This window comes from Actinotalea caeni (assembly GCF_009733795.1).
GTDB classification, from domain to species: Bacteria; Actinomycetota; Actinomycetes; order Actinomycetales; family Beutenbergiaceae; genus Pseudactinotalea; species Pseudactinotalea caeni.
In genome coordinates this window covers 112052-168434 of sequence record NZ_WNXX01000008.1, presented here as the reverse complement: position 1 = coordinate 168434, position 56383 = coordinate 112052, and the positions used below count along the sequence as shown (strand labels likewise).

Genomic DNA, 56383 nt, shown 5'->3' with positions numbered 1-56383 from the left:
TAGAACTCGACGCCGTGCGGGCCGTAGGCCTTCGCGTCACCGAACATCGACGCCTTCCAGCCGCCGAACGAGTGATAGGCCACCGGCACCGGGATCGGCACGTTGACGCCCACCATGCCGACCTCGACGTCGCGCATGAAGCGGCGGGCGGCGCCGCCGTCGTTGGTGAAGATCGCGGTGCCGTTGCCGTACGGCGCGGCGTTGATCAGCTCGACGCCCTCGGCGTAGGAGGCCACCCGCACCACCGACAGCACCGGGCCGAAGATCTCGTCGGTGTAGACCGAGGAGTCGGTCGGCACGTGATCGACGAGCGAGGGGCCGAGCCAGAAGCCCTCGGCGGCCCCGTCGGCCTGCACGCCGCGGCCGTCGACGACCACGGTGGCGCCGTCGGCGCCCGCCACGTCGAGGTAGGCCGCGACCTTGTCGCGGTGCTCGCGCGTGATCAGCGGCCCCATGTCGGCGCCCTCGCGGCCGTCGCCGGTGCGCAGCCGCGCCATCCGCTCGGTGATCTTGGCGACCAGATCGTCGCCGATCGGGTCGACCGCGACCAGCACCGAGATCGCCATGCACCGCTCGCCGGCCGAGCCGAAGCCGGCGTTGACGGCGGCGTCCGCCGCGAGGTCGAGATCGGCGTCGGGCAGCACGAGCATGTGGTTCTTGGCGCCGCCGAGCGCCTGCACCCGCTTGCCCTCGCGGGTGGCGGTCTCGTAGACGTATCGCGCGATCGGCGTCGACCCCACGAACGAGATCGCGGCGACCTCCGGGTGCACCAGCAGCGCGTCGACCGCCTCCTTGTCGCCGTGCACGACGTTGAAGACGCCGTCCGGCAACCCGGCCTCGGCCAGCAGCGCGGCGAGCCAGCTCGCCGCGCTCGGGTCCTTCTCGCTCGGCTTGAGCACGACCGTGTTGCCGGCCGCGATCGCGATCGGGAAGAACCACATCGGCACCATCGCCGGGAAGTTGAACGGACTGATGATGCCGACGACGCCGAGCGGCTCCTTGACCGTGTACACGTCGACGTCGGTGCTCGCGTTGAGCGAGAAGCTGCCCTTCGTCAGGTGCGGCATGCCGCAGGCGAACTCGACGACCTCCAGACCGCGCGCGATCTCGCCCGCGGCGTCGGAGAGCACCTTGCCGTGCTCGGCCGTGAGGATCGCGGCGAGCTCGTCGCGGCGGGCGTTGAGGAGCTCCCGGAACGCGAACAGCACCTGCTGCCGCTTTGCGATCGAGGTCTCGCCCCAGGACGTGAACGCCTTCCGCGCGGCCTGCACGGCCCGGTCGACGTCGTCGGCGGTGCCCATGCGGACGCGCTTGGCGACGACCCCGCGCGCCGGGTCGTAGACCGGCCCGGTGCGGTCGCCGCTGCCGGCGTCGGGGCCGCCGGCGATCCAGTGGTCGAGGACCTCGGTGGTCTCGGTGGTGGTGTCGGTGTCGCTCATGTCAGAGCCTCTCGTCCAGCAGGGTGAGCACCTCGTCGTAGATCTCGACGGCCTGTGCGACCTCGTCGGCGGTGACGACGCACGGCGGCACGACGTGGATGCGGTTGTCGGCGGTGAAGGGCAGCAGCCCGCGCTCGGTGAGCGCGCCCTTGGCGAACGCGATCTCCGACGCCGGCAGCGGCGCCCGGGTGGCCCGGTCGGCGACCAGCTCCAGCGCCCAGAACACGCCGCGCCCGCGGACCTCGCCGACCACCGGGTGCCGCTCGGCCAGGCCGGCGAGCGCAGGCCCGAGCACGTCGGTGCCGATCGCGCGGGCGTGGTCGACGATGCCCTCCTCCTCCATCGCGTCGATCGAGGCGACGATCGACGCCGCGGCCAGCGGGTGCCCGGAGTAGGTGAGGCCGCCGGGGAAGACACGGTCGTCGAAGGTGGCGGCGATCTCCTGCGAGATGACGACGCCGCCGACCGGGACGTACCCGGAGTTGACGCCCTTGGCGAAGGTGATGAGGTCCGGGCGGGCGCCGTAGGCGTCGAGCGCGAACCACTCGCCCGCGCGGCCGAAGCCCGCCATCACCTCGTCGAGGATCAGCAGGATGCCGTGGGCGTCGGCCAGCGCCCGCACGCCCTCCAGGTAGCCGGGCGGCGGCGTGATCATGCCGGCGGTGCCGGGGATGGTCTCCAGCAGGATCGCCGCGACCGTGTCGGGTCCCTCGCACTCGACGACGCGTCGCAGGTGGTGCAGGGCGCGCTCGCACTCCTCCTCGGGCGTCGTCGCCCAGAACTCGCTGCGGTACAGGTAGGGCCCGAAAGCGTGCACGTGCCCGGTCGCGTACTCGTTGGGGAGGCGCCGCCAGTCGCCGGTCGCGACGATCGCGGCGCCGGTGTTGCCGTGGTAGCTGCGGTACCGCGAGATCACCTTGCGGCGCCCGGTGTGCAGCCGCGCCAGCCGGATCGCGTTCTCGACGGCGTCGGCCCCGCCGTTGGTGAAGAACACCTTGCTCATGCCCGACGGCGCGTGCGCGAGGATCCGCTTCGCCGCCTCGCCGCGGGTGAGGTTGGCCGTCGCGGGGCCGATCGTGGCCAGCGTCGCCGCCTGCTCCTGGATCGCGGCGACCAGCCGGGGGTGCGAGTGCCCGATGTTGACGTTGACGAGCTGGCTCGAGAAGTCGAGGTAGCGCCGCCCGCCGTGGTCCCAGACCGTGGTGCCGCTGCCGCCGGCTATCGAGACGGGCGCGAGCGAGGCCTGCGCCGACCACGAGTGGAACACGTGGGAGCGGTCGAGCTCGAGCGCCCGCGCGTCGAGGTCCACCCCCTCGGCGGTCCCGCCCTCCGTCGAGCCGGTGGTCGTGGGGGTGCTGACGTCGGTCATGCGCTGCTCCTTCGGTGCGAGAGGTCCAGGATGCCACCAGGCGCGAGGCCGTGGCCGGGCGGGGGCGTCCCCGCCCGGCCACGGTGCGCGGCTAGTTGCCGCCCTCGGCGAGCGTGACCGCGATCGGCTGGTACGACTCGCCCGTCGTGTCGACGTCGGAGAGCTCGCCGATCGCCTGCTCGATGTAGGTGTTGGAGTACGCGGTGTCGGGCGGCTCGGACGTGATGAGGTGCTGGCCCTGCTCGTTGACCGCGGCCAGCGCGCCGGCCACCGTCTGCTCCCACGCGGCCGCGTCGACGACGCCGACGCCGTTCGGCGCGGGCCAGATGAGCTTGTTGGTCTCGTTCGCCATCCACAGCTCGTGGCTCGGGCCCCAGGTCGAGCCCGCCGCGAGCGTGATCTCGGCGGCCGACTCGACCTCGTCGCGCGCGTACGCCCAGCCGCGGATGACCGCCTTGAGCAGCGCGACGGTCGTGGCGGCGTAGTCCTCCTCCTCGAGCCGAGCGGTGTCGGCCCAGATCGCGTCCTGCAGCATGCCGCCGGGGGTGTCCTGGTAGGCGATGACGGCGAAGTCCTCCGGCTGGTAGAGCTCGCCCGTGTCGGGGTTCACCGTTTCCAGCACCTGCGCCCACTCGTTGTAGGTCATCGCCTGCGCGGCGTCGATGTCGCCCTGCAGGAAGGCGTTCATGTTGAAGTCCTGCGTGACGATCTGCACCGTCGTGGAGTCCAGGCCCTCGGCGGCCATCGCCGCGAAGATCTCCCACTCGTTGCCGAACCCCCACGACCCGATGCGCTTGCCCTCGAAGTCCGCGACCGAGGTGATGCCGGCGTCGGCGAAGGCGACCTGCAGCGTCCCCGACCGCTGGAAGATCTGCGCGACGTTCGTGAGGTTGGCGCCCTGCTCGATCGAGCCCAGCACCTTCGGCACCCATGCGATGCAGAAGTCGACGTTGCCGCTGGCCAGCGCGTCCTGCGGCACGATGTCGCCGCCCGAGGGCACGATCTCGACCTCCAGGCCCTCGTCGGCGAAGAAGCCCTGGTCCACCGCGGCGAAGTAGCCCGCGAACTGCGCCTGCGGCAGCCACTGCAGCTGCAGCTTCACCGGTGTGAGATCACCGCCGCCACCGTTGCCGCTGCCGCCACCCCCGGTGCTGCCGCCCCCGCCGCCACCGGTGTCGCTGCACGCGGCCAGGAAGGCCGCGAGGGTCATGCCGCCGGCGCCGAGGCCGAAGGCGCGTCGAGAGATCGTCATGGTGGTTCCTTTCGGGAGGGGAGGGAGCCGATGGGTCAGCGGGCGCCCCCGGTCAGCAGCCGGGTCACGAGGCGCTCGAGCGCCACGGTCACGAGATAGAGCCCGAGACCGAGGACGATCGACGCGCCCACGTACGCCCAGGCGCGTGCGTAGGCGCTGGTGGCGGCCGACGTCGAGATGAACGCCCCCAGGCCACCGCGGGGGCCGCCGAAGTACTCGGCGACCAGCGCCGAGATCACCGCGAGCGAGCTGGCGACGCGCAGCCCGGTGAGCACGTAGGGCGCGGCGGTCGGCAGCGTGAGGGTGCGCAACGTCTGCGAGCCGGTCGCGGCGTAGCTGCGCATGAGGTCGCGGTGCAGCGGCGTCGTCTGGCGCAGACCGCGCAGCGTGTTGAGGAAGACCGGCACGAAGGAGGCGATCGCGGCGATCGTGCGGCGCCCGATCTCGCTGTCGGCGCCGAACATCGAGTTCAGCACCGGTGCCAGCGCCACGATCGGCACGACCGCCAGCCCGGCCACCACGGGCGCGAGCATCTGGTCGATCCACCGCAGCCGGGCCGCCACCGCGGCGAGCGCTACCCCGACCGCGCTGCCGACCAGCAGCCCGAGCACCGCGTTGACCCCGGTGATCCAGGCCGCCTCCGCGATCGGGCCGGCGTTCGCCGTCCACTCCGCGGCGATCTCCGACGGGCTGGGCAGCAGGTACGCCGAGACCCCGACGACGCCGACGAGCAGCTGCCAGACCGCGAGCCCGAGCAGGCCGACGGCGACCGGTGCCACCAGCCGGAGCGTGCGGTCGCGCCGCGGGCTCCGTACGCCGTCGACGACCGACATCAGCGGCCCTCCCGACCCGAGGCCGTGACGGGCGTGCCGTGCAGCGCCTCGCGGACCTCGGTGACCTTGGCGAAGAACGCCGTCGTCTCGCGCAGCGACTCGTCGCGGGGGACGTCCCGACCGATGCCGATGTCGACGACGCCGGTGATCCGCCCCGGCCGCGGCGACATCACCACGACCCGGTCGGAGAGGAACACCGCCTCGGGGATCGAGTGAGTCACGAACACCACCGCGGCGCCGCTCTCGCCGACGATCCGCGACAGCTCGGCCTGCATGCGCTCGCGGGTCATCTCGTCGAGCGCACCGAACGGCTCGTCCATGAGCAGCAGCCGCGGCTGCTCGGCGAGCGAGCGCGCGATCGCGACCCGCTGCTGCATGCCGCCGGAGAGCTGGTCGGGGTAGCGGTCGGCGAAGTCGGACAGCCCGACCAGCTCGGCGAGCTCGGCGACCCGCGCGGCGCGTGCCGCCCGGTCGGTGCCGTGCAGCTCCAGCGGCAGCCCGATGTTCGCGGCCACCGTGCGCCACGGCAGCAGGCCGGCCTGCTGGAAGGCGATGCCGTAGTCCTGGTCCCGACGCGCCTGGGCGGGCGTCTTGCCGAACACCTCGATCGTGCCCTCGCTCGGGCTGTCGAGGTCGGCGAGGAGGCGCATGAGCGTCGACTTGCCGCACCCGGAGGGCCCGATCAGCGACACGAACTCGCCGGCCGCCACCCGCAGGTCGACGCCGGTGAGCGCCTGCACCTCGCCCGACCGGGTGTCGAAGGTCTTGCCGACACCGTTGGCCGCCACCGCCACGCCGTCGCCGTTGATCGTCTCGCTCACGAAGCCTCTCCACGTCGATAGGTGCGCAGCGCCACGCCGGCGAGCCCGACCAGGCCCGCGGCCACGAGCCCGAGCGCGATCGCCCCGAAGATCGGCGCCCAGGCCTTGGCGGGATCGCCGGAGGCCTGCCCGGCGAACGCCACCAGCTGGCGCCCGATGCCGTCGAGGTACCCGGTGGACACCTCGGCCACCACGGTGCCGATGACCGCGCTGGCGGCGCCCAGGCGCAGCGCGGGGAGCAGGTAGGGCACGGCGGCGGGCAGCCGCACGCTGCGCAACGTCTGCCACCGGGACGCGCCGTAGCTGTGCATGAGCTCCAGGTGCGTGTGCTGCGGCGACTGCAGCCCCTTGAGCGTCCCGATCGCGACCGGGAAGAACGCCAGGTAGCTGGCGATCACCGCGACCGACAGCCACGGCGGCCACTGCCAGCCGGCGATCTCGATACGGGCGCCCCAGCTGCGCACCACCGGCGCGAACGCGATCAGCGGCACGGTCTGGCTGAGCACGATCCACGGCAGCAGGCCGTGCTCGGCCACGCGCCACACCTGCATGAGCAGCCCGAGCCCGACTCCGACGAGGGTGCCGACGACCCACCCGACGCCCGCGATCGCCAACGACACCAGCGCCGCCTGCGCGACCGTCAGCCACAGCGGGGCCGCGCCCGCCTGGCTCGTCGTGGGCTCGAGCAGCCGCGCGACCATCTCCCAGGTGTGCGGCATCGCGAGGTCGGTGGTGCGGGGCAGCACCCGCGTGCCGGCGACCACCACGCCGTCGTCCGGACCGAGCGCCTTGTACAGCTCCCACGCCGCGGCGACCGCGAGCACCCCGAGCACGCCGAGCAGCGCCACCCGCACCCGCGCCGCGCGGCTGCGAGCCCGCGGTCGGCGGGCGCGCAGGACCTGCGCGGCGTCGGCGGTCATGCCTTGGCCGTGACGTGCTCGCGCAGCGCCGGCATGATCGACTCGCCGTAGACCCGCAGCGTCTCCTCCTTGTTGTCGTGCTGGAGGTAGACGGCGAACTGGTCCACGCCGAGCTCCTTGAGCTCGACGAGCCGCTCGACGTGCTGCTCGGGCGTGCCGAGCAGGCAGAACCGGTCGATGACGTCGTCGGGCACGAAGTCGGCGTGCGTGTTGCCGGCCTGCCCGTGCTGGTTGTAGTCGTAGCCCTGCCGGCCGGCGATGTAGTCGGTCAGCGCCGCGGGCACGCCGCCGTCGGTGCCGTACCGCGCCACGATGTCGGCGACGTGGTTGCCGACCATGCCGCCGAACCAGCGGCACTGGTCGCGCATGTGCGGCAGGTCGGCCTCCGGCCCGACGTAGGCGGGGGCCGCGACGCAGAACGTGATCGCGTCCGGGTCTCGGCCCGCGGCCTCGGCGGCCTCGCGGACCGCGCCGATCATCCACCGGGCGATGTCGACGTCGGCCAGCTGCAGGATGTAGCCGTCCGCCGTCTCGCCGGCCGTCTTGAGCGCGAGCGGCCCGTACGCGGCCTGCCACACCTCCAGCCGGGAGTCCCTCGCCCACGGGAACTGCAGCGTCGCGCCGTTGACCTCGGCGGGCCGGCAGCTCGCCAGCTCCCGGATGACGTGCGTGGCCTCCCGCACCTCCGCGAGCGTGGCCGGCTTGCCGTTGAGGACGCGGACCGCGGAGTCGCCCCGCCCGATGCCGCACACCGTGCGGTTGCCGAACATCTCGTTGAGCGTCGCGAACACCGACGCCGTGACGGTCCAGTCCCGGGTCGAGGGGTTGGTGACCATCGGCCCCACGACGACCCGGTGGGTGGCCGCGAGGATCGCCGAGTAGATGACGTACGGCTCCTGCCACAGCAGGTGGGAGTCGAACGTCCACACGTAGTCGAAGCCGTGCTCCTCCGCCTTCTTCGCCAGGTCGACGGTCCGCCACGCGGGCGGGTTGGTCTGCAGGACGACACCGAAGTCCATGGGTGGGCTCGCTCCTTGTCGTGGGGGTCGCGTCGGCTCAGACCAGGTACTGGCTGAGGCCGCGCTTGAGGTACCTGCCGTGCCCGGCGCGGCCGTGGTACTCGCCGTCGGACACCAGCACCTCGCCACGCGAGATCACGACGTCGACGTGCCCGTCGATCTCGAAGCCCTCCCACGCCGAGTGGTCCATGTTCATGTGGTGGGTCTTGCCGTACCCGATCGAGGTGTGCCCGTTGGGGTCGTACACGACGACGTCGGCGTCGGCGCCCGGGGCGATGACGCCCTTGGTGCCGTACAGGCCGAACATGCGGGCCGGCGTCGTGCTGGTCAGCTCGACCCAGCGCTCGAGCGAGATCTGGCCGGTGACCACGCCCTGGTACATGAGGTCGATGCGGTGCTCGATCGAGCCGATCCCGTTGGGGATCGCCCGGAAGTCGCCCTTGCCGAGCTCCTTCTGGTCCTTCATGCAGAACGGGCAGTGGTCGGTGGAGACCATCTGCAGGTCGTTGGTGCGCAGGCCCTGCCACATCGCGTCCTGGTGGCCCTCGGCGCGCGAGCGCAGCGGCGTCGAGCAGACCCACTTGGCGCCCTCGAAGTCGCCCCACTCGTCGCTGCTGGCACCGAGCTGCTCCTCCAGCGACAGGTACAGGTACTGCGGGCAGGTCTCGCCGAAGACGTTCTTGCCGCGGTCGCGGGCGGCCGCCAGCTGCTCGACGGCCTGCTTCGCGGAGACGTGCACGACGTACAGCGGGGCGTCGGTGACGTCGGCGAGCATGATCGCCCGGTGGGTGGCCTCCTCCTCCATCTGCCAGGCGCGTGCGATGCCGTGGAAGTAGGGGGCGGTCTTGCCCTGGTCGTACAGCTGCTCGGCGAGCACGTCGATCGCCGGCCCGTTCTCGGCGTGCATCATCGTGAGCAGGCCGAGGTCGGCGGCCTTCTGCATCGCCCGGAGGATCTGGGCGTCGTCGGAGTAGAAGACGCCCGGGTAGGCCATGAACAGCTTGTAGGACGTGATGCCCTCGTCGACGAGCAGCTCCATCGACTTCAGGGAGAGCTCGTCGACGCCGCCGATGATCTGGTGGAAGCCGTAGTCGACCGCGCAGCTCCCGGCGGCCTTCTCGTGCCAGGCGGCCAGTCCGTCCTCGACGCGCTCGCCGTAGCGCTGCACGGCGAAGTCGATGATCGTCGTCGTGCCGCCCCACGCGGCGGCGCGGGTGCCGGTCTCGAACGTGTCGGAGGCGTTGGTGCCGCCGAACGGCAGCTCCATGTGGGTGTGGGCGTCGATGCCGCCGGGGATGACGTACTTGCCGGTCGCGTCGACGACGCGGTCGACCGCGCTCGCCAGGTCGGTGCCGAGCAGGGTCGAGCCGGGGGCGAGGACGGCGACGACCTTCTCGCCGTCGATCAGGACGTCCGCCTGGGTGCGCCCGGTCGAGGAGACGACGGTGCCACCGGTGATCAGCAGGGTGCTCATGCGACGCTCCTCCTCTCAGGCCTGCGGGATCGAGGTGTAGGTCTCGGGACGGCGGTCCCGGTAGAACTGCCAGTCGTCGCGCATCTGCTGGACCATGTCCATGTCGAGGTCGCGCACCAGCACCTCCTCGTGCTCGGAGGAGCCGAGGTCGCCGACGATGTTGCCGCGGGGGTCGATCACCTGGCTGGTGCCGTAGAAGGTGACGGCCTCCTCGCCGTACTCGTTGTCCTCGCGCCCCACCCGGTTGGGCTGCAGCACGAAGTAGCCGTTGGCGACCGCCGCGCACGGGCCCTCGACCTCCCACAGCCGGTTGGACAGGCCCGGCTTGGTCGCGTTGGGGTTGAACACCATGTGGGCGCCGTTGAGGCCGAGCTCGCGCCAGCCCTCGGGGAAGTGCCGGTCGTAGCAGATGTAGAGGCCGACCTTGCCGACCGCGGTGTCGAACACCGGGTAGCCGAGGTTGCCGGGCCGGAAGTAGAACTTCTCCCAGAACTTCTCGAGGTTCGGGATGTGGTTCTTGCGGTACTTGCCGAGGATCGTGCCGTCGGCGTCGACCAGGACGGCGGTGTTGTAGTAGACGCCGGTCTGGGCCTCCTCGTAGATCGGCAGGACGGTGACGATGCCGAGCTCCTTGGCGAGGTCGGCGAAGCGCTGCACGATCGGGCCGTCGGCCGGCTCGGCGTAGCGGTAGTACTTCTTGTCCTGGGTGATCCCGAAGTAGGGCCCGTAGAAGAGCTCCTGGAAGCAGACGACCTGCGCCCCTTGGGCGGCGGCGTCCCGCGCGAACTGCTCGTGCTTGTCGAGCATCGACTCCTTGTCGCCGGTCCAGGTGGTCTGCGTGATCGCGGCTCGCACGGTGGCCAAGGGGTTACCTCCACGTCATCGGATCGGTAGGGATCCGTCCATCATGCTGCTGCGACCAGATTTCCGTTCGGTTTCTGGAAGAAGACGTGACTGAGTCGTGACCATCGCGGAGGGCGCGGTCCCGACCCGGACTCGCCGAGTTCGGGCCTTCCCGCCGAGTTCGGGTCGTGCACGGCGCGAACTCGACGCCCAGGCACGAACTCGGCGGCGGGGTGGGCCGGGGGGCGGGGTGGGCCGGGGGGGCGGGGTGGGCGGGCCGGGGGCGGGCGGGGTGGGGGTGTCGTCAGCGGCGGGGGCGCCTGGTGAGCACGGGCAGCTCGACGAAGTCCTCGACGCCGACCACGGGCAGGAACCACCGCACCGGGAGCGGCATGCGCGCGAGACCCTCGGCGGTGGTGAGGGTGCGGGGCGGGCCGAGGGCGAGCAGCTCGCGACCGAGCCGCAGCCGGCCGCCGCCGGCGGCGCGGAGGTTCTTCAGCCAGTCGACCCCGGGTCCGTAGGTGAGGGCCACCGTGACGGCGTCGCCCCGGCCGAACACCATGAGCACGGTGCGGTAGCGGCGATTCGACGAGCGCCCCGTGTGCTCGAGCTCGGCCATCCAGCCCACGCCCACCAGCGACCGCAGCAGCGGATTGGTGACCGCGCGGTTCGCGCGCGCCAGCCACCGGGGCAGCACCATCCTTCGATGGTGCCACCGCGGTCTCAGCCGCGGGCGCGGATGAGCTCGCTCAGCTCGGCCACCTGCGCGCGCAGCGCCTGCAGCTCGGCGGCGACGACGTCGTCCGGCTGCGCCGCGCCGACGGCGTCGGCGGGCGTGTCGTCGGCAGCGTCGGACGAGCCGATCGTGTCGGCAGCGTCGTCGTCGCGCAGGTGCTGCATCGCGTCGACGATGACCGCGATGAAGAGGTTCAGCACCGTGAAGGCGCTGAGCAGGATGTAGGGCACGAAGAACACCGGCGCCCACGGGTGGGTGTCGAGCATGCTCCGCACCAGCGCGGTCCAGCTGTCCAGCGTCATCACCTGGAAGAGGGTGAGCAGCGAGCTGGAGATCGACCCGAACTCCGCCGGGTGGGTGTCCTTGAACAGCATCGTCGCCATCACGGCGCTCACGTAGAACAGCAGCACCAGCAGCGCCCCGATCGACAGGATGCCTGGGATCGCCTTGACCAGCGCCTCCACCACCCGGCGCAGCTGCGGCACGATCGAGACCAGGCGCAGCACCCGCAGCACGCGCAGCGACCGCAGCACACCGAAGGCGCCCGAGCCCGGCACCAGCGCGATCCCGACCACCAGCAGGTCGAACACGTTCCAGCTGCTGCGGAAGAACGACCACCGGAACGCGTAGAGCTTGACCAGCAGCTCGGCGACGAAGATCCCGAGGCAGACGTGGTCGACGGCGTGCAGCACGTCGCCGTACCGCGCCATGACGGCGTCGGAGGTCTCGAAGCCCAGCGTCGCCGCGTTGAGGACGATGACGGCGACGATCGCGTGCTGCACGCGCGCCGACTCGATCCACCGGCCCAGCGCGTCGCGCGTGTACCAGCGAGCCCGTCGGGGCGCGGCAGGCGCGTCCTGCGCCGTCGTGTTGGCGGCCGGGTCGTCGGTCATGGTCATGCGTGGTCTCCTGGCGGGGCCGTGGCTGGGGCTGCGCGCAAGGGTCGCGGCGCAGGGCACCTCACGGCAAGTGCAGGGGTGCCCATGCGGAGACGTCGACGGCGCCCGTCCGGCGTTCGAGCGGCATTCGGAAAGACGACGATGATCAATTCCGCGAGCATTTCCGAAATGTGCACGGTGTGTTATCGAAAAATGCGCGGCCGGCCTTTCCTTCCGTGAAATGCAGGCCTATTCTGTGCACCACCGAACACCGCACGAACGGAGACGATCGTGGCCACTCTCGCCGAGCTGCCCCAGGTGTCGGAGTGCACCGTCGCCGGCTGCTCCTACAACGACCACTCGCACTGCCACGCGGGCGCCGTGACGATCAGCGGGGAAGGGTCCGAGGCCAGGTGCGCGACCTTCATCCCGCTCAACGTCAAGGGCGGCCTCGACACCGTGCTCGCGAGCGTCGGGGCCTGCCAGCGCGCCGACTGCGTCCACAACGAGCACCTCACCTGCACCGCGACCGCGGTGCGGGTCGGTGCCGGCGCCGACCTCGCGGACTGCCTCACCTACCAGCCGCGCTGACGCCCGCCGCACCCGCGACGGCGTCCCGCGCAGTGCCGGCGTCTGCCGCCGCCTGCCGTCGTGCGCCGCCGTGCGCTGACACGCGCACGGACGGTCGCGATCGGATCGTGACCTGATCGTGCTTCCCGGGCGCCACGAACCGTGCCACGATCCGGGCATGTGGGCGGGTCTCCCGCCCGCCGAGCCAGGGGGCAGGTGCGAGGTCGCCGTCACAGCGTCGTGACGACCGGCCCCGCGCCTGGCGCTCGGCCGCCCAGCCGCCGCGGCGTCTGCACCGAGCCGGCGCACACCGGACCCTCGACGGCGGTCCGGACGCTCACAGGCGGCCGGAGGGCACCGAGCGACGGGTCGGCGCCGCGGCCACGCCGACCGCCTGCCGTGGTGGCGAGAGCCGTGGGCGCTCAGCCCACGACGAGCCGGCCGCCCTCCACCCGGACACGGTCGACGGCGGTGACGGCGGCCACGGGCAGCGGGCCGTACAGGTGCGGGAACAGCTCGCTGCTCGGGTCGGACGGGTCGCCGGGCTCGAGCCGCACGGGCGCGGCGAGCAGGCCTGCGTCGATCGTCAGCCGGACCAGCGGCTCGGTGACGTCGGCGTAGAACCGTGCCGCGACGCCGGCCAGCTGGTGCGGCAGGCAGAGATGGACGAAACCCTCCTCGGCGAGCGTGCGGCCGCGCGTCGAGACCTCGTAGACGCCACGTGCCAGCGCGGCCTCCCAGTCGCGTGCGAGCGCCAGGTGCTGCAGCGGGCCGGGGTCGTCGGAGGGCACCCGCGCACGCTACCGGCCGTGGAAACGGCTTGGGTGCGCCCGGCGGCCTTTGCCAGACTCCGACGATGGCCACGACCAGCGACCTCTTCCCCCCGCTCGGGCTGCGGGTCCGTGCGGGCGACCTCGAGCTGCGCGGACTGACCGACGACGACCTCGTCGCCCTCGGCGAGCTGGCCGTGCGGGGTGTCCACCCGCCCGACCGGATGCCCTTCTACCACCCGTGGACCGAGGCCCCGGCCGAGGACCTGCCGCGCCAGGTGGCGCAGTTCCACTGGGGTGTCCGGGCGCGGTTCTCGCCCGAGTCGTGGAGCCTCGACCTCGGCGTCTGGGTCGACGGCGAGCTGGTGGGTTCGCAGGGGATCTCCACCCAGGACTACCTCGTCACCCGCACCGGTGAGACCGGCTCCTGGCTCGGCATGGCGCACCAGGGCCGCGGCATCGGCACCCGGATGCGGCAGGCGATCTGCGCGCTCGCCTTCGACCACCTCGACGCCGTCGAGGTCACCTCGGGCGCGTTCCTCGACAACCCGGCGTCGATCGCCGTCAGCCGCAAGGTCGGCTACGTCGACAACGGCGTCACGCGGAAGCGGCGCAAGGACGAGATGGCCGAGCACCTCGCGCTGCGGCTCACGCCGGAGACGTTCGTGCGGGGCGAGCCGATCGAGGTCGAGGGCATCGAGCCGGTGCGTCGGCTGATCGGGCTGGACTGACCGCTCGGGCTCAGAGGTCGAACGCGTCGGCGTAGACGAGGCGGGTGACGGGCCGCACGGTGCGACCGGCACGACGCTCACGCACGGTGAGCAGCGGGTGCTGGAGCTGCTGGCGAGCGGGCTGTCGAACGACGGGATCGCGGCGTCGCTGGGAGTCAGCCTCAAGACGGTCGAGACGCACGTGACGAACGTCTTCGGCACGCTCGGCCGCGACGACCGCGACCGCACGACCAACCGACGGGTGGTCGCGGCGCTGCGGTGGGCGCGCACGTGAGGTGCGCCGGGCGGCTCAGAGCGGCGGCGCGTCGTCGATCGTGAACGCGTGCCGCTCCCAGCCGCGCCACCAGCTCTCCGCGTGGCCGGGCAGCTCCCCGGCCGGCAGCTGCCCGAGCAGCTCGCGCAGCTCGTTTTTGACGGCGACGACGCGGTCGCGGTCCGCGGCGGGCTGGACGGCGGCACCGATGCCTGTGGTCGCGGGCTCCAGCGGCGTGGGCGCGTAGACCGCCTCCTCCGCCTCCCACGCACGGCGGCGGGTGCGGATGATCTCGTCGGTGAGCGCGCGGCGCTGCGGCGAGGCGCCGGTGACGACGTCGTGCGCGCGCAGCCAGCCGTAGTCCACGGCGATCGAGATCAGGCCCGGGTCGATCGTGGCGAGGTCGTGCACGTCGACCGTGGGCGCGATGACGGTGACGCCGTGCCGGTGCGCGAACGCGACCTCGTCGCGCAGCAGCTCGTCGGACATGATCCCGCTCGCGCTGCGCATGATGATGTCGAACATGTCCGCGTCGGCGAACGACTCGCGCGGCGGTACCCCGGAGGGCGAGGCGATGACCGCGTAGCAGCGGGTGACGCCGAGGTGGTCGATCGCGACCTGGACCGGCAGGTTCTCCCGGACCCCGCCGTCGACGTAGAGCTCCGACCCGAGCGGAACCGGCGGGAACACGCCGGGGATCGCGCACGAGGCGCGGATCGCCTCGACGACGTCCACCTCGGGCCCGGGCAGCGGCCGGTCCTCGCGGTCGCGGAAGGCGCCGGTGTTGGTGACGTAGCGCAGGTCGCCGCTCTCGAGCCCGACGACGGCGATCCGCAGCGTGACCGGCGACGAGGCCAGCCTGGCGGGGTCGAACACGTGCGGCTCGAGCAGCCGGTCGACGATCGGGCCCGGGGTGAACGCCGCGCGCTCCTCGGTGGGGCCGCGCACGATCGTCTGCAGGTCGGTGCTGGTTCCGACGGCCTGCACGAGCGTGCCGAGCGCCTCCCACACCGTGCTGGGGCTCCAGCCCGGCGCGTGCTCCTCGTCGCCGTGACGGCCGTTGCGCGCGCGCAGCGTCAGCACCTTGCGCCACGTCGGCATGTGCGCGCGCAGCCGCGCGAACCACGGGTAGGGCGTGAACATGTCCGAGCTGTCGGTCATGCCGAGCCAGATCCGCTCGAGCTCGGCCAGCGCTGCGCGCTGCCCCTCGTGGTCGCCGCGCTGCGCCAGCACGCTGGCGAGGATCGAGCCCGCCGAGGTCCCCGTCATGACCGACGGCGTGATCCCGACCTCGTCGTAGAGGTAGCGCAGCGCGCCCACCTGAAAGCTCGAGCGGGCGCCGCCGCCGCTGAGCACGAGCCCGACGACGTCCCGCGAGTCGCGCCGCGGCCGGCCGCCGCCGCTGGTGCGCCCGCGCAGGAAGGGGACGTCGCGCAGCCACTGCGCCAGCTCGTTCATCCCGCCAAGGGTAGGCAGCGGGGCGTCGGCGGTCGAGCGGTCGCCGTCAGCGCGGCGGCGGAGCCTCGTAGGGCGAGGTGCCGGGCTGCGGCGGCTGCTCGGGCGTGCCACCCACGGGCGGGTAGCCGACGCCGTCGTACCGCGGTGGTGCGCCCGGTTGGGTCGGGTCGAGGTGACCCATCGGCCGGCGCCCGGCAGCCGCGGCGGAGGCGACCAGCCCGACACCCAGGAGGAAGCCGATCCCCGAGAGGATCCCGTAGCCCGTCGAGAGCGCCGTCAGGCTCGACATGGTGCGGTAGGCGATCTCGGGCAGCAGGTAGATCCAGGCCAGCTGCAGCAGCTGCACCACGATCAGCACGCCGAGCCCTGCCCACAGGCGTCCGCGGCCGGCCTGCGCCCGCGCCGAGACGACCGCGCCGATGACGACGAGGCCGGCGATGATCAGCAGCGGGCCGATGGCGGCTCCGAGATAGTGACCGATGTGCACGGCGGCACCTCCTTCGTCCGACCCACCGTAGGGGGTCGCGTGCGCGCACCACCCGTGCGGCGATGGGAGCGCTGCCCGCGCGGCCGGTGAGGGTCAGCCGACGGGGCGGCGCTGGGTGGTCACGCGGCGCAGCACGGTGGCGGTGCTCAGCGCGATGAGGGCGGCGACGCCGGCGGCCGCCATCGTCACGACGTAGCCGGCGTGCCCGCCGTGGAGGTCGACGACCGAACCGGTCACCGAGCTGCCGATCGCGAACCCGACGCCGATCGAGGTGCCGACCCACGTGAGTCCCTCGGTGAGCCGCGACGGCGCGACCAGCTGCTGCACGAGCGCATTGCCGGTGATGATCGTCGGCGCGATGGCGAAGCCCGCCACGAACCCGGCGGCCGCCAGCACCCACAGCGAGCTGACGAGGATCAGCAGCGAGACCCCGACGGCCAGCAGCACGATGCTGACGACGAACCGCTTCCACGGCGCCATCGTGAACTCGCGGGCCCCGTAGAGCAGACCGGAGATCAGCGACCCGAGCGCGAAGATGCCGAGCACGACGCCGGCGAGCCCGGCGGCGCCGGACTCCTCGGCGAAGGCCACGGTCGAGACGTCGATCGACCCGAAGATCGAGCCCATCGCGATGAACACCACGGCGATGATCACCATGCCCGGCGAGCGCATGACCGAGCCGCGGTCGCCGCCGGTCAGCCGCCCGGACGGCGTCGGCTCGGTCGCGCGCTGCGCGAGGAACCAGAAGCCTCCGCCCGCGGCGGCCAGGATGGCGATCAGCAGCCCGGCGACCGGCGACAGCGACGCCGCGAGCGTCGTCGCCAGCACGGGGCCGACGACGAAGACCAGCTCGTCGATCGCCGACTCCAGCGAGTACGCGGTGTGCAGCTGCGACGGGCTTTCGACGACGGTGTTCCACCGCGAGCGCACGAGCGCTCCCATCGAGCCGACTGTGCCGCCCGCGATCGCGGCGGCCGGGTAGAGCAGCCAGCTGGGCCCGTGCAGCATCGCCGCGACCGCGACCCCGGTGAGACCCGCCATCGCGACCACGAGCGAGGGACGCATGACCCGGGCCTGCCCGTACCGGTCGACCAGCTTCGCGAGCTGCGGCGCGCACACGGCCTGCGCCACCGTGTAGACGGCGGCGACCTGGCCGGCGAGCGCGTAGGACCCGTAGACCGCCTCGACCAGCAGCACGATCGAGATCGTGACCATCGACATCGGCAGCCGCGCGAGGGCGCCGGCCGAGGAGAAGGCCAGCGCGCCGGGGGCGGCGAGGACCTTGCGGTAGGGCGCGAGCACCGGAGGATTGTTCCACCCGCCGGGGACATGCGTCGTCCTGCGCAGGTCGCGCGCCCCCCCGACGGCGCGGCGCGCTCGTCGAGGGTCCGTGACCGCGGACGCCGAGCCGGTCCGGCGCCGGTGCCGTCGCCGACGACATAGGCTTGCCGCACCGTGCCGGGGCCGGGGTCACGACCGGGCACCGGCCGTCCCGGGGAGGATGCGAGGCACAACGTGGGCATCGTCGGCAGGGCTCTGGACGGCGTGCTGCGGCTGGGTGCCGCCCGCGCGGCCGGACGGGCCGCGTGGCGCGCGCACCTCGTGGTGCCGACCCGCGCCGACGTGCTGGTCGACTCCAGCCGGCAGGTCGCGAAGATGTACGCCGATCGCGGCCACCACGCCGACGCCGCCGCCGTGCTGCGCAGCGCCGAGGTCAAGGCCGGCAGCCCCGAGGTGCGGATCGAGCTCGCCGCGGCGCGTGCGCTCGCCGAGCTGGACGCCGGCGCGCCACCGAAGGACCTGCTCGCCGTCGTCGACGCGGCGCTCGGGGAGGCGGACCGGCACCTCGACGCCGGCGACGTCGGACAGTCCGCCGCGCGGCTGGCCGACGCGCTCGGGCTCGCCTACCACCCCGCCCGCCACTTCGGCGCCGACCCCTCGCCGCTGCTCGCCGACCGCCGCGCGTTCGTCGAGCCGTTCGAGCGGTCGTCCGCGCTGAAGGCGCTGCTGGACGACCCGCGCCCGCGGCGCCGGCCGGAGCGGCGCGGCCGCGCCGAGCGGATGCTCGTGCTCGGCTACGACAACCGCACGTTCATCGACCCGATCGTCGCCGAGTACCGCGCGTCGGGCGTCGAGGTGCGCGCGCTCGACCTCGCCACCGACCTCGGGCTGCGCCAGGGGTTGTCGCTGCGCGGGCTCGTCGAGGCGCGGCTGCGCTACGGGCTCGACGGCACCCGCCCGCCGCTGCCCGAGCACCTCGCGGACGACCTCGCGTGGGCGGACGTCGTGTTCGTCGAGTGGGGTCACCGTGCCCTGGTGTGGGCCTCGCTCGTGCGGGGCGTCGAGTGCCCGGTCGTCGCCCGCGTGCACCGCTACGAGGCGCTCACGCCGATGCCGCTGCTGACCGTGTGGAGCTCGGTCGAGCGAGCGGTGTTCGTCGCCGAGCCGATCCGGGCCGTGGTCGAGGCGACCGCGCCGGGGCTGGCGCGCTCGAGCACCGAGGTGAGCGTCATCCCCAACCGGCTGGAGCTGGCCCGCTGCGTCGCGGAGAAGCTGCCGGAGGCCGACCGCACGCTCGCGCTCGTCGGCTGGAACAAGGTCGTCAAGGACCCCGCGTGGGCGCTCGACGTGCTCGCCGCGCTGCGCGTCACCGACGAGCGCTGGCGGCTGCTGCTGGTCGGCGAGCAGAAGCCGGCCGACAGCCTCGAGGCCAGCTTCGACTACCACGAGGAGCTCACCCGGCGCATCGTCAAGCTGCGCGACGCCGTCGAGGTCACCGGCTTCGCCGACGACATCCCGACCGTGCTGCGCCGGGCCGGCGTCATCCTGTCGACCAGCCGCATGGAGGGCACCCACGAGGGTCTGCTCGTCGGCGTCGCGAGCGGCGCGCTGCCGGTGGTGCGCAGCTGGCCGGAGCTGCGCGGCTGGGGTGGGGCGGCCGCGGTCTTCCCGCAGGACTGGGTGGTCGAGAGCCCGCAGGAGGCCGCGGCCCGGATCCTCGCCGCGACGCCCTCGCCGCCGCGCAGCGAGGCGGCCCGCGAGGCGCAGCGGTGGGCGCTGTCGGAGATGGACTGGGGCGTCGTGCGTCCGCGTTTCGACGCCGTGCTGCTCGACCCGTGAGCCGCTGCGCCATAGTGGTCCGGTGACGACGCCGATCGACCTGCGCAGTGACAACACCGCCGGTGCCGAGCCGTACGTCCTCGAGGCGCTCGCCGCGGTCAACCACGGCACCGCCGCCTCCTACGGCGACGACGAGGTCACGGCCCGGCTGCAGCGGCGGGTGAGCGAGGTCTTCGAGCGGCCGGCGCACGTGTTCGGGGTCGTGTCGGGGACGGCGGCGAACGCGCTCGGGCTCTCGGCGCTGTGCCCGCCGTGGGGTGCGGTGGTGTGCCACGAGAGCGCGCACGTCGCGGTCAACGAGGCGGCCGCGACCTCGATGTTCGCCGACGGTGCGCCGCTGCTCGGGCTGGCGGGCGAGGGCTCGCGGCTGACGACGGACGCCGTCGCCGCGTGCTTCGCGCGCACCGGCTGGGGCGACCCGCACCAGAGCCAGCCCAGCGTGCTGACCGTCACGCAGGCGACCGAGATGGGCGAGGTCTACGAGCCCGACGAGATCGGTGCGCTCGCCGAGCTCGCGCGCTCCCGCGGCCTGCGCGTGCACCTCGACGGCGCCCGGTTCGCCAACGCGGTCGCGGCGCTCGGCTGCGCGCCCGCCGACCTCACCTGGCGTGCGGGTGTCGAGGTGCTCTCGCTGGGCGCCACCAAGAACGGCACGGTGACCGCGGACGCGATCGTCACCTTCGACGACGACGTCGCGGCCCAGCTGACCTACCGGCTCAAGCGCGCCGGCCACGTCGCCTCCAAGGGGCGGTTCGTCGCCGCGCAGCTCGACGCCTACCTCGCCGAGGACCGCTGGCTGGCCTCGGCGCGGCGCGCCAACGCCGCGATGGCCCGGCTGCTCGCGGGGCTCGCCGAGCTGGGCCACCACCCGCAGCCGGCGGCACGCGCCAACATCGCGTTCCTGCCGGTGCCCGACGACGTCGCCGCGCGCTGGGTCGACGCCGGGCTGCTGTTCTACGGCATCGAGCCCGGCGTCGTCCGGCTGGTCACGAGCTGGGCCACGACCGACGCCGAGGTCGACGAGGCGCTCGCGCGGGTCCGCGCCGTCAGCCGGTGACGACCTGCGCGTCGACCTCCTCGATCGTCGCGGCCGCGGCCTCGGCGGGGGTGATGCTTCCGAACCGCACGTCGGTGAGGTAGCGGGTGAACACGTCCTGCGAGCCGCTGGTGCCGGTCGGCTGCACAGCGGGCGTGGAGCTGATCTCGGCGAGCACCGCCGTCATGAACTCGACCACGTAGGTGTCGGTCTCGGTCAGCTTGTCCTGCATCGAGGCGACGATGTCCGGGTTCGACGGCACGCCGCGGTTGAGGAGCTGGATGCCGTTGGCGGTCTCGTCGTTGACGAGGAAGTCCACCAGCGCCGCGGCGGCCTCCTGCTTGCGCGAGCGGGCCGAGATCGACCAGAACATCGAGGCCTTGCCGAACAGCCCGTTCTCGGTCGCCTTGCCGGTGCGCGACGGTGGCCGCAGCATGACGATGTCGTCGCTGCCCGCGGCGTCGCGGACGCTGCCGAGCTGGTTGGTCCACGACCAGCTGAGCCCGGCCCGGCCCACCGAGAACGCCTGCTGCTCCAGCGGCAGCGTGCCCTCCTCCTGCATCGCGGTCGCGCCGAGCGTCGCACCGCTGTCCTGCAGGTCGAGGTACCACTGGTACCAGCCGGCCAGCACGTCGGCGCTGATGCCCATGCCGTCGGCCTTCCACAGGTCCTCGCCGTGCTGGCGGGCCCAGATCGTCAGGTCGGCGTAGGAGCCGCCGCCCGCGCACCCGACGGTGTCCGGCACGGTCTCGGAGATCGTCCGCGCGATCTCGGCCATGTCGTCCCACGTCCAGGTGGTGTCGTCGGGCAGGTCCAGACCGGCCGCCTCGAAGACCGCCGGGTTGGCGAACAGCACCCAGGCGTTCTGACCGGTCGAGACGGCGTACAGGGTGCCGTCGAGCCGACCGGAGTCGAGGTCGGCGTCCGCCACGTGCGACAGGTCGATCGGGAGCTGCTCGAGGTCGGCGAGCATGCCGCGGCCGGCGTACTCGGCGAGGTACTTGCCGTCCATGTTGATGACGTCCGGCTCGTCGTTCGCGGCGACCTGGGTGGCGAGCCGGTCCCAGTACCCGCCCCACTCCGAGGGCTCGAGGGAGACCTGGATCTCGGGATGGGCCTCGGTGAACGCGTCCACCATCTCGCCGGTGAACTCCTGGTAGAAGGCCGGCCCCCAGAACGTGAACCGGATCTGCTCGCCGCCGGAGCCGGTCCCGCCGCCTCCGGCGGAGCCGCTGCCACCACCGCCGCGGCTGCAGGCGGTGAGGGCACCGATCACCCCGATCCCGGTGGCGGCGGTGAGCAGGGAACGGCGGCTGATGCTGGTCGACACGAGGGTTCCTCCTGGATCTCGGCGCGCACGGCCCACCGCGGGCCGCGGGTCAGTCGGTGACGACGAGCCCGTCGATCTCGTCGATCGTGGCCTGGGCGGCCTGCTCGGGCGTGAGGTTGCCGAAGCGGACCTCGGACAGGTAGCGCGTGATGACGTCGGGCGCGGTCGAGGCGCCCATCGGCTGCACGGCCGGCGCGCTCGTGATCTCCTCGAGCACCTCGGACATGAAGTCGACGACGTAGCGGTCGGTGTCGGACAGCTCGGGCTGCAGCTCCTCGAGGATCTCGGGGTTGGACGGCACCCCGCGGTCGAGCATCTGCAGGGTGCTCGCGGCCGGGTCGTTGACGAGGAAGTCGACGAGCCGGGCGGCGCCGTCCTGCACGTCGGAACGGGCCGAGATCGACCAGAACATCGAGGCCTTGCCGAACAGGCCGTTCTCGGCGACCGAGCCGGTCAGCGACGGCGGGCGCAGCATGACGATGTCGTCGCTGCCGGCGGCGTCGCGGATGGCGCCGAGCTGGTTGGTCCAGGCCCAGGTCAGCCCGGCCTGGCCGACGCTGAAAGCCTGCTGCTCGAGCGCGAGCGCGCCCTGCTCCTCGGTCGCGGCGGCGCCCATCGTGGCGCCGCTGGACTGCAGGTCGAGGTACCACTGGAACCACGCGGTGAGGACGTCGGGGCTGACGGCGACGCCGTCGGCCTTCCACAGGTCCTCGCCGTGCTGCCGTGCCCAGATCGTGAGGTCCGCGTAGGAGCCGCCGCCCGTGATGCCGACGGCGTCGACGTCGGCGTCGGAGATCGTGGTGGCGAGCGCGTTCAGGTCGTCCCAGGTCCAGGTGGTGTCGTCCGGCACCTGGGCGCCGGCGGCCTCCAGGACCGCCGGGTTGGCGAGCAGCACCCAGGCGTTCTGGCCGGTCGACAGCGCGTACAGGGTGCCGTCGAGCCGCCCGGAGTCGAGGTCGGCGTCGGCGATCTTGGACAGGTCGATGTCGAGCTGCTCGAGGTCGGCGAGCACGCCGCGGCCGGCGTACTCGGCGAGGAACTTGCCGTCCATGTTGATGACGTCGGGCTCGTCGGCCGCCGCGACCTGGGTGGCCAGGCGGTCGAAGTAGCCGCCCCACTCCGAGGGCTCCTGCTCGACCCGGACGTCGGGGTTGGCCTCGACGAACGCCTCGACCATCTGGTTGGTGTAGTCCTGCCGGAACGCCGGGCCCCAGAAGGTCAGCCGGACGGACTCCCCGCCCGAGGAGCCGTCGCCACCTGCGCCGCCGGTGCTGGCGCCGCCACCGCCGCGGCTGCACGCGGTCAGGGCGCCGATCACCCCCACCCCGGTCGCGGCTGTCAGCAGGGTCCTGCGGCTGATCGTCCTGTGCACGGTCGGTCCTCTCGCGTCGTCGTCGTCGCTCGGTCCGGCTCGCGGCCCCACGGTGGGCCGCGGCTCGAGGGCTGGGCCCTACCGTGTAACCGGTTTCTCGGCCTGGCAAGACCGTGCCACGAGTTGCCCCGGTGCGCGCGCGGCGGCTCGGCCCGCGGGGCGAGTCTCGTGGCACGACCGGCCGCGCCGGCGGGGGAGGGGCGGCCGGGGCTCAGCCGAGCGCGTCGGCGACGACCTGCCGCGCGGCCTCCTGGACCTGCGCGAGGTGCTCGGCGCTGACGAAGCTCTCGGCGTAGATCTTGTAGACGTCCTCGGTGCCCGACGGTCGGGCGGCGAACCACGCGTCCGCCGTCGTCACCTTGAGCCCGCCGATCGCGGCACCGTTCCCGGGCGCGGCGACGAGCCGGCCGGTGATCGGCTGCCCGGCGAGCTCGGTCGCGGTGACCGCCTCGGGCGTGAGCGACGCCAGCCGCGCCTTCTGCTCGCGGTCGGCGGGTGCGTCGACGCGGGCGTACCAGCTCTGGCCGTGCTCGGCGACCTGCGCCTCGTGCAGCTGCGACGGCGTGCGACCGGTGACCGCGAGGATCTCGCTGGCGAGCAGCGCGAGCAGGATGCCGTCCTTGTCGGTGGTCCACACGGTGCCGTCCTTGCGCAGGAACGACGCGCCCGCGCTCTCCTCGCCGCCGAACCCGACGCTGCCGTCGAGCAGCCCGGGCACGAACCACTTGAACCCGACGGGCACCTCGAGCAGCGTGCGGCCCATGCCGGCGACGACGCGGTCGATGAGCGCCGAGCTGACGAGCGTCTTGCCCACCCCGGTGCCGTCGACCCAGTCGGGCCGGTGCGTGAACAGGTACTCGATCGCGACGGCGAGGTAGTGGTTGGGGTTCATCAGCCCGTCGGGCGTGACGATCCCGTGCCGGTCGGCGTCGGCGTCGTTGCCGGTCGCGATGTCGTAGGGGCTCTCGCCCCCGCCGGCCGACTCCATGACGCGGCGCAGCGACGCCATCGCGTACGGGCTGGAGCAGTCCATGCGGATCTTGCCGTCGCCGTCGAGCGTCATGAACGACCAGCGCGGGTCGACCTCGGGGTTGACGACCGTGAGGTCGAGGCCGTACCGCTCGCCGATCTCGCCCCAGTACGCGACCGCCGCGCCGCCCAGCGGGTCGGCGCCGATGCGCACGCCGGCCGCGCGGATCGCGTCGATGTCCAGGACGGCGTCGAGGTCGTCGACGTAGGTGAGCAGGTAGTCGTGCTTGCGCACGGTCTCCGCCGCGAGCGGGTCGCTCGTGCGCGGCACGTCCGCGATGCCGGAGCGCAGCAGCTCGTTGGCGCGGTCGGCGATCCATCGGGTGGCGTCGGAGTCGGCCGGGCCGCCGTGCGGCGGGTTGTACTTGAAGCCGCCGTCGCGCGGCGGGTTGTGCGACGGCGTGACGACGATGCCGTCGGCCAGCCCCGGACCCTGCGTGCGCACGCCCTCGGAGCTGCCCGCCCCGTTGTGCCGCAGGATCGAGTGCGACAGCGCCGGCGTCGGCGTGTAGCCGTCGCGCGCGTCGACGCGCACCTCGACGCCGGCGGCCGCGAGCACCTCGAGCGCCGTCGTGGTCGCGGGCCCGGACAGCGCGTGGGTGTCGCGACCGAGGTAGAGCGGGCCGTCGACGCCCTGCGCGCGCCGGTACTCGACGATCGCGGCGGTGATCGCGACGATGTGCGCCTCGTTGAAGGCGCCGTCGAGGGAGGAGCCGCGGTGCCCGGAGGTGCCGAAGACGACCTGCTCGTCGGGGTTGTCCGGGTCGGGTGCGCGGTCGTAGTAGGCGCCGACGACGGCGTCGACGTCGATGAGGTCCTCGGGCTGCGCTGGGAGACCGGCTCGCTCGTGCATGCCCCGATCCTCGCACTGGGCTAGGGTCGCCGCGGTCGGATCGACCCACCCGTCCCGCCACGAGGAGCAGGCATGGCCAAGCGCAAGAAGACGATCGACCCCAAGGTCGCCGAGCGGCGCGCCGCGCGCAAGGCGGCGCAGCGGGCGCTCGCCGAGGGCGGCACCGTCGCACCGCTGCGCCCGTTCGAGGGGCTGCCGTCGGAGGCCGACTGGGTGGCGATGCGCGAGGTCGTGCCCGCGGCCAGCGCGACCGTGCGCACCACCGCCGAGCACGGCGGCGTCGAGGTCCAGGTGGTGACGCTGCTGCCGCGGCTGTGGCCGGCGCTCAAGCGGTCCGACGGCGTGACGCTGGTGGCGCTGCAGACCGCCAGCTCGAGCGAGGACCCCTCGCGCGACGTCGCGGCCGCGGTGCTGGAGGTGCTCGACGCCGAGCCGGGCACCGCGCTGGAGCACCTCGACCTGCCGCAGTCCGGGCCGCGCCTGCAGGACGTGCTCGACCTCGACGTGCCGTTCGAGGTGACGGTCCACGAGAGCTTCTCCTACACCCTGCCCGCCGACGGCAGCGCGCCCGACGAGGCCGCCCAGGCGCTCGAGGAGGCGGCCGGCGGCATCGTGCCGACCGTGCGGCTGGGCAGCGTCGACGCCGCGTACTGGTGCCGCATGGGCGACCGGGAGTTCCTCCGCTGGGCCCGGCCGGAGGACCCCGAGCAGCTGCTCGACGCGCTGGCACGGCTGCACGCCGAGCGGGCGTCCGGGCTCGACGAGGGCTCCCGGTTCGTCGGGGCGTTCCGCGGCTGCGGCATCCTCGTCCCGGTCTGGGAGCTCGCTCGCGGCACCGAGGCCACCGATGTCGAGGCCCCGGCCGCGGCGTTCGCGCCCCGGCTGGCCGAGGCGCTCGCGAGCACCGACCCGCTGACCCCCGAGCAGCGCCGGGCGCGCGCGGGGCTCGTCTCGCGGCAGGTCAGCCTGCGCTGATCTCGCGTGGCAAGACCACCTCGCCACCACGCCGCCCGCGGCGCCGGCACACCGAGGCCGTGGGCCTAGGCTGGAGGCGTGGAGGGTGACGCGCCCACGGACCGCGGCGAGGGGCAGACCGGCGCCGGCGGTGCGGCGAGCGCGGGCGGCTCCGGACCGCTGCGGGTCATCCGCCGCCGCAGGCCCGACGGCGCCGCGACCGGCCGCGCGCCGGTCGACCAGCGGGTCGCGGCGATCATCCCCGCCAAGGACGAGGCCGAACGCGTCGCGGCCACCGTGCGCGCGGCGCGCGCCATCCCGCACGTCGACCTCGTGCTGGTCGTCGACGACGGCAGCGAGGACGACACCGGCGCGCGGGCACGCGCGGCGGGCGCCGTCGTCGTGCGCCACGCCACCAACCGGGGCAAGGCCTCGGCGATGGAGACCGGCGCCGCCGTCGTCGCGATGCGCGACGAGGAGGAGGGGCTGCCGCGCATGCTGCTGTTCCTCGACGCCGACCTCGGCGAGACCGCCGTCGACGCCGCGCCGCTCGTGCCGCCGGTGTGGGCGGGCAAGGCCGACATGTCGATCGCGCTGCTGCCGCGGCAGGCCGGTGCGGGTGGGCGTGGCATCGTCACGGGCTTCGCCCGCCGCTCGATCCACGCGTTCACCGGCTGGTCGCCGGCGCAGCCGCTCTCCGGCCAGCGCTGCCTGACCCGCGAGGCGTTCGAGGCGGCGCTGCCGCTCGCGCGCGGCTGGGGCGTGGAGACCGCGATGACGATCGACGTCCTGCTCAAGGGGTTCGCCGTCGTCGAGGTGCCGTGCGACCTGCGGCACCGCCCCTCGGGCAACGACCTCGCCGGCCAGCTGCACCGCGCGGCCCAGCTGCGCGACGTGATGGCGGCCGTGGCGGCCCGCAAGCTGCGCCGCTACCCGTCGCCGCCGCCCGCCGAGCAGCCGAGCGCACCGCCGAGCGGCGAGCTCGACGACACCGACGAGTCCTACCGCGGCGCCTGAGCGCCGTCGGCGGGCGCGGGCCCCGGCTCGACGCGCCCCAGCATCCAGGTCGCGCACGAGGCCAGCAGCAGCGGCACCGCGACCGCGACCGCGAGCGCGGGGATCGCGATCCCGGAGTCGTTGACCGCGAACCCGATGCCCGCCGCGACCGCGAGCGCGATCAGGCCGGGCCGCAGCATCGGCAGCGTGCGCGCCATCGCCGAGATCGGGGCACCCCCGGACAGCCAGGCGAACTCGCCGCCGTGCGGCGAGGTGATCGTCTCCTTCACGGGGCGGATCAGCACGAGCACCACGAGCAGCACGCCGCAGATCGCGAGGATCGTCAGCGGTCGGTTGTTGAAGAGGATCGTGAGGTTCTGGTCGAGCTTGCGGCCGATGACGGGCCACATCTGGCCGTCGAGCACGTCGGCGAAGAACCGGCCGAGGTGAGTGCGCGACCCGGGCGGCCGCAGCCAGTCCACGAACGCGATCGCGGTCGTCACCAGCGCCGCGCCGAGGAGCACCAGCACGACCCGCCTCGCGGTCACCCGGATGCCCGCCGCGAACAGCGTCAGCAGCCCGAACGCCACCAGCAGCGCGGGTGGTCCGCCGAAGTCGGCACCCAGGGACGGTGCGCCGTCGACGACGATCGCGACGACCCCGACGCCGACGACCACCGTGGCGGCCGCGCGGCGGCGGCCTCGCTGCACCAGCGTGTTCGCCAGCGCCGTCGTCAGCAGGATCGACGAGGCGGTGAACAGCGCGAACGAGGTGTTGTTCATGCCGTAGAAGCGCCCCGCGACCAGCGTCGGGATGCCCATGATCGCCGAGACCTGCAGCCGCGCCCCGGTGACGACGTCGACCGCGAGCACGACCGCGGTCACCGCAGCCACCGCCGCGGCCGGGCCCAGCAGCGCCCTCCGCCACGGGCCGAGCAGCGCGACGGCGACGATGAGGCCGGCGATCGCGACCACCCCCGCCAGCAGCGCCACGACCGGCGGCTCCACGCGCCACCACGGCAGCAGGTTGGTGAGATAGGAGGCGACCGGGATCGCGGCGACGCCGAGCGACAGCGCCCGCAGCGTGCGCAGCACCGGGCCACGGTGCGGCGTGACGCGGCGCGCGACCTTGGGTCGTCGCAGCCCCACCGCGACCGCCGCGAACAGCGTGAGGTTGACGAGCACGAGGCCGAGGAAGAACCCGGGGATGAGCGGGCGCTGGGCGTCGGAGTGCCGCTCGCGGTCCTGCGCGGCGGCGACGACGTCGGCGGGTGCGGTCGTGGTCGCGACCTGGGCGGGCGCGCCGATCGAGCTCGTCGGGCCGGGGTCGACGCCGAGCAGGTCGAGCAGCCACGCGTGCTGGTCGGTGGCGAGCACGTACCCGGCCTGCCGCGTGCTGGGGCTGGACAGCTCGCCGGCGCCGAGGCCCGCGGAGGCGAGCAGCCGCAGCCCGGCGGGGGCGCCGTCGTCGGAGATCCCGGAGACCAGCACCACCGGGTCGGTGCCGGCGGCCGCGCCGGCCAGCACCGCGTCGAGCTGGGCGGCGACGGTGGCGACCGCCTCCTCGCGGGTGCGGTCACCGGTCGCCGTGCCGTGCCAGACGTCGCCGAGGTCGACGACCACGAGGTCGCTGCGCTCGACCGCGTCCGCGACGTCCTGCGTGAGCGTCGAGGTGAGGTAGCTGCGGTAGTCGGCGACGGTGCCGTCGGAGGTGGCGAGCGCGACCGCGGCCCCGGGGCCGATCGCGGTCGTCGTGACCCCGGCCTCGGCGAGCACGTCGCCCAGCAGCCCGGGCTCGGCGCCGAAGGAGGCGTCGTCGGCGGCGGCGAGGTAGCCGTCCCAGCCGGGGATCGCGCCGTCGACGGGTTCGCGCGGGTTGTCGCAGCCGCCGGCCGCGCGGTTGCCCGCCGAGATCGCGAGCCAGCCGTCCGCCGGGCACGCGACCGCGGTCGTGCTGCGCACCACCAGCGAGCCGGCGGCGAGGTCGTCGACCGAGTCGAGGAAGCCGCCGAGGTGCTCCGCGTCGTCCCACCGCAGCCCCGGCACGCCGACCAGCACGACCGTGCGGTCGCCGGGCTCGGCGTCGGCGGGCGCGGGGGACCACACCGTCGCGAGCAGCGCCAGCAGCGCAGCCAGGGTCGCGACCACCGCGGCGGGCAGCGCCGCGCTCGCACGAGCCCACCGGGTAGCCATCGGGTACGAGCGTAGGCGGTGCGTGTGGCGAGAGTGTGGAGCGGCGGTGGTGGCGCCGCGTCCGCGCGGCGACCGCACCGTGGGCGCGCCGCGCGAACCCGCGGGCACCTGCGCGAGGATGGACCCATGTCGTTGCGTTACGCCTTCCTCGGGCCGACCGGGACCTTCACCGAGGCCGCGCTGCGCACGGTCGCCGGCCCGGACGACGTCGCCCTCCCGATGACCGACGTCCCCACCGCGCTCGAGGCCGTCCGCACCGGCGAGGCCGACCGCGCCGTCGTGCCGATCGAGAACTCGGTCGAGGGCGGCGTCTCCGCGACGCTCGACGCGCTCAGCTCCGGGCTGCCGCTGGTGATCGTCGGCGAGGCGCTCGTGCGGATCGAGTTCGTGCTCGCGGGCCGCGAGGGCACCACGCTCGAGCAGGTCCGGCACGTCTCGACGCACCCGCACGCGTGGGCGCAGACCCGGCGCTGGATCTCGACCAACCTGCCGGGCGCGGTGCACGTGCCCGCCACCTCGACCGCGGCTGCCGCGGCCATCCTCGCCGAGCCGGGCGAGCACGGCTTCGAGGCCGCCGTCGTCGCGCCCCACACCGCCGAGCAGTACGGGCTGAGCGTGCTGGCCGCCGGCATCGAGGACAACACCAACGCCGTCACCCGGTTCGTCGTCGTCTCGACCCCCGGCCCCGTGCCCGAGCGCACCGGGCAGGACAAGACGACGCTGATGGTGCACCTGCCCGACAACGAGGCCGGCGCGCTGCTGACGATGCTCGAGCAGTTCGCGGTCCGCGGCGTCAACCTCTCGCGCATCGAGTCGCGCCCGATCGGCGACGCCATCGGGCGGTACGGGTTCTCGATCGACGCCGAGGGTCACATCGACGACGAGCGGGTCGCGGCCGCGCTCGTCGGGCTGCACCGGGTGTGCCCGATGGTGCGGTTCCTCGGCTCCTACCCGCGGGTCGACGGACCCGGGTCGCCGGTGCGTCGCGGCTTCACCGACGAGGACTTCCGCGCCGGCCGCGAGTGGGTCGCGCGGCTGCGGGAGGGCGTCCACCCGGACTGACCGCCGCGCGGTCGTGGTTGACCGGCGCCAGCCGCTCGGTCACGGCCATCCACAGCGAGAACGCCGCCGCACCCGCCTCGAACGCGGGCAGCCGCTCGTCCCAGCGGCGCTGCCCGGTGCGGGCGGTCGCGGCGAGCGCGAGCCCGCCGCCGAGGTTGAGCAGCCCCCACACGAGGTTGACGCCCGGGCCGGAGCGCTTCCACGCGAGCGGCGTCAGGTGGTCCTTGCCGGCGACGGCGGAGGCCAGGTGGGGGAGGCTGTTGGCGCAGAGCAGGCCCGCGGCGAACGCGCGGGCGTCGTTCACGGTGACCATGCCCCATGCTGCGCCGGGACCGTCGGGGTCCGCCTCCCTCGGACGGCGGAACCTCGCGCGCGTCAGCGGGTGCGGACCAGCAGCCCGCCGGGCTGCACGCGGACCTCGATGCGGTCGGCCTCGCCGATGAGGTCGCCGTCGACCTGGATCGGCTCGGGCTGGTCGCAGCGCACCTCGACCTCGCGGCCGCGCCAGAACTCGATCGAGCCGGGCTGACCGGGCAGCTGGCGCCGCACCCCGAGCCCCTGCAGCACGACCTTGCCGAACAGCGAGGCCCAGCCGAGCACGCCGCCGCGGGTGTCGAGCGCGGCGATGTCGAGCCAGCCGTCGTTGATCTCCGCGTCGGGCAGCAGCACCATGCCGCCGGGCAGCCGGCCGCAGTTGGCGAACAGCAGGCTGCGCAGCCGCAGCGGCACCACGGTGCCGTCGCCGATGCGCATCGTGAGCCGGACCTTGCGGCCGTGCAGGTGCTTGGCGCCCGCGACGAAGTACGCCAGCCAACCCATGCGCGCCTTGAGGTCCTCGTCGGCGCCGGCCACCATCGCGGCGTCGAACCCGACACCGGCCATGACGAGGAACAGGTGCTCCTCGTCCGGCTCGACCGGGGGCTCGGGCTCGGCCGAGCCGGGCGCGGTCACTTCGGGCGCCGTGTCGGTGTCCTCCGGCGGCGGGGGCGGCTCGGGCGTCACCAGCCGGTGCGGGCGCAGCCACCCGAGGTCGATGCGGTGCTCGCTGCCGGTGAACGCCGTCGACAGCATCGACCGGACGCCGCCCTCGACCGGCAGGTCGAGGTTGCGCGCGAGCAGGTTGCCGGTGCCGAGCGGCAGCAGCCCCATCGGGGTGTCGGAGCCCGCGAGCGCGCTCGCCACCGCGCGCACGGTGCCGTCGCCGCCCGCGGCGACCACGACCGACGCGCCGGCCTCGCGCGCCTGGACCGCCTGCCCGTGCCCCGGGTCGTCGGCGGTCGTCTCGAGCCACATCGGCTCGGGCAGCCCGAGCTCGGCGCACACCTCGACCGCGAGCGCGCGCAGCTTCTCGGCGTCGGAGACCTTGGTCGGGTTGATGACGACGGCGGGCGGCCCGGTCGGCGCCGCGTCCTTGACGGCGCCGGTGTCCTCGTGACCGACGAGCCCCGGCACCCGGGCTCGCGCCTCGGCGAGCCGACGCAGCACCACGACACCCACGACGACGGCGGCCAGCGCCAGCACCAGCGCCACGACGCTGACGGCCTGTTCCCACGACATGAGGTGACGGTACTGCCAGCGCCGACGTCTCGTCGGCAGGCGGGCTGCGCCGTCGGACGCGGATACCCTCGAGGGGTGATCGATCTCAAGGCACTGCGCGACGACCCCGACACGGCTCGCGCCAGCCAGGTGGCACGAGGCGCCGACCCCGCCCTCGTCGACCAGCTGCTGGCCGCGGACGAGCGGCGCCGGTCGCTGCTGTCGGCGTTCGAGCAGCAGCGGGCGGAGCAGAAGGAGCTGTCCCGATCGATCGGCAAGGCCGCGCCGTCCGAGCGCGAGGCCGTGCTGGGTCGGGCCAAGCAGCTCGCCGAGCAGGTCAAGGACGCCGAGGCCCAGGCCGACGCCGCCGCCGAGGAGCTCGACCGGCTGCTGTGGGCGATGCCGAACATCATCGTCGACGGCGTCCCCGCCGGCGGCGAGGAGGACTTCGTCGAGCTGCGGCAGGTCGGCACCCCGCGCGACCTCGCCGCCGAGGGCATCGAGGTCCAGGATCACCTGGCGATCGCCGAAGGGCTGCGTGCGATCGACACCGAGCGCGGCGCGAAGGTCGGCGGCTCCCGGTTCTACTTCCTCACCGGCATCGGCTCGCTGCTGGAGATGGCGCTGCTGCAGTGGACCCTCAACCGGCTGGTCGACGAGGGCTTCACCCCGATGACGACGCCCACGCTGGTGCGCCCGGAGATCATGGCCGGCACCGGCTTCCTCGGCGCCCACGCCGACGAGGTGTACCGGCTCGCCGCCGACGACCTCTACCTCGTGGGCACCTCGGAGGTGGCGCTCGCGGGCTACCACAGCAACGAGATCCTCGACCTCACCGACGGACCGGTGCGCTACGCCGGGTTCTCCGCCTGCTACCGGCGCGAGGCCGGCTCGCACGGCAAGGACGTGCGCGGCATCATCCGCACGCACCAGTTCCACAAGGTCGAGATGTTCGTCTACGCCCCGATCGAGGAGGCGGAGGCCGAGCACGAGCGGATGCTGGCGTTCGAGGAGGCCTCGCTCACCGCGCTCGGGCTGCCCTACCGCGTGATCGACGTCGCCGCGGGCGACCTCGGCAGCTCGGCCGCCCGCAAGTACGACTGCGAGGCCTGGCTGCCCAGCCAGCAGCGGTGGCTGGAGCTGACCTCGACCTCGAACTGCACGACCTTCCAGGCACGCCGGCTCGGCATCCGCGAGCGCACCGCCGACGGCCGCACCCGCCCGGCCGCGACCCTCAACGGCACCGGCGTCACGACCCGGTGGCTGGTCGCGCTGCTGGAGAACCACCAGCAGGCCGACGGCAGCGTGGTCGTCCCCGAGCCGCTGCGCCCCTACCTCGGCGGCCGCGAGCTGCTCGAGGTCGTGCGGTGAGCCTGGCGGCCCAGCCGCCGACCCCGGCGTTCACCCCCGACGCGGTCGCGCACCTGCGGCTGGGCCCCGACCTGCTCGTCGGGCTGGACATCGACGGCACCATCCTCGGCCTCGACGGGTCGCTCTCGGGCCGCGTGCAGCGGTCGATCACGCGCGTCGTCGAGTCCGGCACCCGGCTCGTGCTCGCGACCGGCCGGTCGCTGGTCGCGGTGATGCCGGTCGTCGAGCAGCTCGGCCTGACACGCGGCTTCGCGGTCTGCTCCAACGGCGCCGTCACCGTCGAGTTCGACGAGCACGGCCACGAGATGGTCGACGTCGTCACGTTCGACCCCGGTCCCGCGCTGCGGCTGCTGCGCGAGCACGCCCCGGACGTCATCGTGGCGGTCGAGGACCTCGGGCGCGGCTTCAAGGTCACGCGCCCCTTCCCCGACGGCGAGCTGGGCGGCGAGCAGCAGGTCGTGCCGTTCGACGAGCTCGTCTCGGCACCGGCCACGCGCGTCACGCTGCGTGCGCCGGAGTGGTCGGCGCAGGAGTTCCACGACCTCGTCGCCCGCAGCGGCCTGCACGGGGTGAGCTACGCCGTCGGCTGGTCCGCATGGCTGGACCTCACGCCCGACGGCATCTCGAAGGCCTCCGGCCTGGACGCCGTCCGGCAGCGCTACGGGGTGCCGCAGGAGCACACGGTCGTCGTGGGCGACGGCCAGAACGACATCGAGATGTTCGGCTGGGCCGGCGTCGCGGTGGCGATGGACGGCGCCGACGAGGTCACCCGCGCGGCCGCCGACCACGTCACCGGCCCGGTCGAGCTCGACGGGCTGGTCACCGTGCTGGACGCGCTGCCTCGCTGAGCCCGCTCAGGGGTGCGCGACGCCCCCGGTGGCGCGCACCGGCCGCTCGCCCGCGACGACGCCGACCCGCTTCCCCGCGTGCAGGTGCACGGGCGCCCGCTCGGCGCCCTTCCGGCGCGCCTGCCGGGTGCGGTAGACGAGGTTGAGCACCTCGACACCGATCGCGAAGCCGATCGGGCCGTAGATGAGCGCCTTGTCGACGTGGTACCCGAAGCCCTCGGCGACCAGCGTGGCGCCGATGAGGATGAGGAAGCTCAGCGCGAGCATCTTCACGGTCGGGTGACGGTTGACGAACGCCGCGATCGAGCCGGCGACGACCATCATCAGCCCGATCGAGACGACCACCGCGGCGATCATCACCGGCAGGCTGTCGGTCATCCCGACCGCGGTGATGACCGAGTCGAGGGAGAACACGGCGTCGACCAGGATGATCTGGACGATCACGCGGCCGAAGGTGGTCGAGCCCGTGCTCGGGTCGGTCTCCTCGTCCTCGCCCTCGAGCTTGTGGTGGATCTCCATCGTGGCCTTGTAGATGAGGAACAGACCACCCGCGAGCAGGATGAGGTCGCGCCCGGAGAGCTCCAGCGCCTCGACGCCGCCGATCGACACGAGCGTGGCGGTCAGCCCGACGATCCAGGTCGCGAAGAACAGCAGCACCACGCGCAGCACCAGCGCGAGCGACAGACCGATGATCCGCGCCCGCTGCTGCTGGTGCTGCGGCAGCCGGTTCGTGAGGATCGAGATGAACACGACGTTGTCGACGCCGAGGACCAGCTCGAGCACGAACAGGGTCAGGAAGGCGATGATCAGCTCGGGCCCGAGGTCCATGAGGCCAGAGCCTAGGGCCAGGTCTCACCGCACCCCTCCTGCCGCCCCCTGGTTTCACCGCACTTTCTGCCGCGGCCCGGTTTCACCGCACGTTCTGCCGCTCCCGGTACCGGTCCTCGGCAGCCGGGTGGGACTGCGTGTCCGGTTGGTGCACAATCATGGCCATGCCCGTCGGGATCGACGACGTTGCCCGTGCGGCTGGTGTCTCTACCGCGACCGTGTCGCGAGCGCTGCGCGGGCTCCCCGACGTGCGCGAGTCGACGCGCAAGCGCGTGGAGGAGGCCGCCGTGCGGCTCGGCTACGCCCCGACGCCGTCCGCGGTCTCGCTCGCGTCGGGACGCACCCGCACGATCGGGCTGCTGACGCCGTGGGTGTCGCGCTGGTTCCACTCGAACGCGATCGAGGGCGCGTGCCAGGCGCTGCGGCTCGCCGGCTTCGACGCCCTGCTGTACTCCTTCCAGCTCGAGCACGACGCGACGCGCACACCGATCGACCTCGACGTGCTGCGCCGCCGAGTCGACGGCGTGCTGGTCGTCGGGATGACGATGACGGCGTCGGAGGTCGCGCTGCTGGAGTCGCTCGGCGTGCCGCTGGTCTACGTGGGATCGGGCCCGCCCGAGCAGGTGCGCGTGCATGTCGACGACGTCGCCACCGCGCGGCTGGCCACCCAGCACCTGCTCGACCTCGGCCACACCCGCATCGGCCACATCGGCGGCTACCCGGAGCAGCGCACACCGTGGGCGACCGAGGTGTGCCGCGCGCGGGGCTACCGGGACGCGATGCGCGCCGCAGGGCTGCCGGACGACCCCGACCTGCTCGCCTACGGGCGGTTCGAGCGCGACGGCGGGCGCCGCGCCGCCGTCGAGCTCCTGGAGCGCGTCGGCGACCTGACGGCGATCGTCGCCGACTCCGACGAGATGGCGTTCGGGGCGCTGGAGGTGCTGCGCGAGCGGGGCGTCACGGTGCCCGGGCGGGTCTCGGTGGTCGGCGTCGACGGCCACGAGCTCGGCGACCTCATCGGGCTGACGACGGTGGCGCAGGACGCCGTCGCCCTCGGTGGCGCGGCCGCCGGGCTGATGCTGGAGATGATCACCGGCGCGCCCGTGGACCGCGACGTCGTGTTCCCGGTCGAGCTCGTGCGGCGGGCCTCGACGCGTCGTCACTGAGCGCACCCGGTGAGACCGAGCCGCGGCAGCACGTGCGGTGACACCGAGCCGCGGCAGCACGTGCGGTGAGACCAGGGTGCGGCAGAAAGTGCGGTGAAACCTGGGGTGGCGTGGTGATCGGATCGTTATCGAAGTCGACACACCGAGAGTTGCGCACGAGCGACCGTAAGCGCTTACATTGACGATGCTCACGCCGAGTGGCGTCCGAGCACGCACCCACATAGGAGGCATCAGTGAGGATGACGACCATGCGCCGGCGCAGCAGCGCGGCGCTCGTCGGCGGTGCCGCTCTCGCGCTCGCGCTGACCGCGTGCGGAGGCGGCGGTGACCTGAACGGCGGGGGCGGCGGCGGTGGTGGCGGCGGCGAGACCGACGCCGACTGCGCCGACTACGAGCAGTACGGCACGTTCGACAACGTCACGGTGACGATCTCGTCGACGATCTCCGACCCCGCCGAGGCCGACAACTTCGAGGCGTCCTGGGCGGACTTCGAGGCCTGCACCGGCATCACGATCCAGAACAACGGCACGAACGAGTTCGAGTCGCAGATCTTCGTGCAGGTCGAGGGTGGCAACGCCCCCGACATCGCGGACTTCCCGCAGCCGGGGCTGCTCCAGCGCATGCAGGAGGGTGGCCACCTCGTGCCGCTCGGCGACGCCGCGCTGGAGGCCGCGCAGGCCAACTTCACCGAGGACTGGCTGTCCTACGGCAACATCGACGGCGAGCAGTACGCCATCCCGATCCTCGGCTCGGTCAAGTCCTTCGTCTGGTACTCGCCGAGCGCGTTCGAGGAGAACGGCTACGAGATCCCCACGACGTGGGACGAGATGATGGCGCTCACCGAGCAGATCTCGGCCGACCACGGCTCCGACACCGTCAAGCCCTGGTGCTTCGGCATCGAGTCCGGCGGTGCGACCGGCTGGCCGGCGACCGACTTCCTCGAGGACGTGCTGCTGCGCACGGCCGGCCCGGACGTCTACGACCAGTGGGTCAACCACGAGATCCCCTTCAACGACCCGCAGGTCGTCGAGGCGCTCGACACCGCCGGTGAGATCCTGCAGAACCCCGACTACGTCAACGGCGGCATCGGCGACCCGCGCTCGATCGCGACGACGGCGTGGGCGGACGCCGGTCTGCAGGTGCTCGAGGGCAACTGCTTCATGTTCCGCGGCGCCTCGTTCTTCGAGGCGCAGCTGCCGGAGGGCACCGAGGTCGGCCCCGACGGCGACATCTTCGCGTTCTACCTGCCCTCGCTGTCCGCGGACGAGCAGCCGCTGCTCGTCGGTGGTGACCTGCTCGCCGCGTTCAACGACGAGGAGGCCACGATGGCGGTCATGGAGTACATGGCCTCGCCGGAGTGGGCGAACAGCCGCGTCAGCCTGGGCGGCGTGACCAGCCCGAACCAGAACGTCGACCCGGCCAACGCCTCGTCCGACATCCTGCGGCTCACGCTGGAGCTCATGCAGGACGCCGACGCGGTGGCACGCTTCGACGGCTCCGACATGATGCCGTCCGAGGTCGGCGCGGGTTCCTTCTGGACCGCGATGACCCAGTGGATCGACGGTGGCGTCGACACCGAGCAGGCGCTGACCGACGTCGAGAACAGCTGGAGCTGATCTCGCCCGACACACGACTGGGGTGCGGCACGATGTGTCGCACCCCAGCCGTGTCCCTGGGTACCTGAGAGGAGGACCTCGTGGGATTCTTGCTGAACACCCGGGTGGGGCAGCTGATCGTCGCGGTCGTGCTGTTCGCCGCGGTGGTGGCGGCGCTGCTGCTCATCGCGAAGGCCACCGACGGCGTGCGGGAGCGGGTGCGCCGCCCCGCGATGGTGGCGATCTTCGCCGGTCCCGCGCTGCTGCTGCTGGCGCTGGGCCTGATCTACCCGTTCTTCCGCACCGTGTGGATGTCGTTCATGGACGCGCGGTCGCAGAGCTACGTCGGCTTCGCGAACTACGTCGACGCGCTGACGGTGCCGTCGAACCTCATCGGCTTCCGCAACACGTTCCTGTGGGTGATCCTCACCCCGCTGCTCTCGACGGGGATCGGGCTGGTCTACGCCGTCCTCATCGACAAGTCGCGGTTCGAGAAGGTCGCCAAGGCGATGCTGTTCCTGCCGATGGCGATCTCGTTCGTCGGTGCGGGCATCATCTGGAAGTTCGTCTACGAGTACAAGGGCGCCGGGCAGCAGCAGATCGGTGCCCTCAACGCGGTGATCGACGCCCTCGGGCTGGAGCCGGTGCGGTTCCTGCAGGACGCCCCGGCGAACACGATCTTCCTCATCCTCGTGCTCGTCTGGATCGAGGCCGGGTTCGCGATGGTGATCCTGTCCGCCTCGATCAAGGCGGTGCCCGAGGACATCATCGAGGCTGCGCGGCTCGACGGCGCGTCCCCGTGGCAGCTGTTCTGGCGGATCACGATCCCGAGCATCCGGCCCTCGCTGGTCGTGGTGCTGACGACGATCTCGATCGCCACCCTGAAGATCTTCGACATCACCCGCACGATGACCGGTGCGAAGTTCGACACCCAGGTGCTGGCGAACCTCATGTACGACCAGTCGTTCACCTTCGGCAACAACGGCCTCGGCTCCGCCATGGCCGTGTTCATCTTCCTGCTGGTGGTGCCGCTGGTCATCTTCAACATCCGGCAGATGGCCAAGAACCGGGAGGTGCGGGGATGACCGCCGCCGTCACCGACGTCGACTCCTCGACGCAGGCCGCCGACGCCGCGATGGGGGGCGGTCCGCGCGGCAGCGCGGCGACGTCCGCCCGCCGGATGCTCGGCAACCGCATCGGCAGCGCGATCGCGCTCGTCATCGCGGTGCTGTGGACCGTCCCCACGTTCGGGTTGTTCCTCAGCTCGCTGCGCCCGGAGCGTCAGATCAAGGGCACCGGCTGGTGGACGATCTTCGCCAACCCGGGCCTCACGCTGGAGAACTACGAGCAGGTGCTCGGCGGGTCCTCGTCGACGAACCTGTCGCAGTACTTCATGAACTCGTTGGTGATCTGCATCCCGGCGACGCTGCTTCCGCTGGCGCTGGCGATCATGGCGGCCTACGCGTTCTCGGTGCTGGAGTGGCGGGGCCGCGACGTCGTGTTCGTCGGCGTGTTCGCGCTCCAGATCGTGCCGCTGCAGATGGCGCTGATCCCGCTGCTGCGGTTCTTCAACGACACCGGTGCCGGCAGCGTGCTGCTGTACCTGCCGCTGTGGATCGCGCACACGATCTTCGCGCTCCCGCTGGCGATCTTCCTGCTGCACAACTTCATGTCCGAGGTGCCGCGGGACCTCGTCGAGGCCGCCCGGATCGACGGCGCGGGGCACGTCGCGGTGTTCTTCAGGATCATGCTGCCGCTGATGATGCCCGCGATCGCGAGCTTCGCGATCTTCCAGTTCCTGTGGGTGTGGAACGACCTGCTGGTCGGCCTCACCTTCTCGGGCGGGCAGCGGCTGATCCAGCCGCTGACGGCGGCGCTCGCGGCGCTCACCGGTGACCGCGGGCAGGACTGGCACCTGCTGACGGCGGGGGCGTTCGTCTCGATCGTCATCCCGCTGGTCGTGTTCTTCTCGCTGCAGCGCTACTTCGTGCGAGGGCTGCTGGCGGGCTCGGTCAAGGGCTGAGCCACCGGGCGGCGGGCCCGGGGCCGGTCAGAGGTACTGACCGGTCCCGTGGTCCGGCTCCGGCATCACGGGGTGCCGCTGCGCCGGCCCCGGCTGGCCGGGTGCGACACCGGGCGGCAGCGCCCGGCGCATCTCGAGCAGCTGGTTCTGCGCCGCCATCTGCTGGGCGACCAGCGCCGTCTGGATGCCGTGGAACAGGCCCTCGAGCCACCCGACCAGCTGGGCCTGCGCGATGCGGAGCTCGGCGTCGGACGGCGCCGCGTCGTCGCTGAACGGCAGCGTGATGCGGTGCAGCTCCTCGACGAGCTCGGGGGAGAGGCCGGACTCGAGCTCGTGGAGCGACCGCTCGTGCACCTCCGCCAGCCGCTCGCGGGCGGCCTCGTCCAGCGGCGCGGAGCGCACCTCCTCGAGCAGCTGCTTGATCATCATGCCCAGCCGCATCACCTTGGCGGGCTCCTCGACGGACTTCGTCGGGTCGTTGTTCGAGTCGTGGATGCCGATGCGGTCCGCACCCGCGACGACGATCCGCTGGCGAGCGCCGTCGTCGCCGGCCCCTGCGTCGGTCGTGCCGCCGGCGCCCTCGGACGTGCCCGGCTGCGGTTCCGGCGTCTCGGCTGTCTCGCTGCGTTCGGTCATGACCCCATCTTGCCAAGGACGACCGACGCGTCCCGGTCATGGGGGAGGGTCGTGCAGGTCCTAGGCTCGGCCGCATGAGATGGCTGGGAACACCCGCGCACGCACGGTGGCTCGAGCGGGAGGCGGACGCGTTGCTGGCGTTCGCGGCCGGCTCGGTGGTCGACGAGGGCTTCGGCTACCTCGACGCCGAGGGCGAGGTCGTGCCCGACGAGGGCGTGCACCTGTGGGTGACCTGCCGGATGATCCACGCGTTCTCGCTCGGCGTGCTGCTCGGCCGCCCGGGCGCGGCGTCGATGGTCGACCACGGGCTCGCGGCGCTCGCCGGCCCGCTCGCCGACGCCGAGCACGGCGGCTGGTACGCCCAGGTCGGCCCGCACGGCCCGATCGACGACCGCAAGGCCGCGTACGCCCACGCGTTCGTGGTCCTCGCGACCTCGAGCGCGACCGCGGCGGGCCGCCCGGGTGCGCGGGAGGCGCTGGACCGTGCGCTCGAGGTGTCGCTGCGGCACTTCTGGGACGACGAGGCCGGCATGGTCGTGGAGTCCTGGGACGCGGGCTTCACCGAGCTCGAGCCCTATCGTGGCGTCAACGCCAACATGCACACGGTCGAGGCGTACCTCGCGGCCGCCGACGTCACCGGCGACGACGCCTGGCTGGACCGGGCGCTGCGCATCGCGCAGCGGGTCGTCGTCGACCTCGCGCCGCAGCACGCCTGGCGCATCCCCGAGCACTTCGACGAGGCGTGGCAGCCGCTGCTCGACTACAACGCCGACTCGCCCGCCGACCCGTTCCGGCCCGCCGGCGCCACGATCGGCCACTGGCTCGAGTGGTCCCGGCTGGCGCTGCACGTCGTCGCGGCGCTGGAGGCGCGCGGCCGCGCCGTCCCCGAGGGGCTCGAGACCGGCGCGCGGTCGCTGTTCGAGGCCGCCGTCGAGGAGGGGTGGTCGGTCGACGGCGACGACGGCTTCGTCTACACGGTCACCTTCGAGGGTGCTCCGCTCGTGCGCGAGCGCATGCACTGGGTCGTCACCGAGGCGATCGGCGCGGCCGCCGCGCTGGGCCGGCGCACCGGCGAGGAGACCTACGACGCCTGGTACCGGCTCTGGTGGGAGTACGCCGCGCAGCACCTCATCGACGAGGAGCACGGTTCCTGGGTGCACGAGCTGTCGCCGTCCAACGAGCCGAGCGGGACCGTCTGGGAGGGCAAGCCCGACATCTACCACGCGATCCAGGCGACCCTCGTACCTCGCCTGCCGCTGGCGCCGTCGCTCGCCTCGGCGCTCGCGCAGGGCCTGCTCGACACCTGACCGGCGCGCCGGGCGCCGTCCCGGCCCGGGACGACCCGGCGCCCCCTACGATGACCGGTGGTGCACGACCATCGATCTGGAGGTGGCCGGATGGCGCTGCAGGACAGTCCCTTGGTGGCGTCGGTGAGGGACCTGGGGGTCCAGTTCGCCGACAACGACGTCGACATCACCGGGCAGGACGCGGTGAGCTCGGTGGAGCTCGACGACGGCACGACGTTCTGGATCTTCGGCGACACGATCGAGGGGCCGTTCGACTCGATCCGCGGCTTCGAGCTCACCGAGGTGCTGTCGAACACCGGCGCGGTGGTGCCGCTGCAGGACATCTCCGACGGCGTGCGCGAGTTCCGCTACATCACCGACGACACGGGCACGCGGGCGCGGCAGCTCATCGAGTTCGAGCCACCGGAGCACAAGTCGCGGCAGCGGCTGTGGGCGATCCACGGCGCGCAGGTCGACGGGCAGCTGTACCTCTACTACCACCGCATCACGATGGACCCCGAGGTCGACGTCTTCGAGACGTTCCAGCTCGACGGCATGGGGGTCGCGCGGGCGGGCCGGGACTGGCGCTTCGAGCGGCTGCGCGCGCCCGATGGCACCTACGAGTGGTGGAAGGGCGACGAGCCCGGCTTCGGCGTCTGGGTGCAGCGGCACGGCGAGCACCTCTACCTGTGGGGCTCGATCCAGCCGGAGGAGAAGTCGTTCGGCGACATGTACCTCGCGCGGGTCCGACCGGAGTCGATCGAGGACCTCTCCGCCTACGAGTACCTCGTCGAGGCCCCGACGCTCGAGCGCCCCGACGTGCAGCCGCGCTGGTCGAGCACGTTCACGCCGACCGCGTGCCTGTTCTCCGACGTCCCGAACGAGATGTCGTCCTCGTGGAACGAGCACCTCGGGATGTTCATCTCGCTGACGACGTTCCAGCGCGACAACATGCTGGTGATCCGCACGGCGCCGGAGCTGACCGGCCCGTGGAGCGAGCCGCAGGTGGTCTACCGGCCCGAGCGCACCCGCCCGGAGTCGCTGTACAACGCGGGCAAGGAGCACCCGGAGTTCGCGCGCGAGAACGGCAAGGTCACGTACATGACCTTCATCGACTCCTCGGTGTACCGGCCGCACCTGATCGAGATCACGTTCGCGTGACCGCCTGACGCCGGCGCGACGGCGGCCCGGGTCGCCGTCGCGCGGGTCACGCGTCGGAGAACGCGGCGAGCAGGCGCTCGACGGCGTCGCGGTCGCCCTCGACCTGTGCGCCGTCGCCCTCGGGCGGCAGGCCGTGGAGGTCGTACAGCATCCCGGCGAGCGCCGTCGACCCGGTGCGCAGGTGGGCGTCGGCGGCGGGGTGCGTGCCGCGGGCGATGCGCAGGCCGTCGTCGTCCCAGTCGAGCCGGTAGCCGTAGCGGGTGTCGGAGGGGCTGCGCTCGTCGTGCAGGTCGAGCTGGAGCCTCACCGGCGGCTCGGGCGGCTCGGGCGGTGCCATCGTCAGCATCGACTGCACGACGCCGTCGGGCGTGAGACCGCCGCACGTGGGTGGCCGGTCCGGCTGCCGGTGCGCCCAGCGGCCGAGCTCGTGCAGCGTGGGCTCGAGCTCGCGCGCCCACGGCGTGAGCCGGTACACGGCGACCGAGGCGGGCGGTGCGAGCACCACGCGCTCGACGAGGCCCGCGGCCTCCATCTCGCGCAGCCGCGTGGTGAGCACCGCGGGCGTGACGCCGCAGATGGCGGCCGACAGCTCCTTGAACCGCTTGGGCGCCAGCATCAGCTCGCGCAGCACCGGGTAGGTCCAGCGGTCGCCGATCAGCTCGACGGCGCGGGCGGTCATGCACGCGTCGCCGCACTCGGCGTAGGTCCGCTTGATCGGCATGCCCGGATGGTCTCACACTTACTATTGACCGACAACTGATCGCTATGTTTAGCATAGTGCATGGCGAATGACCTGGCGCTCGTGGAGGAGCGCGACGACGACGGCACGCATGCGGAGGGCGCCATGGCCGACCCGTTCACCGCGAACGTCGCCGACACGATCGGTGACCAGCGCGTCGGCCGCCGGCTGCCTCGGTTCCTGCAGCCCTTCCGGACGCGGGCGTACCGCCGGCTCGCGGTCGCGCTGGTGCTGTCCTCGTTCGCGAGCGGCGTGTGGATCGTGGCGCTGGTCTGGGAGGTCATCGGCATCGGCGGCAGCGAGGCCGACGTCTCGATGGTCGCGACGGCGTCCGCCGGCGGTCTGCTGATCCCCGCACTGCTGGCCGGTGTCGTGGCGGACCGGGTGCCGCAGAAGCTGATCCTGCTGGGCGTCGCCACCGTCGAGCTGCTCGGCATGGCCCTCGTGGCCACGCTCGCGCTCAACGGCCTCACGCAGGTCTGGCACCTGATGGCGGTCTCGTTCGCGACCGGTGTCGGGATGGCGTTCTACTACCCGGCCTACTCGGCCTGGCTGCCGGCGCTGGTGCCCGAGCAGGACCTCATGGCGGTCAACGGCTTCGAGGGCATGGTGCGGCCCGCGATCGGTCAGGCGTTCGGCCCGGCGGTCGCAGGTGCCGCGATCGCCGCGATGTCGCCCGGCGGAGCGGCCGCGATCGCGGCGGGCTCGGCCGCGCTCGCGCTGCTGGCGTTGCTGACGGTGCCGCTCACCCCGGTCCGTCGGGACCTGGCGGCCGACGAGGCGGGGACGCGCGCCGTCGCGCGGGCGTGGGCCGACGTCCGTGAGGGCTTCTCCTACATGGTCCGCACGCCCTGGCTGCTCGCGACGCTGCTGTTCGCCTCCGGGATGATGCTCGTGGTCATGGGCCCGCTCGAGGTGCTGACTCCGTTCCTCATCAAGGACGAGCTCGGCGGCGACGCCTCGAACCACGCGAACGTGCTCGCCGCGTTCGGGATCGGCGGCGCGGTGGCGTCGTTCGTCATGGGGTCGCTGCGGATGCCGCGCCGCTACCTCACGGTGATGAACCTGCTGTGGGGTGTGGCGTGCCTGCCGTTCGTGGCGTACGCGTTCGCGTCCCAGATGTGGGTGCTCGTGGTCGCGGGCTTCGTGCTCGGCGGCGTGTTCAGCGCCCCGATGGTCATCTGGGGCACGCTGCTGCAGCGGCGGGTGCCGCCCGCGCTGCTCGGGCGGGTCGCGTCGCTCGACTTCTTCGTCTCGGCCTCGCTGATGCCGGTGTCGATGGCGCTGGCCGCGCCGGTCGCCAACGCGATCGGTCTGCGCACCACCTTCCTGGTGGCCGGCCTGGTCCCCGTGGTGCTGGCGGTCGTCGCGATCGTCGCCGCGAAGCTGCCCGCCGACGAGATCGCGCACCCGCTCCGCGACGAGGAGGCGGGCGAGGAGGCCGGGCCGTCAGACGAGCCCGTGCTCGACGTCGAGGCCGAGGGCGCCGGCGCCTGACGCCGTCGGGACCGGGCGAGCAGAGCGTTCAGGGGAGGAGCAGGACCTTCCCGAACACCTCGCCGTCGGCCATCATGCGGTGCGCCTCGGCGGCCTCGACCAGCGGCAGCCGGTCCTGGACGACGGGGCGCACCTCGCCGCGGTCGAGGTAGCGCCAGGCGCGCTCGCAGAGGTCGGCGACGATCGCCGCCTTCTCCTCCGGCGGGCGGCGGCGCAGCACGGTGCCGTGGATGCTCAACCAGCGGGAGAGCACGCGGGACAGGTCGAGCTCGCCGGTGGTGCCCTTCTGCATGCCGATGACGACGAGGCGGCCGTGCGGGGCGAGCGCGCGCAGGTTGCGGTCGAGGTACTTGGCGCCGACGACGTCGAGCACCACGTCGACGCCGCGCTCGCCGGTGGCCTCGCGCGCCCGCTCGACGAAGTCCTCGCTGCGGTGGTCGATGCCGTAGGCGCCGAGCGCCTCGCAGCGGGCGACGCGCGCGGGGCCGCCCGCGGTGGTGAGCACGACCGCGCCGGTGGCGCGCAGCAGCTGGATCGCGGTCGTGCCGATGCCGCCGGAGCCGCCGTGCACGAGGACGGTGCGGCCGGTGTTGTCGGTGGCGGACAGGCCGGCGACGTGCACGAGGTTCGACCACACGGTCGCCATCGCCTCGGGAAGCGCGGCGGCGTCGACGAGCGAGACGCCGTCGGGCACGCGGAGCAGGGTGTCGGCGCGCGCGATCGCGTGGCTGGCGTAGCCGCCGCCGTCGAGCAGCGCGCACACCTCGTCGCCGACTCCCCAGCCGTCGACGCCCTCACCGAGGGCCGCGATGCGGCCGGAGACCTCGAGACCGGGGTGCTCGGCCGCACCGGGCGGCGGCGGGTGCAGCCCCTGGAGCTGGAGCAGGTCGGCGCGGTTGACGCCGGCCGCCGCGACCTCGACCAGCACCTCTCCCGGCCCGGGCTCGGGCGTGGGCAGGTCGGCCGGCGCGAGGCCGCCGTCGGGAGTGATGACCATCGCGCGCATGGTGACCAGCGTAGGCGGGCCGGGTCAGGTCCGCCCGGCCGTGCGGGCCCGCCACCCTGCCCGGACCGGGGGCTCCCCGACGACCGGTTGGTAGCCGTCGAGGTCCCACTCCAGGGTGCCCTCGCCGCCGGTGAGGTCGGGCAGCTGGTGCTGGAGCGCGTGCAGCCGGGCGGCGACCAGCCGAGCCTCCAGCCGGGCGAGCCCGCCCGCGCTCGTCTGGCGGGTGATGCCCGCGCCCCAGCGGGCCAGCAGCCGGTTGAGCGTGGGGGCGTCGGCGAGCGGGACCTCGAGCCGGATCCGCAGCACCGGCTCGCACACCCGGGTGCCGGCTCGGTCCAGCGCCTCGCGGGCGACCAGCGGCGTGACGTTGCGGTAGTCGGAGGCGGTGCTCGTGGGCCCGCGGCGCGACGGCGGCCCGTCGGCCACGCTGTAGGCGGCCTCGACCAGCGTGACGACGCAGTCGGTGACCGTCCACCCGTACCGCCCGTGCGCGAGCTCCTGCCGCACGTGGCGCTCGATCGTCGCGACGAACGTCTCGGCGCTCTTGTACAGGTACAGCGGCATGTCGCGCGCCGGCACCTGTGAGACGAGCCGCAGCCCCGAGCCCGGCGGGGCGGGCTCCAGACGCGGCCCGATCGTCGCCTGGTACGGGTTCTCCTCGGTGTTGAGGCGCAGCACCGCCTCGCCCGCCCGGCGCGGCCGCTCGACGTGGAGCACGCCCGCCTCGGAGAACGCGACGTCGATGCCGTGCTCCTCGGCCAGGGTCGTCGCGAGCACCTCCTGCTGGACGCGGCCGTAGAGGGAGACGGTCGGCCGACCGTCGTCGTCGACCCGCGCGGCGATCAGCGGGTCGGAGTCGGCGAGCTGGAGCAGGGCGGCGCGCAGCGCGGGCCGCTGGGCCGGCCGCACGGCCTCGACCGACGCCTCCAGGGTGGGCGGGGCGAACACCGCGGTGGTCGTGCGCCGGTGGGGGCCGAAGGTGTCGCCGACCCGCACGGCGGCGAGGCCGTGCAGCCGCCCGACCTGGCCCGCGGTGACCGCGGGGGTTCGCACCCAGGCGCCGCCGTCGAAGGTCTCGGTGGCTGCGATCGTGGCGTGACGCCCCTCGCCTAGGACGATGCGGTCCCGCGGCCGCACGGCGCCGCCGAACATCCGGACGTAGGCGATCTTCTCACCCGCGCCGCCCCGCTCGATCTTGAAGACCGTGCCCGACGGCGGCCCCTCCGTCGCGGGTGAGATCGCCGGGAGGTAGGTCACGATCCCGGTCATCAGCTCCGCGACGCCGGCGCCGGTCGCGGCCGAGCCCGCGTACACCGGGTGCAGCACGCCGGCGCGGGTCTGCGCGATCGCGACCCGCTGGAGGTCGGCTGCGCTGCGCTCGCGGCCCTCGCGTAGGCCGCGAGCACGCCGTCGTCGTGCTCGGCGAGCGCGAGCGTCTCGCGCTCCTGGAAGGCGGGGTCCTCGCGCGCGAAGCCGGCGAAGGACGCTGCGGCCGAGCCCAGCCCGACCGGTGTGCCGGTGACGAGCACGTCGGGCGTGAGGCGGCTGCGGACCTGCTCGAGGACGCGGGCGACGTCGGCGCCCGCGCGGTCGATCTTGTTGACGAACAGCAGGGTGGGGATCCGCTGGCGCTGGAGCGCGCGCATGAGGATCCGGGTCTGGGGCTGCACCCCCTCGACGGCCGAGAGGACCAGGACCGCGCCGTCGAGCACCCCGAGCGCGCGCTCGACCTCGGCGATGAAGTCCGGGTGGCCGGGGGTGTCGACGACGTTGACGGTGATGTCGTCGACCTGCAGCGCGACGACGGCGGCCTTGACCGTGATGCCGCGCCGTCGCTCGACGGCGAGGCTGTCGGTGCGGGTGGTGCCGGAGTCGACCGAGCCGGGCTGGTCGATGACCCCTGCGAGGTGCAGGAGCCGCTCGGTCAGGGTGGTCTTACCGGCGTCGACGTGGGCGAGGATGCCCAGATTGAGCGAACGTGCGGGCACGCGTGATCCCTTCGAGGTGGCGGAGCGGGACGAGGGCGTGCGTCGCTCGCATCGCTGTGCCTCCAGTCGGGATCGGGTGCGGGATCGGGAGCCGGGTCCGCGTGCTGGGTCCGGTGGTCGGCGACGCTACCCACCGGGTGCGCGCGGGAGCCACGGGGTTTCCCGCGGTCCGCAGCCCGACGCGGGTGCGCCACAATGGGTGCCGCCCGGCCTCGGCCGGGTACGGAGGGTTGACAGAGCGGCCGAATGTGGCGGTCTTGAAAACCGCTGAGGGAAACCTCCGGGGGTTCGAATCCCCCACCCTCCGCCGAGGAGGCGCGCTGGTCACAGGACGCGGCCGGGCGCGCACCGGCCCAGGTGCGGTACAGCGGCCCCACCGCCAGCCACCAGGCGCCGAGCTCGTACCGGGGTGCCCAACTCGTACGGTGCACGCTACGAGCTGGGCGCTGGCGTACGAGCTCGCCCACCCGGACCACAGGGGCAGGGCCGAGGGCAGGTGGGGGCCAGGGGACCAGCCCATGCGGTCCCGGTGCCGAGTTCGTGCGTCCGTGCCGAGCTCGAGCCGGGCCCGGCCCGAACTCGGCACGACCGCACGAACTCGGCGAGGACAGGGGACCGGTGCGCGCACCGCGGCGGAGCGGTCGGTGGGGCGCGGGGTGGGCGTGCGCGCCGCACCGGACGGGGCCCACCCGGGCTTCCACCCGGCGAGTTCGTGCGTCCGTCCCGAGCTCGTGCCGGGCCCGGCCCGAACTCGGCGCAACCGCACGAACTCGGCCACGACGGAGGGCCGGTGCGGTCAGCCGGTCCGCCAGGCCGTCCTGGGTGCTGGTTCCAGGATCTGAGACACCCCCGCCGTCCGACGGCTCAGGCCTCGGACCCGGGCGAGAGTAGGGCCGTCGCCGGGGCGGTGACGCGCTCTGGTGCGCACCGGCCCCGGCGTCGGCATGTCAGGCCCCGTGACGGCGACCCCGCCTGGGCGCCGTCCCATCGATCCAGGAGAACCACCATGAACGCACGCCGCAGCACGATCGTCACCGCGACCGCCGTCGGGGCGATGCTGCTGATGTCGGCGTGCGGCGGTGGTGGCGGCAGCGACGCCGAGCTCGGCACCGAGGAGAACCCGGTCCAGCTGGGCGTCGTCGGCGCGAGCGAGCCGTACTGGGCCGTCTACGAGGAGGCGGTCGAGGCCGAGGGCATCGCGATCGACATCATCGACTTCACCGACTACAACCAGCCCAACCCGGCGCTGAGCGAGGGCGAGCTGGACGTCAACCAGTTCCAGCACATCATCTTCCTCGCCAACTACAACGTGCAGGCCGGTGACGACCTCGTGCCGATCGGCTCGACGGCGATCTACCCGCTGGGGCTGTACTCGACCCAGTACGACAGCGTCGAGGACATCCCCGACGGCGCCGAGGTCGCCGTCCCCAACGACGACACCAACCAGGCGCGCGGGCTGCTCATCCTGCAGCAGGCCGGGCTCATCACGCTCGCCGACGGCGGCAGCCCGTTCTCGACGGTCGCCGACGTCGACGAGGCCGCCTCCCGCGTCACGGTGACGGCGCTCGACGCCGCCATCACGGCGTCGTCGCTGCCCGACGTCGCGGCCGCGATCATCAACAACGACTTCATCGCCGACGCCGACCTCACGCCCGAGGACGCCATCGCGCAGGACGACCCGACCGACCCCTCGGCGTTCCCGTACATCAACATCTTCGCGACGACGGCCGACAACGCCGACGACGAGGTGCTCGCCCAGCTGGTCGAGATCTACCAGAACACCCCCGAGGTGCAGGAGGGCGTGCTGGAGGCCGCCGGCGGCGCCGCGGTGCTCACCCAGACGCCCGTCGAGGACCTGCAGGCCAGCCTCGACGAGGTGCAGGCGGAGATCGAGTCGCGCTAGTGCCCCACATCAGCCTGGTCGACGTCACCAAGACGTTCCCCGCGCGGCGGCGCGGGGAACGTCCGGTGACGGCCGTCGACGGCGTCACCCTCGACGTCGAGCGGGGTCAGGTCTACGGGATCATCGGCTACTCCGGCGCGGGCAAGTCCACCCTCGTGCGGCTCGTCAACGGCCTCGAGCCGGTGACGTCGGGCTCGGTGCTCGTCGACGGCGTCGACATCACCACGCTGCGCCCGCGCGAGCTGCGCCGGGTGCGGCAGGGCATCGGCATGGTGTTCCAGCGCTTCAACCTGCTGCGCTCGCGCACGGTGGCGCGCAACGTCGCCTACCCGCTGGAGGTCGCCCGGGTCCCGCGCGCGCAGCGGCAGGCGAAGGTCGCCGAGCTGCTGGAGTTCGTCGGGCTCACCGAGCACGCCGACGCCTACCCCGAGCAGCTCTCGGGCGGGCAGCAGCAGCGGGTCGGCATCGCGCGGGCGCTCGCCGCCGACCCGAGCATCCTGCTCGCCGACGAGGCCACCTCCGCGCTCGACCCCGAGACCACCGAGGAGGTGCTCTCGCTGCTGGGCCGGGTGAACTCCGAGCTCGGCGTGACGATCGTCGTCATCACCCACGAGATGGAGGTCGTCACCCGGATCGCGCACCGGGTCGCGGTCATGGAGGCCGGCCGCGTCGTCGAGGAGGGCCCCACCTACGACGTGTTCACCGCGCCCCGCACCGAGACCGCGAAGCGGTTCGTGCGGACCGTGGTGCGGGCGCTGCCGGAGGGCGAGGAGCTCGCCGCGCTGCGCGCCCGCCACGAGGGCCGCCTGCTCACGATCTCCTTCACCGACGAGGCCGCGTCGCAGGCGCGCGTGTTCGGCGCGCTCGCCCGTGCCGGGGTGGACTTCCACCTCGTGCACGGCGGCGTCGACGACATCCAGGGTCGCGTCTACGGGCTGCTGACGATCGCCGTCGACGGCGACGACGCGGCCATCCGAGACGCGCTCGCCCAGGTCGGCCCCGGCGTCACGGTCACCGAGGCGACCGCCGAGCCCGCCGAGCCCGCCGGCCCCGCCGAGGGAGGTGAGCGCGATGGATGAGGTCGTCGAGATCCTCCCGGACCTGCTCGAGCAGACCGGGATCATGCTGCAGATCGTCGGGCTCGGCATGCTCTTCGGCGGCGCCGGCGGGCTCGTCGTCGGCACTGCCCTCTACGTGACCCGGCGCGGCGGCATCCTCGCGCAGCCGGTCGTGTGGTGGCTGCTGAACACCCTCGTCAACGTGTTCCGGCCGATCCCGTTCATCATCTTCATCGCGGCGCTGCAGCCGCTGGCGAGGGTCGTCGTCGGCAAGGGCATCGGCACCGACGCGGCGATCTTCGCGATCGCGCTCGCGGCGACGTTCGGCATCGCGCGCATCGTCGAGCAGAACCTCGTCGCGCTCGACCCCGGCGTCATCGAGGCGGCCCGCGCGATGGGCGCGGGGCCGTGGCGGATCATCCGCACGGTCGTGCTGCCGGAGGCGCTCGGGCCGCTGATCCTCGGCTTCACGTTCGCGGTCATCGCGGTCGTCGACATGTCCGCCGTCGCCGGCCTCGTCGGTGGCGAGGGCCTGGGCAACTGGGCGATCACCTACGGCTACCGGCAGTACAACCCTGTGGTGACGTGGTCGGCGCTCGCGGTGATCGTCGTCATCGTGCAGCTGATCCAGGTGCTCGGGAACACGCTGGCGCGCAAGGTGCTGCGCCGCTAGCACCTCAGGGTTCGGTGACCAGCCCCAGCTCGAGCATGAAGTCGAACGCGACGTCGGCCGGCATCTCGCCGCCCTCGTCGACCCGCAGGTTGAGCTCGCGCATCCGCTCGTCGGTCAGCTCGTCGCTCAGCATCGTGAGGATCTCCTCGAGCTGGGGGTAGGTCTCGAGCGTCTCGGTGCTGACGACGGCGGCCCCGTTGTAGGCGGGGAAGTAGCCGAGGTCGTCCTCGAGGACGACGAGGTCGAGGCTGTCGATGCGGCCGTCGGTCGTGAACACCTCGCCGAAGTTGCAGGTGCCGCGGTCGGTCGCGGTGTAGACGGCGCCGGTGTCGAAGATCCGGATGTTGTCGTCCGGCACGCCGTCGGAGGCGCCGCGCGGGATCCCGTAGGTCTCGAGCATCGGCCCGAGACCGTCGGCGCGGGAGTTGAACTCGGCCTCGACGCAGAAGGTGCGGTCCTCGACGGGCAGCTCGGTGATGTCGCTGAGCGTCGAGATGCCGCCGAGCTCCTCGACGGCCTCGGCGCGCACCGCGAAGGCGTAGGTGTTGTTGAGCGGCGCCGGCGGCAGCCAGGTGAGGCCGTTCTCGGCGTCGGCGTCGCGGACCGCCTCCCACTGCTCCTGCTGGTCGGGGATGCCCTCCTCCTGGCCGAGGTAGGTGAGCCACGCGGTGCCCGTGTACTCGATCGTCACGTCGGCCTCGCCGGAGAGCATCAGCTCCCGCACCGGCACGCTGCCGGGCACGTTCGTCAGGTCGGTCACGGTGAAGCCGGCGGCCTGCAGCGCGATGACGACCATCTTCCCGAGGATGAGCTGCTCGGTGAAGTTCTTGCCGGTGACCGTGATCGACGCGCCCTCGGGCAGGTCGGGGATCTCCTCGATGAGGCCGGGTGCGCTCTCGGGCGTGTACGCCGTCGCGGGCTGCAGGCCGCAGGCCGCGACCAGGCCGACGCCGAGGAGCGCCAGGCTCGCGCCCCAGCGGCGCCGGCGGGTGCCGGTCCGGGTGGGCGGTGTCGTCGTCGTCATCACATCCCCTTCGGGCGGGCGACGTGCTCGACGACGCGGCCGACCCAGTCGATCAGGAGGGCGAGCAGGGCGGTCATCACGGCACCGGTGACCAGCACCCGCAGCTCGTACAGGTTCACGCCGGTCGTGATCAGCAGCCCCAGCCCGCCGCCGTTGATGAAGCTGGCGAGCGCCGCGGTGCCGACGAGCAGCACCAGCGCGGTGCGCACGCCCGCGAGCATGACCGGCACCGCCAGCGGCAGCTCGATGCGGAACAGCACCGCGCGGGCGGTCATGCCCATGCCGCGGCCGGCCTCGACGAGCCGCTGGTCGACGCCGCGGATACCGATCATCGTGTTCCCGAGCACCGGCAGCGCGGCGTAGAGCACGAGCGCGATGATCGCGGCCCAGAAGCCGTTCGGCAGGAACGGCGCCGCGGCGATGAGCACGATGAGGCCGACGGCGGGGGCAGCCTGCCCGAAGTTCGCGACCGCGAGCACCGGGCCGGCGGCGCGGCGCATCGGGCCGCGGGTGAGCAGCACCCCCAGCGGCACCGCGATCGCGAGCACGATGACGGTGCTGACGGCGGTGAGCCACAGGTGCTGCCCGAGCAGCTGCAGCAGCGAGTCCGGGTTGAGCGTCTCCCGCTCGACGGCGGTGAGGTCGGCGGTGACCAGCCAGATCACGAGCGCCGCGCCCGCCGCGAGCAGGGCGGCGACCTGAACCAGCAGCGGCCGCCAGGGGCGGAGCGCGGAGTCGGCGGCGGTGGGTTCGGCGAGCGCCTCAGCCATCCTGCGCCACCTCGTCGCCGGTGCCGTCGTCGCTGCCCGCGTTGGTGCCGACCGGGGCGTCGGCGAGGTCGTCGCTCGCGCTGGCGCGCACCGCGCGGATCGCGTCCATGACCTCCTCGATCGTGATGACGCCGGCGAAGGCGCCGCGACGGCCGGTGACCAGGGCCGCGCCGGCGTTGGAGACGAGCATCTCGTCGAGAGCGTCGTTGAGCGTCGCGCCGGAGCCGATGACGGGGGTGCGCTCGTCGGCCTCGGCGGGGATCGTCGCCATCCGCGACAGCGCGCGGCGCGACGGCCACGACAGCGGGCGGTCGCGCTCGTCGAGGACGACGACGTGCCCGTGCCCGGCCTTCTCGACCTTCGCGAGCACCTCGGCGGCGTCGTCGCCCGGGCGGGCGGTGATCGCCTCCTTGAGGTCGACGTCGCGCACCCGCTGCAGCGCGAGCTGCTTGATGCCGGCGCCGGAGCCGATGAACGACTCGACGAACTCGTCGGCGGGCTCGGCGAGGATCCGCTCGGGGGTGTCGTACTGGACGATCTGGGCGCCCTCGCGGAAGACGACGATCCAGTCGCCGAGCTTGACCGCCTCGTCGAAGTCGTGGGTGACGATGACGATCGTCTTGCGCAGCTCCTGCTGGATGCGGATGAGCTCGTCCTGCAGCCGCTGCCGCGTGATCGGGTCGACGGCGCCGAACGGCTCGTCCATGAGCAGCACCGGCGGGTCCGCGGCGAGCGCACGCGCCACCCCGACGCGCTGCTGCTGCCCGCCCGAGAGCTCCTTGGGGTAGCGGTCGCGGTAGGTGTCGGGGTCGAGCGAGACGAGGTCGAGCAGCTCGGTGGTGCGGTCGGCGATGCGCTGGGCGTCCCAGCCGAGCATCTTCGGCACGATCGCGATGTTCTGCGCCACCGTCATGTGCGGGAACAGGCCACCGGCCTGGATGACGTACCCGATCCGCCGGCGCAGCTGGTCGCCGTCGATCGCCGTGACGTCCTCGTCGCCGAGGACGATCCGGCCCTCGGTCGGCTCGATGAGCCGGTTGATCATCTTCAGGGTCGTGGTCTTGCCGCAGCCGGACGGCCCGACCAGCATGACGACCTGACCGGCCGGGATCTCGAGCGTGACGCCGTCGACCGCGGGGGTCGACTGCCCGGGGTAGCGCTTGGTGACGCCCTCGAGGCGGATCGACTTGCCGGTGATCTGGCTCTCGTCGCGGTCCTCCGCGACGGCGGTGGTCTCAGGCACGGATACCTTTCGGGGTGGTCAGCCGCCCGAGGGCGACGAGGGCGAGGTCGAGGACGAGGGCGAGCAGGATCACGCCGACGACGGCGGTGACGATCGACTCCGTGGCGCCGGCGCCGCCCATGCGGGACAGGCCCTGGAAGATGAAGCCACCGAGGCCGGGGCCGAGCACGTAGGCGGCGACCGCGGCGACGCCCATGACCATCTGGCCGGAGATGCGCACGCCGGAGAGGATCACCGGCCAGGCGATCGGCAGCTCGACCTGCCAGAACGTGCGGAACCTGCTCATGCCGATGCCGCGCGCGGACTCCACGAGGGCACGGTCGACCCCCGCGAGCCCCACGACGGCGTTTCGCAGCACCGGGAGCATCGCGTAGAAGACGACGACCACGACCGCCGGTGCCACGCCGAACCCCAGCGGCGCCACCATGAGGCCGATCAGCGCGAACGAGGGGATCGTGAGGCCGATCGCGGTGACGCCGTTGGCGAGCGAGCTGGCGGTGCCGTTGCGGTAGACGAGGGCGGCGATGCCGACCCCCAGGACGGTCGCGATGACCAGCGACTGCGCGACCAGGCTCAGGTGCTGGACCGAGGCGAACGCGATCTCGTCGAAGCGATCGCCTACGAACTCCCACATGCGTGTACTGACCCCATCGGTTGCGTATCTGTCGGTCTCGTTCGGTCGCGTCTCGGCGATGTCGCCGTGCGCGACTCGCGCGTCCGACGGCCACAGCACGGTATCGATCAGGTCAAGGACTGTCCATCCGAGTGCCGGGGGTCGGGGACGAAACGGTTCGATCCGGGTGGCGGGCGCCGTCGGGGTCGGGGGGAAGGCCGATGGGTCGCCGAGTTCGTGCCGTCGTGCCGAGTTCGGGCCGGGCACGGTCCGAACTCGGGAGAACCGCACGAGCTCGACGACGGGGGCCGGACCTCGGCTCCGCGGCGGGCGGGGGTGTGTCGGGTGAGGGGAGGGGTGTCAGCGCAGGACGGTCGTGCCGAGCACCTCGAGGGCGCGCGCGACGCCGTCCTCCTTCCGGGCTCGGGCGGCGAGCTCGGTGGCGCGCGCCCGGGCGGCGGTGGCGGCCGCGAGCTCGCGCATCCGGGTGGCGAGGGCGGCGACGGTGAGACGGTTGAGCGGCAGCGGCGCGGGGCCGAGGCCCTCCTCGTGGACGCGGCGACCCCAGTAGGGCTGGTCGGCGATGTGTGGCACGGCGGTCTGCGGGACACCGGCGAGGAGGGCGGTGTGGGTGGTGCCGGCGCCGCCGTGGTGGATGACGCCGGCGACCCGGCGGAACAGCCATGAGTGCGGTGCGTCGCCGATGCCGAAGGCGTCGCCGTCGGGGCCGAGCAGGTCGGTGCCGGAGAGCAGGAGCCGGACACCGGCGGCGCGGGCGGCGGCGACGGCGACCTCCCGGATGCGCTCCGGCTGCACGATCGACAGGCTGCCGAAGCCGAGGTAGAGCGGCGGGTCGCCGCCGTCGAGGAAGGTCGCGAGGTCGGCGGGCGGCGAGTAGCCGTCGGGCTCCTCGATGCTCCAGGGGCCGGTGACGGTGACAGTGCTCGGCCAGTCGGCCGGGGTGGGCACGAGCACGGGGCTGGCCCCGAGGACGGCGGGGACGGTGCCGAGGGTGCGCAGGAAGCCGCGGGGGCCGGTCTCCGGCATGCCGAGCTCGCGGCGCACGATCTGGCCCGCCTGGGTGATGGACCGGGAGAGCAGCCAGTGGCCGATGCGGGTGCGGGAACGGTTGAAGACGCTGGTGCGGGGGTTCTGGGCGGTGAGGCCGGCGCGGCCGTCGGCGGTGGGGTGGAACGGGCACAGCAGCGCGGTGGCATGGGCGGCGCCGTCGTGGGCAGCGATCGAGGCGATGGCGTCGACGGTGAGGATGCCGCTGATGAAGAGGTCCGCCGTCCCGCGCAGGGCGAGGAGCCCGTGGGCGAGGGATTGTGCGAGCTCGGTGTAGACGCGGCGCATGTGGCGCAGCTCGCGGAAGGGCCGGCCGGCGGAGTCGACGATCCACGCCCGCCCCGCCTCGGTGCGCATCTGGTCGGCGATCGAGACCTCGAAGGCCGTGAAGCCGAGCCCGTGGTCGGTGACGAGGGATCGGGCGTCGACCGACGCAGCCACCGTCACCTCGTGCCCCGCCGCCGCCAGCCCCTGCGCCAGCGGCACCAGCGGCTGCACGTCGCCGCGCGAACCCCCGGCCACCACCGTCACCCGCATGCCCGCCACGATAGGAG

The 56383-nt window shown here is 73.1% G+C and carries 51 protein-coding genes, 1 tRNA gene and 1 pseudogene (1 of these 53 only partly in view); 21 read left to right on the top strand and 32 right to left on the bottom strand.

The genetic code is table 11. The features are described 5' to 3' along the window. The 11 genes from GPA02_RS09395 to GPA02_RS09345 all read right to left on the bottom strand — a co-directional run. Positions 1 to 1439, bottom strand: the 5' portion of a protein-coding gene (locus tag GPA02_RS09395; protein WP_156199647.1) for a CoA-acylating methylmalonate-semialdehyde dehydrogenase. The gene continues 82 nt to the left of window position 1, outside the view; 1439 of the gene's 1521 nt are visible here — the first part of the coding sequence; the start codon lies at positions 1437 to 1439; its stop codon lies beyond the left edge, outside the window. Position 1440: 1 nt separating this feature from the next. Beyond that, positions 1441 to 2808 carry an aspartate aminotransferase family protein gene (locus GPA02_RS09390; RefSeq protein WP_156199646.1) on the bottom strand — a complete coding sequence of 456 codons (1368 nt, stop codon included), beginning with the start codon at positions 2806 to 2808 and terminating at the stop codon, positions 1441 to 1443. A 91-nt stretch (positions 2809 to 2899) separates the two neighbouring features. Continuing rightward, a complete protein-coding gene (locus tag GPA02_RS09385; RefSeq protein ID WP_156199645.1) occupies positions 2900 to 4060 on the bottom strand; it encodes an ABC transporter substrate-binding protein in 1161 nt (386 codons plus the stop codon). Between the two features lie 35 nt (positions 4061 to 4095). Next, a complete protein-coding gene (locus GPA02_RS09380; RefSeq protein ID WP_170296839.1) occupies positions 4096 to 4893 on the bottom strand; it encodes an ABC transporter permease in 798 nt (265 codons plus the stop codon). Next, positions 4893 to 5714 (bottom strand): ABC transporter ATP-binding protein, encoded by an 822-nt coding sequence (locus GPA02_RS09375; RefSeq protein WP_156199644.1) that lies wholly within the window; start codon positions 5712 to 5714, stop codon positions 4893 to 4895. The genes GPA02_RS09380 and GPA02_RS09375 overlap by 1 nt, the downstream gene beginning before the upstream one ends. After that, on the bottom strand, positions 5711 to 6634 hold the full coding sequence (locus GPA02_RS09370) for an ABC transporter permease (protein ID WP_156199643.1): 924 nt from the start codon (positions 6632 to 6634) through the stop codon (positions 5711 to 5713). The genes GPA02_RS09375 and GPA02_RS09370 overlap by 4 nt, the downstream gene beginning before the upstream one ends. After that, positions 6631 to 7653 carry a TIGR03842 family LLM class F420-dependent oxidoreductase gene (locus tag GPA02_RS09365; protein WP_156199642.1) on the bottom strand — a complete coding sequence of 341 codons (1023 nt, stop codon included), beginning with the start codon at positions 7651 to 7653 and terminating at the stop codon, positions 6631 to 6633. Before GPA02_RS09365 ends, GPA02_RS09370 begins: the two co-directional genes overlap by 4 nt. Before the next feature lie 37 nt (positions 7654 to 7690). After that, positions 7691 to 9127: a dihydropyrimidinase gene (gene hydA, locus GPA02_RS09360; protein ID WP_156199641.1), complete on the bottom strand. Its 1437-nt coding sequence runs from the start codon at positions 9125 to 9127 to the stop codon at positions 7691 to 7693. A gap of 15 nt (positions 9128 to 9142) precedes the next feature. Continuing rightward, positions 9143 to 9991: a nitrilase-related carbon-nitrogen hydrolase gene (locus GPA02_RS09355; RefSeq protein ID WP_156199640.1), complete on the bottom strand. Its 849-nt coding sequence runs from the start codon at positions 9989 to 9991 to the stop codon at positions 9143 to 9145. Positions 9992 to 10274: 283 nt separating this feature from the next. Further along, a complete protein-coding gene (locus tag GPA02_RS09350) occupies positions 10275 to 10670 on the bottom strand; it encodes a PNPOx family protein (RefSeq protein ID WP_156199639.1) in 396 nt (131 codons plus the stop codon). A gap of 23 nt (positions 10671 to 10693) precedes the next feature. Next, positions 10694 to 11605, bottom strand: coding sequence for an ion transporter (locus GPA02_RS09345; protein WP_240133964.1), 912 nt, complete (start codon positions 11603 to 11605; stop codon positions 10694 to 10696). A 270-nt stretch (positions 11606 to 11875) separates the two neighbouring features. Here GPA02_RS09345 and GPA02_RS09340 point away from each other — a divergent pair, with 270 nt between their 5' ends. After that, positions 11876 to 12175, top strand: coding sequence for a DUF1540 domain-containing protein (locus GPA02_RS09340; protein WP_193567852.1), 300 nt, complete (start codon positions 11876 to 11878; stop codon positions 12173 to 12175). Between the two features lie 401 nt (positions 12176 to 12576). Here GPA02_RS09340 and GPA02_RS09335 read toward each other — a convergent pair whose 3' ends face one another. Further along, a complete protein-coding gene (locus GPA02_RS09335; RefSeq protein WP_156199637.1) occupies positions 12577 to 12945 on the bottom strand; it encodes a DUF952 domain-containing protein in 369 nt (122 codons plus the stop codon). Between the two features lie 65 nt (positions 12946 to 13010). On the opposite strand from GPA02_RS09335, the gene GPA02_RS09330 reads away from it, so the two are divergent. Beyond that, positions 13011 to 13655, top strand: coding sequence for a GNAT family N-acetyltransferase (locus GPA02_RS09330; protein WP_156199636.1), 645 nt, complete (start codon positions 13011 to 13013; stop codon positions 13653 to 13655). Positions 13656 to 13740: 85 nt separating this feature from the next. Then, positions 13741 to 13929: pseudogene (locus tag GPA02_RS09325) on the top strand (response regulator transcription factor); the annotation flags it as partial. A gap of 15 nt (positions 13930 to 13944) precedes the next feature. Here GPA02_RS09325 and GPA02_RS19005 read toward each other — a convergent pair. From GPA02_RS19005 to GPA02_RS09310, 3 genes are all read right to left on the bottom strand, one after another. Next, positions 13945 to 15366, bottom strand: a complete 1422-nt coding sequence (locus tag GPA02_RS19005) for a patatin-like phospholipase family protein (protein WP_193567851.1) — start codon at positions 15364 to 15366, stop codon at positions 13945 to 13947. A 46-nt stretch (positions 15367 to 15412) separates the two neighbouring features. Then, entirely contained in the window at positions 15413 to 15853 is a 441-nt protein-coding gene (locus GPA02_RS09315; protein WP_156199634.1) for a hypothetical protein, read from the bottom strand. A gap of 93 nt (positions 15854 to 15946) precedes the next feature. Beyond that, complete coding sequence (locus tag GPA02_RS09310; RefSeq protein ID WP_156199633.1) at positions 15947 to 17155, bottom strand: MFS transporter; 1209 nt, start codon at positions 17153 to 17155, stop codon at positions 15947 to 15949. Between the two features lie 213 nt (positions 17156 to 17368). Between GPA02_RS09310 and GPA02_RS09305 the strand changes: the two genes are divergently transcribed. Both GPA02_RS09305 and GPA02_RS09300 read left to right on the top strand, forming a co-directional pair. Then, positions 17369 to 18973, top strand: coding sequence for a glycosyltransferase (locus GPA02_RS09305; RefSeq protein WP_156199632.1), 1605 nt, complete (start codon positions 17369 to 17371; stop codon positions 18971 to 18973). Between the two features lie 22 nt (positions 18974 to 18995). Next, positions 18996 to 20030, top strand: coding sequence for a threonine aldolase family protein (locus GPA02_RS09300; RefSeq protein WP_204986552.1), 1035 nt, complete (start codon positions 18996 to 18998; stop codon positions 20028 to 20030). Here the strand turns inward: GPA02_RS09300 and GPA02_RS09295 are convergent. From GPA02_RS09295 to pgm, 3 genes are all read right to left on the bottom strand, one after another. Beyond that, entirely contained in the window at positions 20020 to 21339 is a 1320-nt protein-coding gene (locus GPA02_RS09295; RefSeq protein ID WP_156199631.1) for an ABC transporter substrate-binding protein, read from the bottom strand. The genes GPA02_RS09300 and GPA02_RS09295 overlap by 11 nt on opposite strands. A 49-nt stretch (positions 21340 to 21388) precedes the next feature. Next, on the bottom strand, positions 21389 to 22711 hold the full coding sequence (locus GPA02_RS09290; protein ID WP_156199630.1) for an ABC transporter substrate-binding protein: 1323 nt from the start codon (positions 22709 to 22711) through the stop codon (positions 21389 to 21391). Positions 22712 to 22922: 211 nt separating this feature from the next. Further along, on the bottom strand, positions 22923 to 24593 hold the full coding sequence (gene pgm, locus GPA02_RS09285; RefSeq protein WP_156199629.1) for a phosphoglucomutase (alpha-D-glucose-1,6-bisphosphate-dependent): 1671 nt from the start codon (positions 24591 to 24593) through the stop codon (positions 22923 to 22925). 72 nt (positions 24594 to 24665) lie between these two features. Here pgm and GPA02_RS09280 point away from each other — a divergent pair, with 72 nt between their 5' ends. Both GPA02_RS09280 and GPA02_RS09275 read left to right on the top strand, forming a co-directional pair. Continuing rightward, entirely contained in the window at positions 24666 to 25568 is a 903-nt protein-coding gene (locus GPA02_RS09280; protein WP_240133963.1) for a DUF5926 family protein, read from the top strand. Between the two features lie 78 nt (positions 25569 to 25646). Further along, positions 25647 to 26564 (top strand): glycosyltransferase, encoded by a 918-nt coding sequence (locus tag GPA02_RS09275; RefSeq protein WP_414635328.1) that lies wholly within the window; start codon positions 25647 to 25649, stop codon positions 26562 to 26564. On the opposite strand, the gene GPA02_RS09270 is transcribed toward GPA02_RS09275, so the two are convergent. After that, positions 26549 to 28735, bottom strand: a complete 2187-nt coding sequence (locus GPA02_RS09270) for a hypothetical protein (RefSeq protein ID WP_156199628.1) — start codon at positions 28733 to 28735, stop codon at positions 26549 to 26551. The genes GPA02_RS09275 and GPA02_RS09270 overlap by 16 nt on opposite strands. A gap of 126 nt (positions 28736 to 28861) precedes the next feature. On the opposite strand from GPA02_RS09270, the gene pheA reads away from it, so the two are divergent. Then, a complete protein-coding gene (gene pheA, locus GPA02_RS09265; RefSeq protein ID WP_156199627.1) occupies positions 28862 to 29797 on the top strand; it encodes a prephenate dehydratase in 936 nt (311 codons plus the stop codon). Here pheA and GPA02_RS09260 read toward each other — a convergent pair. After that, positions 29727 to 30110 (bottom strand): hypothetical protein, encoded by a 384-nt coding sequence (locus GPA02_RS09260; protein ID WP_156199626.1) that lies wholly within the window; start codon positions 30108 to 30110, stop codon positions 29727 to 29729. The two genes, pheA and GPA02_RS09260, sit on opposite strands and share 71 nt — an antisense overlap. 62 nt (positions 30111 to 30172) lie before the next feature. Then, positions 30173 to 31354 (bottom strand): diacylglycerol/lipid kinase family protein, encoded by a 1182-nt coding sequence (locus GPA02_RS09255; RefSeq protein ID WP_156199625.1) that lies wholly within the window; start codon positions 31352 to 31354, stop codon positions 30173 to 30175. A 75-nt stretch (positions 31355 to 31429) separates the two neighbouring features. On the opposite strand from GPA02_RS09255, the gene serS reads away from it, so the two are divergent. Both serS and GPA02_RS09245 read left to right on the top strand, forming a co-directional pair. Further along, positions 31430 to 32704, top strand: coding sequence for a serine--tRNA ligase (serS, locus tag GPA02_RS09250; protein ID WP_156199624.1), 1275 nt, complete (start codon positions 31430 to 31432; stop codon positions 32702 to 32704). Next, positions 32701 to 33552, top strand: a complete 852-nt coding sequence (locus tag GPA02_RS09245; protein ID WP_338027519.1) for an HAD family hydrolase — start codon at positions 32701 to 32703, stop codon at positions 33550 to 33552. The genes serS and GPA02_RS09245 overlap by 4 nt, the downstream gene beginning before the upstream one ends. Before the next feature lie 6 nt (positions 33553 to 33558). On the opposite strand, the gene GPA02_RS09240 is transcribed toward GPA02_RS09245, so the two are convergent. Next, positions 33559 to 34380, bottom strand: coding sequence for a TerC family protein (locus GPA02_RS09240; RefSeq protein WP_156199623.1), 822 nt, complete (start codon positions 34378 to 34380; stop codon positions 33559 to 33561). 164 nt (positions 34381 to 34544) lie between these two features. Between GPA02_RS09240 and GPA02_RS09235 the strand changes: the two genes are divergently transcribed. From GPA02_RS09235 to GPA02_RS09220, 4 genes are all read left to right on the top strand, one after another. Next, complete coding sequence (locus tag GPA02_RS09235) at positions 34545 to 35546, top strand: LacI family DNA-binding transcriptional regulator (RefSeq protein ID WP_156199622.1); 1002 nt, start codon at positions 34545 to 34547, stop codon at positions 35544 to 35546. Between the two features lie 239 nt (positions 35547 to 35785). Then, entirely contained in the window at positions 35786 to 37162 is a 1377-nt protein-coding gene (locus tag GPA02_RS09230) for an ABC transporter substrate-binding protein (protein ID WP_156199668.1), read from the top strand. Positions 37163 to 37242: 80 nt separating this feature from the next. Beyond that, positions 37243 to 38226, top strand: coding sequence for a carbohydrate ABC transporter permease (locus tag GPA02_RS09225; RefSeq protein WP_156199621.1), 984 nt, complete (start codon positions 37243 to 37245; stop codon positions 38224 to 38226). Beyond that, complete coding sequence (locus GPA02_RS09220; protein WP_156199620.1) at positions 38223 to 39164, top strand: carbohydrate ABC transporter permease; 942 nt, start codon at positions 38223 to 38225, stop codon at positions 39162 to 39164. The genes GPA02_RS09225 and GPA02_RS09220 overlap by 4 nt, the downstream gene beginning before the upstream one ends. Positions 39165 to 39191: 27 nt before the next feature. Here the strand turns inward: GPA02_RS09220 and GPA02_RS09215 are convergent, their stop codons facing one another. Further along, complete coding sequence (locus GPA02_RS09215; RefSeq protein ID WP_156199619.1) at positions 39192 to 39800, bottom strand: bacterial proteasome activator family protein; 609 nt, start codon at positions 39798 to 39800, stop codon at positions 39192 to 39194. A 74-nt stretch (positions 39801 to 39874) separates the two neighbouring features. Between GPA02_RS09215 and GPA02_RS09210 the strand changes: the two genes are divergently transcribed. Continuing rightward, entirely contained in the window at positions 39875 to 41107 is a 1233-nt protein-coding gene (locus tag GPA02_RS09210; RefSeq protein WP_156199618.1) for an AGE family epimerase/isomerase, read from the top strand. Between the two features lie 90 nt (positions 41108 to 41197). Continuing rightward, positions 41198 to 42247 (top strand): DUF4185 domain-containing protein, encoded by a 1050-nt coding sequence (locus tag GPA02_RS09205; protein WP_156199617.1) that lies wholly within the window; start codon positions 41198 to 41200, stop codon positions 42245 to 42247. A 46-nt stretch (positions 42248 to 42293) separates the two neighbouring features. Here the strand turns inward: GPA02_RS09205 and GPA02_RS09200 are convergent, their stop codons facing one another. Next, positions 42294 to 42968: a winged helix-turn-helix transcriptional regulator gene (locus GPA02_RS09200; RefSeq protein ID WP_156199616.1), complete on the bottom strand. Its 675-nt coding sequence runs from the start codon at positions 42966 to 42968 to the stop codon at positions 42294 to 42296. 60 nt (positions 42969 to 43028) lie between these two features. Here GPA02_RS09200 and GPA02_RS09195 point away from each other — a divergent pair, with 60 nt between their 5' ends. Further along, positions 43029 to 44483, top strand: coding sequence for an MFS transporter (locus tag GPA02_RS09195; protein ID WP_240133962.1), 1455 nt, complete (start codon positions 43029 to 43031; stop codon positions 44481 to 44483). A 28-nt stretch (positions 44484 to 44511) separates the two neighbouring features. Here GPA02_RS09195 and GPA02_RS09190 read toward each other — a convergent pair whose 3' ends face one another. From GPA02_RS09190 to GPA02_RS09180, 3 genes are read right to left on the bottom strand one after another with little or no spacing between them, the layout of a single operon-like run. Next, positions 44512 to 45489, bottom strand: coding sequence for an NAD(P)H-quinone oxidoreductase (locus GPA02_RS09190; RefSeq protein ID WP_156199615.1), 978 nt, complete (start codon positions 45487 to 45489; stop codon positions 44512 to 44514). A 24-nt stretch (positions 45490 to 45513) separates the two neighbouring features. After that, positions 45514 to 46815 (bottom strand): TetM/TetW/TetO/TetS family tetracycline resistance ribosomal protection protein, encoded by a 1302-nt coding sequence (locus tag GPA02_RS09185; RefSeq protein ID WP_156199614.1) that lies wholly within the window; start codon positions 46813 to 46815, stop codon positions 45514 to 45516. Next, positions 46758 to 47477 carry a GTP-binding protein gene (locus GPA02_RS09180; protein WP_156199613.1) on the bottom strand — a complete coding sequence of 240 codons (720 nt, stop codon included), beginning with the start codon at positions 47475 to 47477 and terminating at the stop codon, positions 46758 to 46760. The genes GPA02_RS09185 and GPA02_RS09180 overlap by 58 nt, the downstream gene beginning before the upstream one ends. Before the next feature lie 224 nt (positions 47478 to 47701). On the opposite strand from GPA02_RS09180, the gene GPA02_RS09175 reads away from it, so the two are divergent. From GPA02_RS09175 to GPA02_RS09160, 4 genes are all read left to right on the top strand, one after another. Further along, positions 47702 to 47784, top strand: a tRNA-Ser gene (locus GPA02_RS09175). A gap of 699 nt (positions 47785 to 48483) precedes the next feature. Then, positions 48484 to 49380: a MetQ/NlpA family ABC transporter substrate-binding protein gene (locus tag GPA02_RS09170; protein ID WP_156199612.1), complete on the top strand. Its 897-nt coding sequence runs from the start codon at positions 48484 to 48486 to the stop codon at positions 49378 to 49380. Then, positions 49380 to 50459 (top strand): methionine ABC transporter ATP-binding protein, encoded by a 1080-nt coding sequence (locus GPA02_RS09165; protein ID WP_156199611.1) that lies wholly within the window; start codon positions 49380 to 49382, stop codon positions 50457 to 50459. The genes GPA02_RS09170 and GPA02_RS09165 overlap by 1 nt, the downstream gene beginning before the upstream one ends. Further along, on the top strand, positions 50452 to 51111 hold the full coding sequence (locus tag GPA02_RS09160) for a methionine ABC transporter permease (RefSeq protein WP_156199610.1): 660 nt from the start codon (positions 50452 to 50454) through the stop codon (positions 51109 to 51111). Before GPA02_RS09165 ends, GPA02_RS09160 begins: the two co-directional genes overlap by 8 nt. Positions 51112 to 51115: 4 nt before the next feature. Here GPA02_RS09160 and GPA02_RS09155 read toward each other — a convergent pair whose 3' ends face one another. From GPA02_RS09155 to GPA02_RS09135, 5 genes are all read right to left on the bottom strand, one after another. After that, positions 51116 to 52135 carry a glycine betaine ABC transporter substrate-binding protein gene (locus tag GPA02_RS09155; RefSeq protein ID WP_156199609.1) on the bottom strand — a complete coding sequence of 340 codons (1020 nt, stop codon included), beginning with the start codon at positions 52133 to 52135 and terminating at the stop codon, positions 51116 to 51118. Then, a complete protein-coding gene (locus GPA02_RS09150) occupies positions 52135 to 52905 on the bottom strand; it encodes an ABC transporter permease (RefSeq protein WP_156199608.1) in 771 nt (256 codons plus the stop codon). The genes GPA02_RS09155 and GPA02_RS09150 overlap by 1 nt, the downstream gene beginning before the upstream one ends. Next, a complete protein-coding gene (locus tag GPA02_RS09145) occupies positions 52898 to 54148 on the bottom strand; it encodes an ATP-binding cassette domain-containing protein (protein WP_156199607.1) in 1251 nt (416 codons plus the stop codon). The genes GPA02_RS09150 and GPA02_RS09145 overlap by 8 nt, the downstream gene beginning before the upstream one ends. Further along, positions 54141 to 54782 (bottom strand): ABC transporter permease, encoded by a 642-nt coding sequence (locus GPA02_RS09140; RefSeq protein ID WP_156199606.1) that lies wholly within the window; start codon positions 54780 to 54782, stop codon positions 54141 to 54143. The genes GPA02_RS09145 and GPA02_RS09140 overlap by 8 nt, the downstream gene beginning before the upstream one ends. 339 nt (positions 54783 to 55121) lie before the next feature. Further along, a complete protein-coding gene (locus GPA02_RS09135) occupies positions 55122 to 56366 on the bottom strand; it encodes a glycosyltransferase (protein ID WP_156199605.1) in 1245 nt (414 codons plus the stop codon). Positions 56367 to 56383: the final 17 nt, after the last annotated feature.

Coding starts and splice junctions, on each gene's coding strand:
- GPA02_RS09210 (WP_156199618.1), top strand. CDS start 39,875: ATGAGATGGCTGGGAACACCCGCGCACGCACGGTGGCTCGAGCGGGAG.
- GPA02_RS09380 (WP_170296839.1), bottom strand. CDS start 4,893: ATGTCGGTCGTCGACGGCGTACGGAGCCCGCGGCGCGACCGCACGCTC.
- GPA02_RS09160 (WP_156199610.1), top strand. CDS start 50,452: ATGGATGAGGTCGTCGAGATCCTCCCGGACCTGCTCGAGCAGACCGGG.
- GPA02_RS09280 (WP_240133963.1), top strand. CDS start 24,666: ATGGCCAAGCGCAAGAAGACGATCGACCCCAAGGTCGCCGAGCGGCGC.
- GPA02_RS09170 (WP_156199612.1), top strand. CDS start 48,484: ATGAACGCACGCCGCAGCACGATCGTCACCGCGACCGCCGTCGGGGCG.
- GPA02_RS09330 (WP_156199636.1), top strand. CDS start 13,011: ATGGCCACGACCAGCGACCTCTTCCCCCCGCTCGGGCTGCGGGTCCGT.
- GPA02_RS09385 (WP_156199645.1), bottom strand. CDS start 4,060: ATGACGATCTCTCGACGCGCCTTCGGCCTCGGCGCCGGCGGCATGACC.
- GPA02_RS09195 (WP_240133962.1), top strand. CDS start 43,029: ATGGCGAATGACCTGGCGCTCGTGGAGGAGCGCGACGACGACGGCACG.
- GPA02_RS09220 (WP_156199620.1), top strand. CDS start 38,223: ATGACCGCCGCCGTCACCGACGTCGACTCCTCGACGCAGGCCGCCGAC.
- GPA02_RS09260 (WP_156199626.1), bottom strand. CDS start 30,110: ATGGTCACCGTGAACGACGCCCGCGCGTTCGCCGCGGGCCTGCTCTGC.
- GPA02_RS09370 (WP_156199643.1), bottom strand. CDS start 6,634: ATGACCGCCGACGCCGCGCAGGTCCTGCGCGCCCGCCGACCGCGGGCT.
- GPA02_RS09255 (WP_156199625.1), bottom strand. CDS start 31,354: ATGTCGTGGGAACAGGCCGTCAGCGTCGTGGCGCTGGTGCTGGCGCTG.
- GPA02_RS09135 (WP_156199605.1), bottom strand. CDS start 56,366: ATGCGGGTGACGGTGGTGGCCGGGGGTTCGCGCGGCGACGTGCAGCCG.
- GPA02_RS09230 (WP_156199668.1), top strand. CDS start 35,786: ATGACGACCATGCGCCGGCGCAGCAGCGCGGCGCTCGTCGGCGGTGCC.
- pheA (WP_156199627.1), top strand. CDS start 28,862: ATGTCGTTGCGTTACGCCTTCCTCGGGCCGACCGGGACCTTCACCGAG.
- GPA02_RS19005 (WP_193567851.1), bottom strand. CDS start 15,366: ATGAACGAGCTGGCGCAGTGGCTGCGCGACGTCCCCTTCCTGCGCGGG.
- GPA02_RS09270 (WP_156199628.1), bottom strand. CDS start 28,735: ATGGCTACCCGGTGGGCTCGTGCGAGCGCGGCGCTGCCCGCCGCGGTG.
- GPA02_RS09235 (WP_156199622.1), top strand. CDS start 34,545: ATGCCCGTCGGGATCGACGACGTTGCCCGTGCGGCTGGTGTCTCTACC.
- GPA02_RS09390 (WP_156199646.1), bottom strand. CDS start 2,808: ATGACCGACGTCAGCACCCCCACGACCACCGGCTCGACGGAGGGCGGG.
- GPA02_RS09240 (WP_156199623.1), bottom strand. CDS start 34,380: ATGGACCTCGGGCCCGAGCTGATCATCGCCTTCCTGACCCTGTTCGTG.
- GPA02_RS09365 (WP_156199642.1), bottom strand. CDS start 7,653: ATGGACTTCGGTGTCGTCCTGCAGACCAACCCGCCCGCGTGGCGGACC.
- GPA02_RS09190 (WP_156199615.1), bottom strand. CDS start 45,489: ATGCGCGCGATGGTCATCACTCCCGACGGCGGCCTCGCGCCGGCCGAC.
- GPA02_RS09140 (WP_156199606.1), bottom strand. CDS start 54,782: ATGTGGGAGTTCGTAGGCGATCGCTTCGACGAGATCGCGTTCGCCTCG.
- pgm (WP_156199629.1), bottom strand. CDS start 24,593: ATGCACGAGCGAGCCGGTCTCCCAGCGCAGCCCGAGGACCTCATCGAC.
- GPA02_RS09155 (WP_156199609.1), bottom strand. CDS start 52,135: ATGACGACGACGACACCGCCCACCCGGACCGGCACCCGCCGGCGCCGC.
- GPA02_RS09200 (WP_156199616.1), bottom strand. CDS start 42,968: ATGCCGATCAAGCGGACCTACGCCGAGTGCGGCGACGCGTGCATGACC.
- hydA (WP_156199641.1), bottom strand. CDS start 9,127: ATGAGCACCCTGCTGATCACCGGTGGCACCGTCGTCTCCTCGACCGGG.
- GPA02_RS09205 (WP_156199617.1), top strand. CDS start 41,198: ATGGCGCTGCAGGACAGTCCCTTGGTGGCGTCGGTGAGGGACCTGGGG.
- GPA02_RS09350 (WP_156199639.1), bottom strand. CDS start 10,670: ATGGTGCTGCCCCGGTGGCTGGCGCGCGCGAACCGCGCGGTCACCAAT.
- GPA02_RS09345 (WP_240133964.1), bottom strand. CDS start 11,605: ATGACCATGACCGACGACCCGGCCGCCAACACGACGGCGCAGGACGCG.
- GPA02_RS09150 (WP_156199608.1), bottom strand. CDS start 52,905: ATGGCTGAGGCGCTCGCCGAACCCACCGCCGCCGACTCCGCGCTCCGC.
- GPA02_RS09215 (WP_156199619.1), bottom strand. CDS start 39,800: ATGACCGAACGCAGCGAGACAGCCGAGACGCCGGAACCGCAGCCGGGC.